Annotated in this window: 32 protein-coding genes, 2 pseudogenes and 1 riboswitch; of the genes and pseudogenes, 6 read left to right on the top strand and 28 right to left on the bottom strand. The window is 44.6% G+C overall.

What is annotated here, in order from left to right; all coding sequences use genetic code 11:
- Positions 1-404: 404 nt before the first annotated feature.
- The 26 genes and pseudogenes from BIY37_RS14435 to BIY37_RS12325 all read right to left on the bottom strand — a co-directional run bounded on the left by BIY37_RS14435 (position 405) and on the right by BIY37_RS12325 (position 36,041).
- Positions 405-1,029 (bottom strand): annotated as a pseudogene (locus tag BIY37_RS14435) (radical SAM protein).
- A 293-nt stretch (positions 1,030-1,322) separates the two neighbouring features.
- Positions 1,323-2,516, bottom strand: a complete 1,194-nt coding sequence (locus tag BIY37_RS12445; protein ID WP_070068168.1) for an FAD/NAD(P)-binding oxidoreductase — start codon at positions 2,514-2,516, stop codon at positions 1,323-1,325.
- A gap of 62 nt (positions 2,517-2,578) precedes the next feature.
- A complete protein-coding gene (locus BIY37_RS12440) occupies positions 2,579-3,289 on the bottom strand; it encodes a DUF1641 domain-containing protein (RefSeq protein ID WP_070068167.1) in 711 nt (236 codons plus the stop codon).
- Between the two features lie 274 nt (positions 3,290-3,563).
- Entirely contained in the window at positions 3,564-4,355 is a 792-nt protein-coding gene (locus BIY37_RS12435; protein ID WP_070068166.1) for a sulfite exporter TauE/SafE family protein, read from the bottom strand.
- Positions 4,356-4,604: 249 nt separating this feature from the next.
- Entirely contained in the window at positions 4,605-5,987 is a 1,383-nt protein-coding gene (locus tag BIY37_RS12430; protein WP_070068165.1) for an MBL fold metallo-hydrolase, read from the bottom strand.
- A gap of 445 nt (positions 5,988-6,432) precedes the next feature.
- On the bottom strand, positions 6,433-6,873 hold the full coding sequence (locus BIY37_RS12425) for a nitrous oxide reductase accessory protein NosL (protein WP_070068164.1): 441 nt from the start codon (positions 6,871-6,873) through the stop codon (positions 6,433-6,435).
- Between the two features lie 214 nt (positions 6,874-7,087).
- Positions 7,088-7,789 (bottom strand): DUF1326 domain-containing protein, encoded by a 702-nt coding sequence (locus BIY37_RS12420; protein ID WP_070068163.1) that lies wholly within the window; start codon positions 7,787-7,789, stop codon positions 7,088-7,090.
- Positions 7,790-8,164: 375 nt separating this feature from the next.
- Positions 8,165-8,479, bottom strand: a complete 315-nt coding sequence (locus BIY37_RS12415) for a hypothetical protein (protein WP_070068162.1) — start codon at positions 8,477-8,479, stop codon at positions 8,165-8,167.
- A 635-nt stretch (positions 8,480-9,114) separates the two neighbouring features.
- A complete protein-coding gene (locus tag BIY37_RS12410) occupies positions 9,115-10,440 on the bottom strand; it encodes an ATP-binding protein (protein WP_070068161.1) in 1,326 nt (441 codons plus the stop codon).
- Positions 10,441-10,466: 26 nt separating this feature from the next.
- A complete protein-coding gene (locus tag BIY37_RS12405; RefSeq protein ID WP_070068160.1) occupies positions 10,467-11,003 on the bottom strand; it encodes a hypothetical protein in 537 nt (178 codons plus the stop codon).
- Positions 11,004-11,028: 25 nt separating this feature from the next.
- Positions 11,029-14,595: an eCIS core domain-containing protein gene (locus BIY37_RS12400; protein WP_080325074.1), complete on the bottom strand. Its 3,567-nt coding sequence runs from the start codon at positions 14,593-14,595 to the stop codon at positions 11,029-11,031.
- Positions 14,596-14,920: 325 nt separating this feature from the next.
- Positions 14,921-16,402 (bottom strand): contractile injection system tape measure protein, encoded by a 1,482-nt coding sequence (locus BIY37_RS12395; protein ID WP_070068170.1) that lies wholly within the window; start codon positions 16,400-16,402, stop codon positions 14,921-14,923.
- Between the two features lie 2 nt (positions 16,403-16,404).
- The gene (locus tag BIY37_RS12390; RefSeq protein ID WP_070068159.1) at positions 16,405-20,259 is read right to left on the bottom strand and encodes a PKD domain-containing protein; all 3,855 of its coding nucleotides are present in this window, start codon (positions 20,257-20,259) and stop codon (positions 16,405-16,407) included.
- Positions 20,260-20,270: 11 nt separating this feature from the next.
- Positions 20,271-23,633: a hypothetical protein gene (locus BIY37_RS12385; RefSeq protein ID WP_070068158.1), complete on the bottom strand. Its 3,363-nt coding sequence runs from the start codon at positions 23,631-23,633 to the stop codon at positions 20,271-20,273.
- Positions 23,630-27,337: a baseplate J/gp47 family protein gene (locus tag BIY37_RS12380; RefSeq protein ID WP_070068157.1), complete on the bottom strand. Its 3,708-nt coding sequence runs from the start codon at positions 27,335-27,337 to the stop codon at positions 23,630-23,632. The genes BIY37_RS12385 and BIY37_RS12380 overlap by 4 nt, the downstream gene beginning before the upstream one ends.
- A 1-nt stretch (position 27,338) precedes the next feature.
- Positions 27,339-27,782 (bottom strand): GPW/gp25 family protein, encoded by a 444-nt coding sequence (locus BIY37_RS12375; RefSeq protein WP_070068156.1) that lies wholly within the window; start codon positions 27,780-27,782, stop codon positions 27,339-27,341.
- A gap of 3 nt (positions 27,783-27,785) precedes the next feature.
- Positions 27,786-28,055: a PAAR domain-containing protein gene (locus BIY37_RS12370; RefSeq protein WP_070068155.1), complete on the bottom strand. Its 270-nt coding sequence runs from the start codon at positions 28,053-28,055 to the stop codon at positions 27,786-27,788.
- 243 nt (positions 28,056-28,298) lie between these two features.
- Positions 28,299-30,065 carry a type VI secretion system tip protein VgrG gene (gene vgrG, locus BIY37_RS12365; RefSeq protein ID WP_070068154.1) on the bottom strand — a complete coding sequence of 589 codons (1,767 nt, stop codon included), beginning with the start codon at positions 30,063-30,065 and terminating at the stop codon, positions 28,299-28,301.
- Positions 30,062-30,769 (bottom strand): CIS tube protein, encoded by a 708-nt coding sequence (locus tag BIY37_RS12360; RefSeq protein ID WP_070068153.1) that lies wholly within the window; start codon positions 30,767-30,769, stop codon positions 30,062-30,064. The genes vgrG and BIY37_RS12360 overlap by 4 nt, the downstream gene beginning before the upstream one ends.
- Positions 30,769-30,951 carry a DUF5908 family protein gene (locus BIY37_RS12355; protein ID WP_070068152.1) on the bottom strand — a complete coding sequence of 61 codons (183 nt, stop codon included), beginning with the start codon at positions 30,949-30,951 and terminating at the stop codon, positions 30,769-30,771. Before BIY37_RS12355 ends, BIY37_RS12360 begins: the two co-directional genes overlap by 1 nt.
- 21 nt (positions 30,952-30,972) lie before the next feature.
- Complete coding sequence (locus tag BIY37_RS12350) at positions 30,973-31,410, bottom strand: phage tail protein (RefSeq protein WP_070068169.1); 438 nt, start codon at positions 31,408-31,410, stop codon at positions 30,973-30,975.
- A gap of 11 nt (positions 31,411-31,421) precedes the next feature.
- The gene (locus BIY37_RS12345) at positions 31,422-31,859 is read right to left on the bottom strand and encodes a phage tail protein (RefSeq protein ID WP_070068151.1); all 438 of its coding nucleotides are present in this window, start codon (positions 31,857-31,859) and stop codon (positions 31,422-31,424) included.
- Positions 31,860-31,881: 22 nt separating this feature from the next.
- Complete coding sequence (locus tag BIY37_RS12340) at positions 31,882-32,643, bottom strand: coiled-coil domain-containing protein (RefSeq protein ID WP_070068150.1); 762 nt, start codon at positions 32,641-32,643, stop codon at positions 31,882-31,884.
- Positions 32,644-32,776: 133 nt separating this feature from the next.
- Complete coding sequence (locus BIY37_RS12335) at positions 32,777-34,213, bottom strand: phage tail sheath family protein (protein WP_070068149.1); 1,437 nt, start codon at positions 34,211-34,213, stop codon at positions 32,777-32,779.
- Between the two features lie 192 nt (positions 34,214-34,405).
- A complete protein-coding gene (locus BIY37_RS12330) occupies positions 34,406-35,416 on the bottom strand; it encodes a hypothetical protein (protein ID WP_070068148.1) in 1,011 nt (336 codons plus the stop codon).
- 1 nt (position 35,417) lies between these two features.
- Entirely contained in the window at positions 35,418-36,041 is a 624-nt protein-coding gene (locus BIY37_RS12325) for a Pvc16 family protein (protein ID WP_070068147.1), read from the bottom strand.
- Between the two features lie 99 nt (positions 36,042-36,140).
- A riboswitch (cyclic di-GMP riboswitch) is annotated at positions 36,141-36,254 on the bottom strand.
- A 1,273-nt stretch (positions 36,255-37,527) separates the two neighbouring features.
- On the opposite strand from BIY37_RS12325, the gene BIY37_RS12320 reads away from it, so the two are divergent.
- The 6 genes from BIY37_RS12320 to BIY37_RS12295 all read left to right on the top strand — a co-directional run bounded on the left by BIY37_RS12320 (position 37,528) and on the right by BIY37_RS12295 (position 45,313).
- Positions 37,528-39,561, top strand: coding sequence for a proton-conducting transporter transmembrane domain-containing protein (locus BIY37_RS12320; protein ID WP_080325073.1), 2,034 nt, complete (start codon positions 37,528-37,530; stop codon positions 39,559-39,561).
- Between the two features lie 10 nt (positions 39,562-39,571).
- Positions 39,572-40,510: a respiratory chain complex I subunit 1 family protein gene (locus tag BIY37_RS12315; protein ID WP_070068145.1), complete on the top strand. Its 939-nt coding sequence runs from the start codon at positions 39,572-39,574 to the stop codon at positions 40,508-40,510.
- A gap of 6 nt (positions 40,511-40,516) precedes the next feature.
- The gene (locus BIY37_RS12310) at positions 40,517-41,182 is read left to right on the top strand and encodes a hypothetical protein (RefSeq protein WP_070068144.1); all 666 of its coding nucleotides are present in this window, start codon (positions 40,517-40,519) and stop codon (positions 41,180-41,182) included.
- A 1-nt stretch (position 41,183) separates the two neighbouring features.
- On the top strand, positions 41,184-42,659 hold the full coding sequence (locus tag BIY37_RS12305) for a hydrogenase 4 subunit F (RefSeq protein ID WP_070068143.1): 1,476 nt from the start codon (positions 41,184-41,186) through the stop codon (positions 42,657-42,659).
- Positions 42,659-44,254 carry a hydrogenase large subunit gene (locus BIY37_RS12300; protein WP_070068142.1) on the top strand — a complete coding sequence of 532 codons (1,596 nt, stop codon included), beginning with the start codon at positions 42,659-42,661 and terminating at the stop codon, positions 44,252-44,254. The genes BIY37_RS12305 and BIY37_RS12300 overlap by 1 nt, the downstream gene beginning before the upstream one ends.
- Positions 44,255-44,521: 267 nt before the next feature.
- The gene (locus BIY37_RS12295) at positions 44,522-45,313 is read left to right on the top strand and encodes an NADH-quinone oxidoreductase subunit B family protein (protein WP_070068141.1); all 792 of its coding nucleotides are present in this window, start codon (positions 44,522-44,524) and stop codon (positions 45,311-45,313) included.
- A 234-nt stretch (positions 45,314-45,547) separates the two neighbouring features.
- On the opposite strand, the gene BIY37_RS12290 is transcribed toward BIY37_RS12295, so the two are convergent.
- Positions 45,548-45,856, bottom strand: coding sequence for a HigA family addiction module antitoxin (locus BIY37_RS12290; RefSeq protein ID WP_179129399.1), 309 nt, complete (start codon positions 45,854-45,856; stop codon positions 45,548-45,550).
- Between the two features lie 9 nt (positions 45,857-45,865).
- A pseudogene (locus tag BIY37_RS14430) lies at positions 45,866-45,970 on the bottom strand (type II toxin-antitoxin system RelE/ParE family toxin); the annotation flags it as partial.
- Positions 45,971-46,051: the final 81 nt, after the last annotated feature.

The following is a 46,051-nucleotide window of genomic DNA, read 5'->3' as shown; positions in this document are numbered from 1 at the left end:
CCCTTGTATTTGCTGGCTTAGCAGCTCATACACCCCTCGAATTGCGAAGGTCGGGTTAACATGCGGGCGAATGTGAGCAAATGGAGCATTGTCGGGGACGCTGAATGCTGCCAAGATTCGGCTTGCCTATTATTACAGCAGTTTTGATGCATGGCAACGATAACCTTAGAGGGTTTTTGTCAGGTCTCCACTTGGCAATGCTACAAATACTTTGTCCATTCGTAGCGATTGCGAACAAAAGTACCCTAAATAGCTACTTTAAAACACCAACAGCATTCTATCGGGCTCTTCGTTTTCTTACAAAAAAAGATTTGTCGTCTTTTTTTATTTGTTTATCCGTATCTGGCTAAAAAAATGAGCTTCCAGTAACATAAGATAATGGAATATCCACAAACAAACGATTATCAGTGAATCTTCCTCATGTAGAAGACGCTTCCGCCATATTCCCTTCTGATAAGCTGGCCACGGGCAACTAACTCACGAATGATAGACCAATCTGCCTTTGCCCGGCCCAGAGATTCTTTTACCGCGTCTTCACGCATAGGATGCACTGCCGTGATGCTCAGGAGATCCTCCTCTGCATTTCCTGTGAAAGCAAAGGCATTTCCCTCGTAGCCGATAAGGTGTTCTACACAATTGATTTTTTCACAAAATATTTGGTAGGCCAGGAAATCCTTTCTTCTGATGGACGCAGCGCACATTCCTCTGCAGGCGGGCGTGTGGGGATGGCCAGGTATGCCCTCGCGGGCTTCAACTGAGCCAGAAAATCGGCAACCACCCGTATAGATCTTCGTCACCGTTAACGTCTTTTACGAGCATTGTCTCTGTCACCAGTTCTTCTTTGTAAACGTTGGCAAATTCAAGCATCCCGTTTAAAATCGAGGCTAATTGCAAAGTTTTGTGGGGCATGTTGATCGTGCATCCTAACTGGCAATAGATACATGCATAGGTGCAAACCTTTGGTGGAATATTGTTAATACCCAGACTGCGCCCCAAACGTCTTGATGGAACCGGTCCAAAAATGATTATAGTAAAGATGTTTCCTGTTCGGTGTGCACGGGGATTTCTTTGCGTATTTTAAAATTTAGATATTTCAATTATCCTACGTACTACTCCTCAGTTTATAGAGAAAGGCGAAGGATGGAAAGCTGCCTAAGGCCTAATTTAAGTGTATAGAAATTTCAAAGTTTTTCATTGTACCATTTACCCACCCCTAAATCCCCTCCCAAGAGGGGACTTTGTAAGTCCCCTCTTGGGAGGGACCAGGGATAGGTGGAATGTCGTTGGGTTTTTGTCTTTTAAAGCCCAGCCTAATTTATAAATCACGCTCGTCCTTTTAACATTCCGTGCCAGTACAACCTTGGTAAAATGAATGCTTTCAGGGCGTACATGCTATAACGTTCCTGCGATTGGTCAAAAGGAAAGGTTTCCCGCGGATTTAACTTGTAATCAAATTCGGCGAGAATTACGCTTCCGTATCCGGTAACAACAGGACAGGCAGTATAACCATCGTAGGAATCCATCAATGGTGTTCCGTTAATTTTTGCCAACAGATTTCTGACAAGCACCGGCGCCTGTTTTCGGATGGCCGCTGCGGTTTTAGACGTGGGGAGGCTGCTGCAGTCTCCGATTCCAAATATATTATCAAAACGATTATGCTGTAAGGTATCCTTGTTTACGTCCACCCATCCGATTTCACTGGCAAGCGGACTATTTTTTACACAATCGGGGGCGCTCATCGGCGGGGTAACGTGGATCATGTCATATTTCATGGTAACGCTCTCCCCTATTTCCACCTTCTTAAAAATGGCCTCCTTTTTATCCGAGCGTAATTCCACAAGATTATGCTGATACTTCACATCAATTCCTTTCCTTTTCGCTACTTCCACAAGTGCATTAGCATATTTTTTTACTGCAAAAATAACACCCTGGGGAAGGGCAAGGGTAACCGTACTCTTATCCCGCACACCAGTCTTCCGGAAATAATGCTCCGCCAGATAGCATATCTTTTGTGGCGCCCCACCACACTTGATGGGAGTGTTTGGTTGGGTAAAGATGGCGTTACCGCCTTTAAAATTACGGATACTTTCCCATGTTGAATTAACCGTATGGTATGAATAATTGCTACAAACCCCGTTCTTCCCGAGCGATTCCTTTAGTCCGGGAATTTTATCCCAATCAAGCTGAATTCCAGCCGCAACAATCAGGTAGTGATATCCTACGGTCTTCCCTGTTTCTGTGATGAGATTATTGTTTCCCGGATCGAACCGGACAACCCTGTCTTTTATCCAAACAACCCCCGGGGGAATAAGATCCTTTGTGTCCCTTTCAGAGATTTCACGGGGAAATACCCCTGCGCCAACAAGTGTCCATTGGGGTTGATAATAATGTTTCTCTGAAGGTTCGATTATGGCAATCTCAGGAGGAGTATCACTCCTGCTTAATTGAGCTGCTACCGTGATACCGGCAGTACCACCCCCGACAATTACCACCTGATATGTGTCTTTCTGTGCCATGGAAAGGTCTCCTCTGTACTGAGAGTGTTAAGGGAAAAACTCTTGTGGTTTTCTATCCATCTTTATGATTCATTATCTTTGAGCAGACGCCCAAATCGTTTGCCGAAATTAACAAGGAATCCGAGTGCACATTGCAGGTCACAATTTCCTAACGCCTTTATCAGACCAATTATCCCAAGTTTTCCCGGACGATCTTCTTTACATTCCGCAAGTGCGCTGCCGGCTTGTGCTACAATATTTATCGTCTTTGGATTTAAGATACCAGAATTCATGAGTGCCTTCAATTCGTCTGATTTGAGAAATCCGTTCAATAGTGCCGCAGCATCTTTTCCTTGCTTCACAATCTGATCAAAATCTATTCCAAAACACTCCGCATTTTTACACAGTTCGTCAAACGAGTCTACAATCACTGCAAGGGTATCAGGGATTCTCCCGACTTGGTTCAGGAGTAAAGTCAGGGCGTCTATATTTTTGATCAATTGTGATAGGGTATCGATCCTTTTGGGGTCGGTAATCTGGATCAACATTTCCACCGCTCTTTTACAGCGTTCTTCAATATCAATTCCGGATTTTACAGCATTACTATAATACTCGTCAATTGAATCCGTTGTTATTGCCATCATCACAGGAAGTTTTTTGACAATGTCCTCAACGTTTGCAAATGATCTTTCGAGGGAATCGATCCGCCTGAATAGACGTGTTAAGAGTTCCGTTATTTCGGAAATATTCTGGCTTTCCTGTGATGCGGGTTCTTTCGTTTTGTCATATTCCATTGTTCATCCTCACGTTCTTTTCATTTGTATCAATGTCAGTTTATATGCTGTATCCTCGTACTTGTGTTAGAATCGTCTTGCTATTTTAAATTATACCAGATAGAAAAGGTATATCGATAATAATTTGCCCCTCTCCTTCCATGCAAACAAACTCTTTTCGTAACGATTTCGTTTAAAAGAAACCTCTATATGAATACTGTTGACTTGCAGGGGTAGGTTTCAATCCTGCCCCTACGCTGCATGCAATACCTGGTTTTTATTAGAATTTAAAAAACTAACGTGTAATCTCTTTTATAATAATAAATATACCCATCCCCAACACAAACCAGCCAAACCATTTTTTCAGGCTTTCACCGTGGATTTTTTTATTCAGTGCATTGCCAATAAATATTCCGCCAATAGCTGTTATTGTAATAAAAAGCAGCATTTCCCAATCTATGGTGGAGTGTCCAAGATCACCGGTAAAACCAATCAACGATTTAGCAGCTATAATAAGCAATGAAGTACCTACAGCCATTTTCATTGGCAGTCTGCTGAACACTACCAACGCAGGAACAATCAAAAACCCTCCACCGGCGCCCACAAGCCCGGTAAGTGCACCAACAAATGTTCCTTCCAGCACTATCATAGGATAATTAAATCGTTGTGGTTGCTGACCTTCATTCTCATTTTTTTCCTTTTTTATCATGGAGTAAGAAGCAAACGTCATGAAAAAGGCGAACATCGCCATAATAAATACAGGTTTGGTTATTTCGAAATTGCTTATACTGAAGAGATATTGAGGAATCCGAGGTACAAGAAATTTGCGGGTAACGAAAACTGCAGCTATGGATGGTATGCCAAAGACGACCGTCGTTTTCAACTCTACCAGTCCCTGTCTGTATTTGGGCAAAGCGCCAACAAGACTTGTAACGCCGACGATAAAAAGTGAATAGGCCGTGGCAAGAACCGGCTCGATACCGAAAAGATAAACCAACACCGGCACCGTGAGTATAGAGCCACCCCCGCCAATGAGCCCAAGCGAGATGCCAATAATAACCGAGGCAGTATAACCAAGAATCTCCATGTCCTGATCTTTCCCGGAGGGTTATAGACTAACAGCAATTTACTGACTACCTTGCGCTATCCTAAAAAGGCACACAGAAAAAATTGATACCTCTTGAGTCATTTAAAACCTCATCAAAGTAACGCCTTATGCTGATTTTGTCTTGAAAGGGCAGGTTTGAAACCTGTCCCTATTACCGCATTTAATAGCCAGTTTTCATGGGAAATTTTCAAAAAACTACGTTCTTATCAAAAAATTTATTTTTCATAATTATACCTTTACCGGAAACCCTGCATTTATCCATGCCAGCATCCCGCCGGCAAGATTATGCACTTTGGTAAACCCCTGCATTTGCAGGTAACTTCCTGCGATACTTCCCCGATACCCTACACGGCAGGTAACGATAATGTTTTCACTTTTTGGCAAATTCACACCTTTGAGAAGCATTTCGGACAAAGGCATATGTGTAGCTATTTCAATATGCCCTTTGTCCCATTCTGATTCTGACCGAACGTCTATAACGCGCAGGCCAGGGTTTCTCTTTATTTCCTCCTGTAATTCCTGCACGGACATCTGTGAAAGTCTCCCGATCGGATAACCCTGTTCCTGCCATGCGGGAATACCACCCTGCAAATACCCGAGGATTTTGTCATATCCAATCCGGTAAAGGAGGGTACAGATATCCCGATATTTTTTATCGTCTGCAAAGACAAGGATGATCTCCGCCTCCGGATCTATTGCTATACCAATCCAGTTGGCCATTTGATTTCCGAAACCGATATTTATACTTCCGGGGATATGAACGCCACCATATGCAGATGCATCTCTTGTGTCAATAATCATTGCCCCCTTTCTCATTGCTTCCCGGAATTGGAAAGGAGTGAGAGGCCTGTCACCGCTTCGTCTGTCCAACAATGGCGGGCCCTTCGCATTCATCGAAATAATATGTGAAAAACTCTTTGGACGGGCAGGATATTCCTGCATAAAGTGCTTTTTAAACTCAAGGAGAGAACCAAGACGAAGCAGAGGATTTGCGCAACGCTCATATCCCAGCGTAGTGCTGGTTTTGGAACTCATTCCTCTTCCGCAAAGCGAGCCGTGCCCATGTGCAGGAAAGACCTCCAGCCGGTCAGATAATTTGCCCAGTTTTTTATAAATACTCTCGTAAAGATCTTTTACCTGCTGTTCCAACAGTTCCTCTCCTGCCAGATCCGGCCTTCCTATGTCTCCCACAAAAAGAAGATCACCGCTGAGAAGAAACCACGGTTCATCCGACCTGCTTCTATCGGCCACCAGCAGAGAGAGAGAATGCGGCGTGTGTCCCGGGGTATAAACCACCTCGAGCATTGCCGTGCCTAATTCAATACAATCCCCTTCCTTTAATGTTTTATGTTCAAACGTAACGGGTGCTGTTTCATGAAAATAGATATCTGCGCCGGTGCGGGAACGGATTTCCTGATTACCGCTTACATGATCAGCATGGATGTGCGTTTCGATAACATGCGTTATCTTCATTCCCTGACTTTGTGCGATATCAAGGTAATCCTGAACGTCTCTTTTAGGATCAATAACAGCGGCGACCTTTGCGGCAGGACAACCAATCACATAAGAAAAACAACCGATCCCCGGCACTTCAACCTGTTTAAAATACATGAGAATCCCCCCTTTTCCCTTACCTTTTCACTTTTCATTCCTGAATTTCATCCGTTAGCCAAGAGTACCTGCTTCTTTTTCATTTACAGTTCTGGCTGTGTCAAAGCCCTCTCCCCCCCGGCCTATGCCCACACAAATGTATTATATAAAAAGGGTATGCATAACGGCGATAATCCTGGCAAAAAAAGTTTTTTCCATTCAATACCTTTTGCCCATAAGATGCCGCGTGGATCAAGAGAACACATCTACCGTGAAGAGAAACATATAAGGTTAACTTTGTCGTAAGTCTTCAACATGAGCACGGATAAATGGCTCGGTGCAAAAGACTGCGCCTTCTTCGTTCGACAGGCTATGGATGCAGCACCGTACACAACGAGCTTATCACGTTATCACAAAGAAGTCCGTCAAGCCCATCAAGCGCTGTTCGACTAACCAAGCTGATATATTAGTGCCCTAATGGTTGCTTCCCTCTCTCTTTAAGGGCGTTAGCAAATGTATAGATCTTCCCGCCAAAACCTTTTTGGAATTTTTCAGCTTCATCCTTTTTGCCAAAGGCGATCCAGCTATCTGAGCATGCAGGAACAGCACTACTATGAACGAGCATATACATCTTTGAGACATCCATCCATTCGCCGCTAATAAAATCCCTGGCTCTGGCCGATACAACGGTATCCTTCTTTGCTGCATGTTCCCATAATCCGCAGTGAGGGCAACCATAGGACACCGTTTTGCCGTCAGTGAAGGTAATCTGATAGTCCGTATTTTCATTTCCCTCCAGACTCGCGCCACAGAGCGGGCATTTCACATCATCTGCGACGGCAAATTTTCCCATTGTCAGGGCAGCAGCGAACACAAAAAAAAACAAAACCAACCTTGCGTATTTCATTCTAACCTCCTTGTCCTTACAGAAACTTATAAAACACCGTAGCCATGCGACGCCTAACTTGTTTATCAGTCTTCAAAATGGCAAGCCATTAATTTAAACCAAACACATGCGTTACCATCCGAAATGTTTTTTGAAACCTTGTATTATTGATTATAAAACTATTCTCCAGGATTCCCTATAATAAAGGGTAATCCTGGAGGTTTGAGGATACCTATTATTTAGAAACACCTTCGCACAGCATATGGGTGTTAAAATAAGAATTGCCTCCCTTCAGTTCAAATTTCCGCTCACCGTCGCTGTAATTACCTGAAATTACCCTGCCCTGCATTAAAACGGGACTCAATTTACATTTGGTGTTTGTATGTATTATCGGAGTCTTATTATCCCCGCCAAGAACCGGTTCCGTTGTCAGTTGCAGAATCTTGCCGTCATCGACTTTTACGATGAAATTACCGTCTTTGCCGGAGAACTCAATTTTTGCGTTATCGGCCTTCCCGATTTTACCATAATGACCGCAAACACCTTTGGCAAAGCCGATAGCCGCTTGTTTTTGCTTGTCGTCTTTTGCATCGACATATATATTAACCCAATCTCCGGGCTTCATTGCATAGGCAATCTTTGCACCTGTAAGGTCTGTACCGTCATAGTTGCCATCACTCAGAGACAGGGCAGCCATAGTTTGACAACCCCCCTCCCATCCAATCAATTCGCAGGCACATGGCAAATTACAACTGCATCCCTCTACAAAGATTCCTTTTACACTGTATTTCTCACCTGCATGGGTGTTGTGATGTGCATGGTCGTGCTCATGTTTATGCTCATGGGCAAAAACCGTACAAAAGGACATGCCGGATGTTCCACCGGCAAAGACTGTGGCAAGTAAAACACCAAGGGTTATAATAAATTTCTTAGACATGAATATCTCCTTTCCAGATTAGAACAAAATCCCGTAAAACATCTTAACAAATTTAAGAAGGTAAAGATTGCTGCATAATTACCCTGAAAGAACCGAAAAAATCGCAGTGGTACGGTGCGCTTTGTTACCACAAAATAATTCTGCGAAAAATGTCACGTTATGTCTTCGCTTGCATGTAGGATGGCATGGACAAATTTGTTTGTCCATGATGTTAGAATATACACACGGATTTGGAATATATCACACTGACAAACAACGTTTGCCAGTGCCACCCTGTAACCCGCTTAAATGAAATGAAAATTCTTGTGCAATAATTTTAATTTCTTCTTTCAATACCCTTTGCAAACTTCATAGCCTCTTGGGTAAGCGAAGCCATTATTTCTTTTCTGTCTCTTTTTCCAATTTCTTCACCCTCTCCTGTAGACAATCAACACACCTATTGCAATTGCCTGTGCACTCTTCATGTCCGCATTTTTCACACTTCTTAGCGGTTTCCTTTGCAGCCTTTCGTCGTGCTATACACTCTTCGCATTTCTTGCAATCACCCGGACATACATAGTGCCCGCAATCCTCACAACTATGATGCCCGTGCCCATGTGCAAAGAGTGTCCGATAAGATATGCCGGACGTTCCCGCGGCAAAAGCAACGGCAATTAAAATACCAAGGGTTATAACAAATTTTCTAGACATGTATGCTCCTTTCCGGACTAAAATACAATCCTGTAAAACATTTCAAAATTCAACAAATGCTTCTCTCCATAATACCCACCTCCTTTCAAAACTAAGATGTAAAGACTTTATTAAATTATAGATCAGTAAAACCATGCCCCCCGATAGTTAAATTTTAAATACAAATCATGCTATTCAGTATTTTATCAGAGGAAAATTTTGTCTAACATACTGTTTGTTTATACCAGTCCTATCAGCAATTTCTGCCACGGTCTCGCGTCTTTTTCTAACTATAATTATATCATTCATTCGGGTCTTTCGTCAACTTGAAGCATCGGGTAAGGTTTGAAAAGTCTTGCAAATAGCCATATTTAAACCGTTTTCCTTTTAAAATCCTCCTTCCATCCTGTCGCAACACCTTCAGCATTTTTCCATTCCTGTCTTTTTGTTTACTTGTTTTGCCTTTAATGTCTTCTCGCCCGATTTTAGCAATTCGAGGGGTATGCCTCTGGCAAAACCGAGGGGTAAAGTAAAAAGGCCGGCACTACAAGGCTTTTTGAGAGGTCACCATTGGAATATCAGGATTTTCACAGCAAATCTTGCCTAAAAACGACCTTTCCTTGCTCAGGTTGCGTATATCGGGCTAACTTCAAAAGTTATATTACTTTCCCTTCCTTGATGTATTCACGCATGATGGCAGATTCCAGCCTCTTTAATCCGACAACCCCGGATTTATCAGCCAATGCTTCCAGGGAGCAATACTGAGTTACATTCATAATACTTGCACCGGCAAGTTCGAAACGGGCTGATACCTGCCGCCAATCGATATCTTCTTCAATTTTGATCTGTGGTGGGAAGGCCTTGCGCCATATTTCATAGCGCTCTTCAGGACGTGGCATGGGGAAATGAATAATGTTCTGAAACCGCCTGACAAAGGCATCGTCTATATTGCCGCGCTGATTGGTGGCTAAAATCACCAGCCCGTCGTAACCTTCGATGCGCTGCAGCAGATAGGCGGCTTCCTGGTTGGCATATTTATCGTGGGCATCCCGTATGTCGGTTCTTTTGCCGAAAAGGGCATCTGCTTCATCAAAAAACAATATCCAGTCCTTATTTTCTGCTTTATCGAACAGTCTCGACAGGTTTTTCTCTGTCTCGCCGATATACTTTGACACTACCCGTGAGAGATCAATGCGAAAGACATCCTTGCCTGTGTATTTTCCCAATAAGGTGGCGGTCAATGTCTTGCCCGTACCGGGTGGCCCATAGAACAAGGCGCGGTAACCGGGCTTTATCTTTTTCTTCATGCCCCATTCATGCAAAAGAGTGTCGTTGTGAGTAATCCAGTTTTCAATTTCCCGGATCTGAAGCAAGGTGTTGGGGTGTAACACCAGATCGCCCCATTCCATTTCGGTTTCAATATATTCCGCCGGGAAATCGATGCTGAAACGTGGTTTGCTGATCATGCCGGTGGTAAGCTGTTCCACGATTTCAGGATCAAGGACCAAACGTCCGCTCATCACGGGTTCGCCTTCGCGGACGGGTTCGAGCCAGAGGATGTGCTTTTTGGCAAACCAGTGTTCGCTGCTCAAGATGCGCTGCACTTCGATACGGCCTTCGAGGTCGTCACCCGCGAGGATGAACTGCGCAGTTTCTCCTGTGGGAAGGATGCTACGGTGGTTCGTGCCCTTGACGCCGCCAAATTCAGGATAATCGCCGCCTTCCGGAAAGTGTTTCGAGACGATCTGCCCGAGATAATCAGGCTGAAGATGCGGTGTCAGTGCCAGCATAAATAACACGAGCTCCTCAAAAGAGGGTTGATGTGTTGCAATAAATTTTGCCAACCCGGAATCTTCATTGTAAAATTCAAAGGGACCTGCTTCAAACTCCTTGGCCTGACCGAGATGGACATCCAGCCGATTATCTATAACTTTTTTCAGCCAATCGAGGACCAGTTGAATGTTGGTGGGGTTTTGTTTCATACATCTCCTGATTTAAAATTGTTTCTTTAACTACGCCCCAGGAGTAAGTCGAGAATGTCTTTCTCTTTGAGATTCAATTCTCTTCGCCCAAGATCTGCGCGCATCGCCAGTACCAGCTTATTCAGCAGAGCCATGGTCTCGCTTCCTTCTTTCTTTTCATCTCGTATTTTCCGCCGAATTTTCAAATAGGTTGTAATGACCTTTGGGCCCCCGTACAAAACGAGGAGCTGCTCGAGCTTTATAAGCTCGCCTTCATCAGCCTGCCCTTCCTCGCCCGTCGTATTTCTTCTTAATAGATCAGACAGAAAAACTACAAGGCGCTCATAAACGTTCGATTTAACTGACAAGCCCTCGTTTGTGCAACGCGCCCTCAATCCGCCCGCGATGATTACTGCGCAGAGTACGACAACAATCGAAGCAATGGCGGCAATGGTCCCGTACTGCGGCCCAAGCGTATCAAAGATGTTCACAACGTATTTGAACAGAAAATAACCGCCGGCCAGCAACACCGCCAGCAAGGCCAATCCTGAAATCATCCCAAGTACAGTACTAAAAGCCTTCATGAAATCTCCTGTTCACGAAACTCCACTATTTGTCTACTACAACCTTTTTATTAAATCTGACTGCTTTGATAACGTTTGCATTATCCCTGTATTCTTTACTGTTTGTATCCGGAAATCTACTTTTAAGGCTTATTAACATTTTCCCTTCAAAGTCGTTAATATCTGAATAAGGACGATTACGTTTAATATCATTAACGATGCTAGCACTAATTCCGCCTTTCTCACGTAAATGAGTACCACCGCTGGTATTGAGGCTTGCTTTATCACTACTGGTAAAATCAGGCAATGGTACTTGAGCGCTCATTGAAAATGACGAGGGACCCTTCTCCGAAAAATCTGCAACTCCGGCTTTCTTCCCTTTGTAAAGATGAAGACCGGCCGTAGTGCTGACCGAGTTGGCAAATTGATTCCCGGAAACCTTCTCTCCAAAATAGCTGACCCGCGTTGTCAACCAGATCACACTGGCAGGTGACTTAGCGCTGTCAGCTTTTTTGGCCAGCAACGAACTGGTCGCACCTTCTATGCCTGAACGCCATGCGCTGTTTACGCTGTTTGGCGCAGGAATAAGGTTGCCTGCAACGGCGTTTCCGCCCAAAGTATTTGACACCAGATGCATCTGCACCCATTTGTCGCCTTTCAAAGAGGACAGCTTCTGGTCCTCAATGTAACTCCACCCTTGTGTGCCATGATTGCCTGACGTAGGGGTCCCTTTTTTTAATTTGGCGCTTGACTGTTTTTCTACCTTGGATTCAGTGGGCGGTACTCCGCCGGGAGATATTACTGGTTCAGGATAATCTTTCGCTGTCAAATCGCCGCCGCCTAAATCCATCAAGGTCTGACTGATTTCGGCCAAAGCGGCTGTGACAAGTTGAGTAGATTCCTTCTCTTCTTTGGTTTTTGTTCCCTGTTTGAAAACAATCTCTTTTTGTTTGATTACGCCTTCCGCCAGAGCTATTTTGGCCAGGATTTCGGGATTGTCCTTGTTTTCAGTTTTTTTCTGTTCCAGGTAGGTCGTTATAGGTATAGTTGTAGTGGCAATCATCAACGTAGCATTGTCAGCGGACCCTGAAAAAGAAAGGGTATGGGCTTCGCCGGCTTTATTGGTAAATGGTTTTTTGGCCTTCCACCATTCCGAAACAGCTGCTTTGGCTTTGCTGAGCATCTTCCCCAGCCAATCGACAATCTTATCCAGCCCCTTGTCAATCGGCTGGCGTATCTTTTTGACTATTCCTACAATCTTGTCCGGTATACCTCCGAGCCCTGCAAACTTAGCCAAAAATGCAATTATGACTGTAAGGGTATTGGCCATAGTCTGTTCAACCTTCTTGGCGGCATTGGCGATCTGACCTGCCGCTATGGCGGAGATTGAGTCGATGAAGGAGGCAACGACGGCGGCGATCTGGTTGATTTTCTGGATGAAGAAGGAGATGGTGTTGTAAATGGCGATAATGGCCTGGATCACCGCCCCGGCAGGGTTCAGCATGGTTACTAATTTTGTTACGGCTGCCTTCACGATCTCGGTTGTGACCATCTGGGTAATCTGTGCGATAAGCTGATCCTTGAGATCGGTCAGTTCCGCTTTAATCTGCTCCCAGGCCGCTGCCGGACCATCCTTTACCAAGGTAACCAGGATACCTGCGGTTTTTTCTAAAACGACAAGGACTGGTTCGGGGATGATTTTCACCAGTTTGTTGCGGATATTCTGCCATGTCAGACCCAGAACCGAAAGCACCAGTTTGACAATTTCTATCAAAGTGAATGACTTGGGAATATACACTCCAGCCTCGGCCAATGGACCGACCAGCCAGTTGATCAGGGCGGCTTTCAGATGTTCGCCGATACGCTCTTTAAACATCTCAAAACCCATTTTACCGGCGCGGACCAGATTGCCGACAAAACCGACGGGATTCTTTATGATGGTAATGAAGGTCGACTTGGCTTTGGCCACGTACGGCACCGCCTTTGGTGCCACCACGGTAAAGATGATCTCCAGCAAATCCAGAACGGTATTGAGGGCCCATTTATAGAAGTCCAGTATGAAATTGCCGAATACCTTGATAACCTTGGCGAAGAGGTTGGGAAGTATAATAAAGTCCATCACCTCCAGCGATTTCAGCATGGCGATAAAATCCTCTGGGAATCGGGCCACAAGGGCAAACAACCCCTGCATGGCATTTTGGAACCACTGCCACGCTTTTTGGACGGCATTTCCCTTCTTGATGTTTTCCCAAATCTCCTCTTGCCCGATGAGTTTCATAAAACCACCGATCAGGGTATCGGGGGTTCTTGGTACGGGTTCTTTAGTGATCGGATTTTTGCCGAGCAAGGCACAGAGCAGGTCAAATCCTCGCGTGTTTTTCGCCAAAGCCGCCAGCGGCATTAACACCGCATCGCGGATGAACTGGAGTATCTCCTGGAAGATGCTGCCTATGAAATCGATAATCTCATTGACCGGCTTGGTAAATATGCTGACGGCTCTTTCCCAGGTGCGGACAGGGTGGAGGATAATGTCCAGAAAATCAAGGTCGTCAATGAATTTTCCAATGGCAGACTTGATAGTTCCAAGCAGATTGGAAAAGCGTTTCAGTTTTCCTTCGACCCAGCTCCCCGCTTTTTCAAAGACGTTGTACTTCTCTAAGGCATCGGTAATGATCTTTCCACCGGGCAAAAACTCCACGATGGCGCGTAGAATGTTCGCCGCGCTTCGGTCCGCAGCTTCGCCGTTAATCGGATTGACGCCGATTACAATGGTGAACATGCGATATCCCGGAATGTTATAGGCCTTTTCGGCAAGCCAATCGATGACATCCTGCCAGGATGGGATATCTATGCCGAGAAAGCGCTGTATGGGAGGCGCTGCTGTAGTTGTGCTCACCTGCGGACTCCGCTGAATGGAATGACCCTGCTGTATGGTGTGAGTCAACTCATGGGCAAGTAGTTGTTTCCCCTCGCTTGTGCCTGGCTGGTACTGGTCGCGCGAGAAAAAAACGTGATTCTGGTAGGTAAACGCCCGGGCGCTCAGTTGGTTGCTCAAACCGGCGGATTCGGCATCGCTATGGATACGCACATTGCTGAAGTCGGCATTAAAGCGGGGCTCCATGTAGCCTCGCACATCGCTTGAAAGAGGCTGGCCACCGGTGGTTTTGCCCTGAATAGCAGTCTGGGTATCACTCGTTAACGAAGGAGCGCCGCCGCCATCCCGCTGCAATTTTTCTTCGCTGGCAGCAGCCTTTTGAATCTTTTCTTCTTCTTTTTTTGAGACCTTTTCCTCGGAAATAGGCGCCCTTTGTATTTTTTCTTCCTTTTCCTTTTCTTTTTTTTGTAACTTTTCGTTGGTTTGTTCCGGAAGTTTTTTCTCAATTGATGCAGGGGATGGCATCCGCATCACCTTGCCGGCCATCTTATCAGCTTCCTGCTCGAGCTTATCTCCCGGCTTATTGACCGTCATTTTCATCTGGACAACTGGGGTGACGGTTGACCTCTGCGGCATGAAAAAACCGACTTCTCCTGTCTTTGCGAAAAAAGGACGGTTCGCAACATGCGTTGCCGTCGCCGAGGTCGTTGTAGATGATTTTTCCGCACTGGTCTTCATAGTTTATTCAGTACCAAATTGCAACTATTCAGCTTACTTTTGGCTACAACCACTATGAGTGAACAAAATAGTGATTATATAATCCCGAAGGGATGTCATTATTATAGAATATCGTTATACCGTTTTTGTTAACCCCCGTAGGGGTGATATGGTATCATTGTTTCCGCAAAATTTCATCCCTACGGGGTTGAATATTGTGGTGTGTTTTTTCCTATAATCATGTCATCCCTTCGGGATTTTTCCGTCTGCCCGTTTTCCCTGTAAACCCTTTACCATTTTGAAAAAATAGTCTCCTTCAGTTTCGCTGAGTAGTTACCCCAAATCACTACTTCCATTCCACCCATAGCATCCTCTCCATCCATGGCAGCTTGATCATGGAAATACCCCATGGCAATTGGTCCAAAAGGACGTCGAATCCCCTCGATTCAACTATCAATAGCCAATCGCTACCCCTCAAAGACACTTTCCCCGGACGCAGCAGAAATGTCCCGCGTAAGCCGTCGGCTGAAGTGTTGCGCAGCGCATCCCAGTGGCGGATAACGGCTGCAAGCAGGGCGGCGGCCTCTTCCTGCTCCGCAAGTGTCAATGCCACATCTGACTCTACCGGCGTCTCCAAAGGCACGTTGCAGAGAATTTTTGGCAAAATCAACTCATGCTCCGGTGCAATGATCTGACCGGTAGCCAGAAGATGAAGCAGGCACAAAGCGCGCTCTGGCTGGAAGAGTTTGTCTTCCCCGGCGATGCCCAGCCCCGTGAAAAGCCGTGGCAGGAAAGGATGCAATAAAACCAGACCGGCATTCTCAATATAAAGGCCTTCTTCTATATCGGGATGTGTGCTTCTCATGATGGGTTTATTATCAGCCCCAGGGAGATTTTCTGCCATTGGTTCAAGATATAGTTCTTCGCCGGCTCCGGAATATCCATTAGTAATTGAGGCGTTATCCAATCCAGAAAATCGTGGCGGTGTCCTGTTGGTTACTTCCGGCCAGTGAAGCTCCAGGACTCTTGCCAGTTCAGCATGTCCTGTTGCTGTGACAGGCATGGCACACCAGGCTTCTCCGACAAGTTCCATCGATGTCAGGGCGCGCCCTTCCGCAAGTTTGGCAAACGCCGTTTCCCACAGGACGCGTTCGAAATATTTTCTATCATCAGATGCCATAGCCGAACTGCGCAGTGTCTGTAAAACCCCATCCATTACCGTCTTGCCTTCAGACGAAAGCAGGGCAATCAGGATTTCTAACAAAGCCGGGGAAAATTGCCGGACCAGGCGCTTCTGGACTGTGACGCCAGCAAGCGTCCGCAGTATCTCATCGCGTCCAGCGAAAGGATCAAAGCCTGATTTCTCCGCCTCCTGCCATGAATCGAGTATAACCTGCTCCATGGTGGCTCCGTCTGGCAAGCGGAACGACCAGGGCAGGCTGCCGTTTTTTAGAAAATAGATCATTGCTTCGTTGATGGACTGTTGCCCCGTTTTCTGCCGTATGTTGCCAGAGATTGCCATTGCAGGCAATCCTTCCGGCGGAGTATATCCGCGCAACAATTTTTCCAGTTCCTGCGCCACAGACTCTGTCAGTTTGTGCTCCAATTGTTCAAGTGTCAGGATCCCGGCGTCGATTTCCAGCCTTTCTATGAGAAGATGTCCCTTTTGTGGTGTAAAACATTCCAGGACCTGCTCGATGGCTGGCATCAGCCTATGCTGAACCAGGTCTGGTAAGCTGCGCTGCAAGGCCAGTCCGTCAGACTCCGTGCCATTGAGCTCGACGTGGAGATATTGTTTCTTTATTCTGTGGTGTAATGATGTATGCATCGTCATACGTTAAGAGTAATTGTTGTTATTGCACTTACTCTGCATCCATCCTTTGTGTATGCGGTCAGCCTCACATTCTTAATACCTGGTTCCAGGGACTTAAATATAAACTTGGCCTTTTGTTCATTCGACAGGGACGGAATTCCGTCCTGCACCTCCCAAAGGTAGGCAATCGGCTGGTCAGCACCAGATTGCTCTGCGCTCAAGATAACAACATTCTCAATAATCTCTTTGTTGATACTCAGTTTTAAGTCCACATTTTCGCAGAGATTTTTGCTTGGATGATTAGGATCACACTTGTCGATTTGTGCAATATTAAAAGCTGGAATAAATACATCAGACAGAATATTCTCGCCTTGGGACACTTTTAACGTGCTTCCTCTGGAATTGATTGCAACTCTTACATTTGGAGCAAGATGAGTTGTATTTTCATAGCCCCACGCAAGTAGTAACTCAAAATCGAGACATTGGAAATACTCTATCTCCCAGGAATCCAATCCAGACTGAGATTCTTTTTTATTATAATTAAATGTCAGCCAGTCAGGACTGCCAGTTTTTTTACCTACCAGTTCATTCATCAGTTTCGTAAACTCCTCCCCCCCGTTAGCCTTCTTGATAATTGTGGCAACTTCCTTTGTCAAGTTAACTTTTTGTCCATTTGTACCATCAAATATGAAACGAATATCTATAATATTTAAATTCTGATCCGGAACAGGAAGGGAAAAGCGATAGCCGCGACGCAGGGCAATGCCGTTACAAGGCAGTGTGCATGGCTCTTTAACCGTATGGGTAAATTCTTTAGTTGTTTGACACCCTGCGCCATCGGTAATCGTCACGCTTATCTTCTCGCCGCTCTTGACTGCCGTGCTGTTAAATCCGTTACCATTAATAGTACCATTACCCGTTTCGAGTTTGTAGGGGAATGTGCCTCCGCCAATAGTGAAACTAACGGTGTAGGTCTGTTTCTGCACATTTTCGGCATAGGCTTCTGCTCCAATGGTCAGTGGCTCCGGTACTGTCAGGGATTGAGGATCAGACTCCACTCCTGCATTGTCACGGATTACGAGGGTATGCAGGCCGCTGGACATAACAATTTTGTCCGTAAACGCCTGGAAGGGAAGCTCATCAAGTTTATAGTCGTATGGCGACTCTCCGCCCTTTGGCGCGATCATAACTTCTGCCATGTTTTCGGGGTTTGTGCAGCCGATTTGCATGGTAAAGGTCGGTGGTATCTTTGGTAGTGTGAACTGCACCGGCGAACAATCTGCACAGCAAAGGTAGGGCAGGAAAAAATCAGCGATAACAGCTCCGTCAGCGAGCTTGTCTACCGTTTCAGTGAATATTTTGCCCACTGCTGGGTTCAGCCAGATTTCTTCTGTTTTTGGCAGAGGAGAAGCTTTTTCAATCAATTCACTAAAGATCTGTTGAAAGTCCGGGATACCACTTACTTCAGCTTTTGAGTTGAGGCGGATTAAAGCCTCGACAGATTCTTTGCTCATTATTCCTTCTTTTAAGGGCTTGAGAAACTCAGCGTCACTAACATTCTTGACATTAGAATTCCCCTTAATTCCAGCCTGGTCATGGACATCATGGTAGACAATTATGAATGTCCCGCCCAATGGGACCCCTGCCTTGTGCTGGATACCGGGATGTTTTTTGAGGAAAAAGCTAAGGAACTGCTTTTGCTTGATTTCTTTGATGCGTCTTTTATACTCTTCATGAATTGCCTTTACCGGTTCAAGTTTGCATGAAAAAAGCACCTGATCGAAATGGTCTATCAAATCCTCCTCGGGTATAAACTTCTGAAATTCCGGAGATATATTTTTTACTGCATTGCTTCTGAAATAACGGATCAGACCGATTAAATCCTGATACTTGTTCTCGAAGTCGGCATAGCCCAAAGCATCTAAACTATCGGGTAGGATTTCAGCAAGCTTTGTAAAATAATAGATAGACACTATATGCGCATAGTATTTTGCATCTGGAGCAACAGTGCCGTTGAATAGCGCACAATAAACCCCCCATAATGCATTATCGTCTATCTTATTTTGATCAACATCGATATAAGGAATTGACTGAATAAGTGTCAAATATTTTTCATACCAGGCGCCAACCGTGCCCGTATTGTAAAAAAAATTGGGCGCATATTTTTTCAGCAAAGGAAGCTTGGGAATTCCGTTAGGCAGCTTGGAACCTTCAATCGGAATATCATAGAGATACATCGTGCCTTCGCACAAGGTGGACAAGAGTTCTTCGCGTTGGACGTCATATATTGATTCTAAATCCTGAAACCAGCACTTCTCTTGGTTTAAATCTACCGCTATGTTCTCGTCAAAGGCGCCTGTGCGCAATGCAATGATTTCAATGGGCAGGCGGCAAAGGTCTTTCAGGTAAATCAGCCTCTTCAGGACTTTCTGATAGTCTTTCCCCAAATGCCCTTCGATACGCAGGAAATTATACGGTTCCAGGTCATAGCGCAAGGCGTCTGGGGCAGACGGATTATATTCATAAGAACGATAACCTAAGATTTGTTTAGCGCGGCCCTGGCGCGTCTTTTCAGGATCCCAAAAAAGATGCATGGCCTTATCATAATAATAAGGGATAGCTTTATCCGACAGCGGCATAGCCCCCAGTTTACTCGGCGTTATGCGAACCTGCTTATCTTCAGAAGCTTCGTATACCTCATACAAAATTTTCTTCGGCAAAGGAGGTGTGTCAGTAAAAAAATCAATCATCTTTACCATGCGCTGGAACAATTGTTTCAGTTCATTCACAGTCTCCTCGCATCTGCCGATTGCAGGTGATGCCAGGAATCTTTGCCGGTACCCGCTAGAATTTTCATCTAAAACGCCCAGCACCAGATGCCGTGGGAATAATTTGTCTGGCGGACAGCAGGAGCATAATAGTTCCGCGCCTTTCCAGCGAAACTCATTATAGGCCTTAATCAGGTCGTCAAAAAAATCATAGTAATACTGAAGAAAGAGTACCTGGACCATATTCTCCGGCACACTATTCAGAAAACCGAATTTTTTGCTGAATCCGGCAAAAGGATCGGTCGGATATTCTTCTTTCAGCAGGAGCCCGAAGGCTGCATATGCCGAACTGAGAGCACCTCCGGTGTTATTCACTATTCCGGAACTAAAAACCGAAAGAAAAGCTGCCATTACTTGTTCAGTAGTACTTGGCCTCTTATTGGGAACATCATAGCGCGGCAGACTCAGATCCGGCAGATCCAGTCTGGTCAACAGGGTTTTTTCAAGTTCGTCAGAAGTCAGGCCACTCTCTAAACCTTTAGTCTTTTCGATGATTTTTTTAAGATCGCTTACGTTTATCAATAAACGACGCACCGTCGCCGTCATCACAGACCCTTTGTCATCGCAATTATTGGGGCTGCAATTGCGCAGTCCTTCCCTTTTCAGCTCTAGAAACAACAGTACCGCTTTATCATTCAGGAAACTTGTCGTCAGTTGTGTTGTATCAAGCTCGCCTGCCGGGAACAACTCCCACAGAGAGTACTGGGTCGAAGGGGATGAACTGTCCTTGAATGAGGGGTAATCCGGATCGCCTGGCAATTTGTACTCCCGGTATGAAACCAATGACACATCCTCAGATTCCTCAATAAGATAGCCTTCCGATGTAACGCCGCACCCTTTTGACAGACGAATAATCGCTTCGGTTTGAGATTTCACCTCCGGGCGAATCTCCAGGCCGCAGATAATGCCGATGCCGATGAGGTTGGCGCGCGTCAACCGTTCCTGTTCATCCAGGTAATTGAATGCCTGATTCAGATGCACATCGGAAAGAACCTGATTAGGCTCAAAGACCGGATAACTTTCACTTTTTTCAGTAGGTTCCATAAATACCTCCGTCAATTTCCTAAAGCTGTTTTTCCCAGGCGTACCGGGTTTTGATCATTGCCCTCTTCACAATCGTGCAGGGTAGCTGCAGGATAAATATTGCTCAATCTGCCGAGCAGATCCACCACAACCCGAAGGCGGTAAGAGACTTCTTTATATTTATCGTATCTGTCTTTCAGCATAAATTTTATTTCTTTAACGACGCTATTCCAGTCGTTAAAAGTAAGGTCTTTGCATAACGCCAAATCAGGGAGTTCAAATGCAGGGGTAAATTCATCGGGAGTTCTTCCCGCAGTAAAATTGTTCTCAAACCAAGTATGAAATTCCATGCCGCACTGCGTTAAAATGGCAGCGGCGCATTTGCACAATGCCTCTTCTGTGGATTCTTGGGTATCAGAAATAGACACCAGCTTCTTTGCAAGAATTGCCGCTACGCGCTCATGCAAGCGTTCTTCCATCCAGTCGATTTTTGCATTGGCCTCTAACCACTTGTCCCAGGCATCTTCAAACCTATTGAACTGCCATTCATTGAATGCTACCCATTGGAAATGCTCAACCATTTTTGTCTGAATTTCAGTCCACAAGGGATCTGAAAGAGTGGTGCAAGAAATGTCATTGGGCTTCATCTTCATACTAAATTCCATTTCCAAGTCCTTTTTCAAGGGATCGGGGTGAATGTAGTCCAGGGTTTTGTCTTTGTACCATTCTCTGAAGACCTTCCTGAATTCCGTATAGATGTCTATAGCGCACTCACATGCATCGGTTTCGGAGGGACTTTCCCCCTCGCCTGTCTGCCCCTCCCCTTCCAATAGCTCCGCTAGTTCTCCGATGACCGGATCACAGAGGTCTTCGTCAAAACCATTGTTATCGACCCAGCATATCTTGCCCAGGAGGTGCGCGGGCGTTTCCTGCCTGATGGTCCTGTCTGCAAAATCCCGCATCTCCATATTTATATTGAACGGCTTTATCCAGCCAGGCATTACAAAGGTCAGCCGGAAAGAGTAGGGGTCCTCGTCGCCACACGTTTTGCAGGTGCCATCCGCACAGACAGGATAGAGCGCATCGCCAGGGAATTTGGGACGCAGCAACAGATGCTCTACCACAATGAATCTCAAATCGGGAAGACCAAGCAACAGGCCGATACGTTTCTTCAAGGCCGGAACATCGTCAGATGCAGGTGGTTTTGTATAATCAAAGGCCTTCGCCCGATCACGGCTAATGAACGGATAGGCATTGAGGAATGCAATCTTGTCTTCGACCAAATCCTTGAGCGCCACCTGTTGGCCTTCCAGATTGGTGAGCAGCAATGCATATTCACCAAACTGTTCACCGAATCGGGCCATGATGTGGTCCAGGAACCGGTTTCGTCGTTCCTGAAACTCCTGTGACGTTTCGGCAATGCCTTCCACAGCGTTTTTATCAAGCCCTTTCTTAATCTCATCAAAGCCCTTTATCAGCGCTTCTTTAAATTCTTTTACGAAATACGTGCGCGTAACTCCGGTGTCGATGGAAAATAGCTCGGCAGTATGAGCCAGTTGCGTGAGTGCATCACCCAGCAGTTGCTCGAAGACCATCAAATACGCCTTCAACTGTTTTGCCTGCGCCCTCCGCTCATCGGAAGCATGAGACGGCAACCCGTCAGGACCTATGCCATAAGTCAAAGGAAAGCTGTATTGAACCGGAAAATAATCATCGGGATTGCGATATTTACCCGCAGGGACCGGTAAGTCATTCGGCGCACTTTTTACCTTTGGGCGTTCTGCCTCGCCGCGCAGTTGGGTAAGGGTGTCTCTGGCCTCATCCATGTGCGACCGGAAAGGGAGTCCGTTTTTATAAAAGAGGAAATGCGAGCCATTCACATAAAGCCTTGGCTGATGCTGGTCGCTGATATACAGCAGCCAGGATGCGCTGGTTATGCTGGCATCAAAAACAGGTTTTCCATCGCTGCTCCAGGATGGATCAGCGGCGCCTTTGACGATATTACCCTCGGCATCGTACTTAACCAGTTGCAACTGGTTAACAGCAATTACTCCATCAATATCCATCAAAAGGTTGATAATATCAGAAACCCGCAGTACGGATTTCAATGAGGCAGCGTCCAGATCCTTTCCTTTCATAAATCCGCTGTTAAGCTCCGGCCCGTTGAATATTTCTTCCACCGGTTCTCCGGCATCCATCAATTCCTGTAAGGTGTAAAACGGCACCGGCGGATTGAAATACCGTTCGATCTCAAACCAGATGCGTGCCTGCACCCATTCGATATCCGCATCTGGCTTGACCTCCACATCAGCACAAACGGCGACATCTTCAAGATTGACGACCCTAACCTTGCAATAATCCTCATCAAGGTTGCGATGATTGTGCAATGCAGCCTTTGCACTTGCGATAGATTTTTTCGCTTTCTTCGTCTTATCGCGATAACGCCGGATAACAATGTTGCCCACATTGTTATCAATGAATAGAACTTTCATGTATGCAGCGGTCAGAGCTTGTCGCGCAACCGTATCGCTGAACAGACGCATGGTTACATTTTCTATGGTGAAGAGCCTGGTGAAAGATTGAATTTCGAGGTCAAGGTAAAATATACCTCTCCAATGCCTGCGTAGATATTCATCTCTCTCATTATCCGTTTTCAGGCTTGGGTCGGTAAACACATCATAGGTTTTTGTTGCGCCAAGCCGCATTTTGGTTACGGTGAAGTCTGCTGAATCGTTTTGAAACGATTCCCATTCCTCGCTATTTTCAATGCTTTGCTTGGGGAAACGCAATTCTATAGTGACAGGATGGTTCTTGTCATTTTTATCAGGAACAACTGTGGCATATTCGACCTTCTGATCATTCAGGTCGCCCAGTTCCGGGTCGGCTTCCAATTCAAGAAGCACATCATATAAACCCTGAGGTTCAACTTTTTTAGTCTGTAAGGACAGTTGTGGTTCCGGCTTCTGGTACGACAGTTTCAACTGGTCTTTCTCGCACCATGCATAATAAGAGACGTCGCACGCGCATTTCTTGCAGAAAACCCAGGCATTCCGCACGGATTCCAGATCAATGAGCAGCCGCCGAAAATCATCCGGCGTCCAGGGATTTACGGTTAAAATTTCCCTTGCCGTAAAAAAAGCCTGTTTTGAGAAAGGTTTATTCGGTTCCGGCGTCAGTAGGTCATTGATATCCCAGCCCGCACGATAAGCAATATCCGTAAGGGCATAACAGAGCGCCTCCAGGATGGTAATCCCCGGATCATGGATATTATAATCCGTCCACAGAGAACTGCCCATCTGCTCAATAAAGGCAATTCCCTCCCTGCGGAGGCGGTAGAAATCCTGCGCAGGTTTCAATTCATAATGTTTTGGTATGGTTTTAGATAGTTCGCTCATGTTGCCTCACACGGACATTTCTCCCCGGGCGTTTCCGCCACGACGGGGTTAATTGCGTCAATAACATGTTTTCTGGCAGAAACCAGGATGGAAACGGCCCTCGATCCCTCAACCTCATCCTTTTCTATTGTCTGCGGATTGCCATGGAAGTCATTGAAAGAGTGGAATAGCTGAAAATCTGTCACATAATCCACATACGGCAGGTCTTCCACAAAGTTGATCAGCACCGATTTATAGACTTTCCCACCAAAGGAAGGGCTGCCACCGCCTGGGAAGGCCCAGGGAGAGAGGAAACGGGTAATGGCTTCCTGCAGTTTTTCTACATAAAAAGTCTCATCAAGACCGGTGTTCAAGTGGACTCTACATTTAACAAGGACCTCTTCAAACTCCGGATTTCTGACATGGAGCGTGACAAAACATGATAAACGCTTACTCAGGAAAGCGCCTATTTCCTCAAGAAGTCCCAGGCTCGTGTAAGGCCTGAATGGGTCACGGAGGTTGCGGACCTGCTGGCCTGGAATGGTGATGATCGTGACGTGACCGGGGGCAAGTTCCCTGTAAACACCTTTTCCGCTTTCGTCTGGCTCATACTGCAGGTGATTCAGGCATTTAACCTTATAGATTTGCGGGAACGCATCCAATATCAACCGCTCATAGTCCCACAGGGTAATGCCGCGGTCCTTGTGACGCAGTCGTTCGCTGACTCGGGTATAAAATGCCTTAGAGTCTTCCTTTCCTCTTCCGCCGAAGGTAGCAAAGGGCTGCGTGATTTTTTTGACTGCGGCGTCGGGCTGGTCCAGTTTACTGATGGTCCCTGATTCCAGCGCTTTAGCCGGAAAGGTTGGATCATTGCCTTTGTCCGTAAAAGTGGCCTTCAGAGCCTGAGCCGCTACCAGTCGCAACCGGCATACGGCGTCACTTCCGGATGCCACTGCCGCCCGTAGCCAGTGCATCCCGGCTGTCAACAGGGTATTGGTATCCGATGCATCCCGGGGCAGGGCAAAGGTAATGATGCCAGAATTGAGGAGTCCGCCGGTCTTATCTTCCATTTCATCTTTGGCAAAGGGTATCCATTCATTGCCACGCAGGTAACTCCAATGGATATGCGGATCGGGCTTTTTCGATAGAGGATCGGCTGTGCCGTCTGCCACCTGGAAGAGCAGAGCAAGGTTCTGTGGCGGCTTGAGATCGGTAAGGCCGATATATAATTCTGCTTCACTACTGCTGACAGCGCCATCACGCCAAAAGCAGAACTGCGGGAGAAGGAAAACTTTGTTTGCTAAATTAAGAAACGGGTGTTGTTCGGCGTATCCGAAGGAAGCGACATGAAAGAATCGTGCCTGACGTTCATCAAAATTAGATTTGTTTGCATTGTTGAGGGTTATTGATTGTGTTGCTGTGTAATCCAGTGTTAGTTCTGTCACGAAGGGGCCGATTGGCGGTAGTGGTTTAATATCGTTATCTGTGAGAGTTTTATCAACAACTTTTTTTATATAAGCACTCAATGCCTGTTCATACTCATTCTGACCAAAATCATTGTCTAATTTCAGCCTAACAAAGCCATGTCTGGAGGAAGAATTGTAATGCACTGATTCCGATAAATCGGGGGCATCGATGTACGGACTATAGCCTCCGCCCAATAAGGGGAACGAACTACTCGTTATTGTTGTTGTTGGCTCTGGAATGCTGGGCGGTTGCCACACTCCAGCCAGAAGATAATCGGTTTTAACATTAACCGTTTTATTATTAAACGGAGCAGGGTCACTTTGCCACTCCACCTTAACCGTGGCAGCCAGCGTTTTTTGAAAGACCTCTTTCGAGCCGATGATTAAAGCGCTATTTTCCACCGGTGATGCACCAAATGGCTGAAATGGTTTAGAGATATCCACCGGACCGAAGTCATTGGAAACAGCAAGATTTTTCAGCCGTTTGACATCCACTGTAAGATCGATCTGATTTACAACGACATCTTGAAGTTGAGGGTAGAGATATGGAGAATCATCCCTATGCTTTAGTTTTACCAATAATACCGGCAGATTGGTGGCGAAGTTATAGCCGTGCACCTTAGCTAAATAAGGCGTTATGGCTGGATCCGCGCCGGACAACTCGATTTTTAATTTTAGGCTACTGCCACTTTCTTTATTAAATTCCGAGACCTTGCCTGCAAACCACTCTTTTTCTGTGGTTAAGAAACAATCTATATCCTCCGTGGATAAATTCAAATTGTTAGGCAGAGATGTTGTCGTAAACTTGGCCGTAATTGTTCGGGTCCCCCCTGCCATCAACAAATAATGCGAGGCAATAGCAAAACCGATTTCCGCATGCGGCATTTTGATTTCCAACAGAGCCCCGTCCTGATAGATCTTGTTGTGAAAGGGATGCCAGGACTTGTCTACGGAAGTCAGTTCCGCCCCGATTCCATCATCGGAATTGGCGACCGGGGAGGCATACAATCTGCCCTGATGTATACCGGACTGTGCTTTTCCCACCTTTTCTTCGCCATGCCGGTAAATCGTTTTCAATTCCATTACCTTTGCCTGGTTTGCGACAAAATCGTAATCATTTGCAAAATAAGCGTCTTTACCGAGATCATCTTTCCCTGCCTTGAACAGTACACCTTTTTTGAATTCATAGACGCTAATCTGTTTTGCCAGTTCGACCAGCAGATGCGCATGTCCCGGTTCAGCGGCTTTTTCCTTGAGACGAAGAATTTCCCGGTAATAAAAATCCAGGTGCCTTCCTGTAAGCGTATTCATTTCCGTACGGGCGAATTCAAACAACCGCAGGAAGGCAAGAAACAGCGCATAATGCGGCTCATGGCGATCCCATTCGGTAAAGGTTTTTTCCAATGCCAGTCCTGCTTCCTTAACAATACGGGCATAGACTTTCAGAAACTGGTCAAATATAGAAGTAAAGAGATTGTGCGTGGCAATATGGTTAACACGATCAAAAATAGTGTTACCGCTACCGTAAATTGGAGTCGAAGGATATTTAGACAGATCGTTTATATGATTGAGATAATCGGCCCATTCTGTTGCGCTGTCTTCTTTTGGAATCCAATCCTTTGAAAGTCCCTGTTTTTTGATTACGTCCTCGAATGTTATCTTTGCCCCCATAATGCTGAAGGTGGGTTCTTTATCTTCAAAATAAGGTGCATTCGGAGGAGGTGATGGTGCTGGGTTTAATCCATCCCGGTAGTATAGCATCATTTTATTGAACGCCTGTGATAATTGATTTTGTATCAGATTCTGCAGGGCAACTTTGAGGGGAATTTCGACTGGCAACCCCTCTTTCAGCACATCCAACTGTTTGGCAAGGGTGCCGGCGCAACTGAAGAGACAGCCTAAAGTGTCTTTTAATTCTTGTTCTTTTGATTGCTTGTCACGGTTTTTTAAAAAATCAAAATATCCTTTTATATTGGATCTATAATTATCCACATCCTGCACTGCTGCAACGGCAAGTAACACCGACACATCATTGTTAAAAAATGCCTGCCAATCGCCTTCCCAGACGTTGTTAGAATTGTAGTATTTCAGGTAGGCGGCATATGCCTGAGCGAAGACCATGCGATGAGCAACGGTGCGTTCGTCCACAGGGGCGTATGCAGGATCGAGCGCCGGAGGAAAGCGTTGTTCCTGACTTGTGCCTTCGAGGATAAGCTTCAATGAGTCCGTATTTTGTAAACAGTTCGTGGCATTGCTCATATCAATCTTTATCAGGCAGAAGGTTAATCGTTGTTGTAAGATTAATGTCCGTTCCCTCTAATTTGTAGTAGGGATAAACAAAATTAAATCGTGAATTGGTCGATTTCACCCGGTAGATAACTTCTATCAGGACAACTCCCTCTAGCTCACGGCTTTCATCCAGGCTCACTTTTTCCAATTCTATACGCGGTTCGTGGTAAAGAATGGCAGACTCCACTTTATCCGCCATCAGGGTCTTCATGCGCGTGTCCAGACTCTCAAAGACCAGTTCTTCCAGATTACAGCCGTATTGTGGCTGCATCACCCGCTCTCCTTGAGCAGTGCTGAGGAGCACTTCGAGGCTGGATACAATATCAGCCTCCTGTTCCAGCATTTCCACGCCCTTGAAGGTTCGGTGGAATGAGGGGGGGAAAGACCATCCACGTCCCAGAAATTCTTTGTTCATGCACTATCCTCCAATCAATACCGTTAGCGCTCCAGGTGGTATTATGGCGCCGCCTGATGCAGTTATATCCGCAACTCTGGCGGCTGGCATTCCTCCGATCATCACGGTGGCTGAACCTTTCACAATGGCGTCTACGCCGCACGTATCGCCCATACGCGCCGCCGAAAGCCCTCCGATCAAAACCGTTGGCGCACCCGGCGGAATAATCGGAGTTGGAGCCCCCATGGTTGCTGTACTGACAATTATGTCGGTTACACGCGCTGCAGGCATCATATATACTTACTCCTAACCATAACAAGTCGGAAAAGGCAAATCAGAATCACGAAATATGTGAGTCTGCCCTGTCAGGGTTTTAAACCCTGACAGGGTTAATTTTACCGTATAGGAATTTCAATGCCCCCCATAATCTCCCCGTAAACGTGGGAGAAACAGGGAGGTACGTCGCCGAAGGCCTAATTAATTCATATTTCTCGCTAAAAAACGTCAAATCTATTTTCAGAAAACCCTATTGTCGAATCAATTGATTTGAACAACCCCGCCCTGTATCACGGTTGTGGCACTTCCCTTTAATGTCGTACTTGCACCGGAAACCTCGGCGCTGGCTGTTCCGGCAGCCTTGAAGGCAGTTTGGGCTTTTACGTCGATATTCATGCCCTCAATCTTAATGTCTTTGGCGGCTTTCATCAGAATATCTTTGCTGCTCTCGATTTTTATCCCGCTGTCGTTTAACGTTATCTTATTTCCATTTTGATCTTCAACAATGACAGCCTTGTCCTCCTCCGACAAGGTGATTTTGTTTCCTCCCGGTGTTCCAAGCACTACAACTTTTTTTTCGTCATCAAAGATAAATTCCATTTTTTCGCGGCTGACATAGCCCTTCCTGTGATTATCATCTTTTGCCGGTTCAGGGGTCGGTTTGGCGCTGCTGTGGCACATCCCCAGCACTACAGGATGACGCGGGTCATCATTGAGGAATCCCACTACCACCTCGTCGCCAATTTCGGGACGGAAAAAAGTGCCCCGTCCTTTCCCGGCATCCAGTGTGGCAATACGAGCCCAGACACCCTCTTCGGCAACACTGACTAAAGGAAGCCGCACTTTAATCCTTTCCTCACCATCCGGATCGTTTTCCAGCGCTGTAACAATCCCAATTTGCAGACCTCCCACCGCGGGAATTAAGCCAGCGGCAGGCAAAGGGCGCAGGTTATACGTTTCGACGAATAATTCTGTGCTCAATCCAAACTGAACATCCGTTTCCCAGTTGCCGCCCGTCACCGTGTGACGAACGCCGGAGACATACATTTTCCCCTCAAACCGTTCGCCAATGCCGGTTACTTCAATGATTTTACCCGGTAATACCTCAGCAAAACCCTGAAACTTTGCCCTGCCGCGCACCTTTGCAAAACGCTCCTTCATCAACCGGCCATCTGCCCAGGTCTGCAACTCCGGCTCTCCAAGCGTACCCCCGTGCCTGATATCAAGTTTTTCTCCGCCAATAACGTCAGCCAGACTCTCCGGCGAAAGATTCCCGATGTCCATTGCAGGAGGCTCTTTTGCCTTTGCCTCCGTAACTTTTTGTTCTGCAGGATTCCAACTGGACGCCAGAACGCCTTTGCTTTGACGCCGCGCATCTATTTCGGCATCCAATTCCAATAACGTATTTCCAAATTTGACGCTAACCACCGGCGCATCTCCAATGTCTGGTTGAGTAACAACAACTTTCCCATCGGTTACTATAACGACCTGACCATTCGCTTCGGCCCGGCACAGGAGGAAATCCCAGTCTGTGGAATTATATTGGGTAACGTTTTTTAAGTCAGGTATAGTAGGCTTTACCTCCTTTTGTAATGAGTATGAGCCGATAATTTCTTCCATAATCTCACTGTCTTTTTTATCGGTAAAATAGCGGCTCTTTGCGCCGCTGGTCATTTTTACGGATTCATCCCGGCACTCTACCGTGAGAAAACTTCCATTCTTACGAATCCTGATGCCGTTCTTAATAACAATTCCTTTGAATACCGAATTATTCTGCGAACGATAACCGAGCTGTATCTCTATTTTTTTCCCGGGGATAAAAAGATCGCTGTTGCTCGCCTCAAAGGTAGATTTGGATGCCTCCCCATCCAGAAATTGGATTACCGCAGCCGGAATACGATTCAATTCTCTGGTCACAGAAACCGACAACACATGAAATCTGCCGGGGATTTCGACCCCATCTACAAGAATGCCAATCGTGCATACATCGGGTGTTGCAGGTGTTGGAATGGTTGATTCGTTGCTCACCGTTGCTTACCCGTCTTTTCAATTGGCGGAAAAGCAATATCTTGTCCAGGCGTTAGCGACCGGAAATTGCCCAGGCCGTTTGCTTCCGCAACTTTAAGATAATATTTTGAGTCTCCATATATCCGGTAACACATAAGCGGCAGGGTATCGCCGAGCTTCACCTTACGAGAATGCGTCAAATCAGACGACTGCTTGTTTTCCTTTGCCGCCCGTTTTTGTTCTTCAATGCTACTTTTAAACTTGACTTTAGCTGTTGCCCGAATGGGAGTCCCATCGGTTTTGAACATCTTATAAGTGATACCGACGTCAGTAACCCTGCCCTTGAAAATTGAATTTTCACCCCACACCAGCTTGAAATGACGCGGCTCGTGGGCATCGCCCTTGTATTCAATTAATACCTGTTTGAACTTTTTTATGTCGTCAGCGATTGAATCATGTGGTTTACCGTCAATAATCCCTGTGTTATCAAAGAGAAACTCGAAGGTGATTTCCTCCGGTTCAGTATACTCGTATTTTAATTGCTTACCGCTCGTTCCCTGCCCCTGCCCTGACTCAGAAAACTTGAGTTTATAGTCAAGCGTATAAGTTTCCGGGTTGATCAATGCCTCAAAACTGTCTTTCGCCTCCATTTTTCCGCCGCTTTCAGCGGCTTCGGAGCTATCGAAGGCGAGGATCAGCATCTTCTCCAATTTACCGTAAGCCATCAGCGCTCCGCCTTATTTTGGATAATTTGCAATACCTGTTCTACGCATTCCGCCACTATTGCCTCTTTCGCATCAGCAGCAGGATTGCTGCCGGAAGCGACCCTTCGGACTCCCCCCGGTTGGCCGATTTGCGGTGTATTGACTGAAACGCGTATATGGAGTTCTTTAATTTCGATAGGCATTCGCAATCTCCTTTTTTGCCCTTATTGAATCGTAAAATAACGATAGGAAAGCTCCATCGTCTCTATGACAACTGAATTTTCACTGGCATTCAAGTCGCTGATAACCCATTTCCTGGGGATGGCATTAACCACATTCCAGGTACGCAAAGGCTCGCCCTTTTCGTTCATCAGAATAATGCTGACTTCCGTAGGCTTAAACTCACGGTCACGGAAGGCATTGAGGAACCACTTGATCACTTCAGAATCCGTCAGCATACCGCGCTTCAGCGCCAGATCCGCATATTTGGTGCGCACGGGCAGCTTGTGGACAAAACGATTTTCGCCGCCTTCCTTATACTCTTCCATGTCGTATTCCACGGACAATCCTGAAACCGTCTGAAAACGCGCGTCATTCTTGTTCTGGCTGATGCCGAATTTAACCTGATAGTAAAACCCCCACGGCGGATAATAGTCGCTCATAGCACATCTCATTAAATTTTCATTAATTTCAACCCTTCATGGGCAACCTCAATACTCTCTATCGCTGCTTCATTCGCATCAGATTTCAAATCAGGGGCGGTAATCTTTATGGGAAAGCACCTGGTGGCCGACCACGCCGCCACGGGTTCGTGCTTTTCATTCAATAATCGGATGACCACGTCACGCCGATTTCCCACCCTCTCGTTGGCTACAGCATCCAGCCATACATTGAAATCAAAATCTTTTTCAAATTTGCCTCGTTTCAGGGTAATGTTGTTGTTTTTGATCAATCCCGGCATGGCTATTTTATTGAAGTCTTTGCTGTCGCTATGCCGATATTCGATCTTTTCCCTCTCCATAACAAGTCCTGTCACTTCGGTGAAACTGATTTTTGCCCCACCCCAATCCACCTGAAAGTGAAATCTGGGTATTGGATATTCCTGTGCCATGGTGTTCTCCTTTCAATATATGTTATATTGTTTTCAGTTTTTCCAAAATATGCTGGTTGCGTTCTTTCCTTGCTGTTTCCAATGCTTTTTGCTTTTCGTTAAGTTTATTCTTTGCCACCTCCACTGACAACTCTTTAGTTCTTGCGCTCATTTCATCTGCGTCGAGTTTGGCCCACTCTTCTAGCAGTTTATTTTTGAAATCCTTCTCAGACAAAATATCAGTTTTCGTTGCATCCAAAAGTTTCTTGCTTTCCTGGAGAAAGAAATACATATTAGCCGTATCTTTATCATCTTCTTCCTGTTCTATTCGTTTCTTTAAATCTTTAAGCGTTTTTAGGTTGTTCTCAATGACCTTTTGTTTAGCCTTAAAGGAATTGTATTCATTCTGACTCATGTCACGTTTTTCTTTTGCCCCTTCGTATTCTTTCTGTGCATTTTCGACAGCTTCCCTTAGCGAATCGACCTCCTTTTGGATAGTATCTATGGAATCATCAAACCCCTTGATTGTAGAGTCAAAGTCCTCCTTCTTATCCTTTATGGCAGTTTCGATCATAGGCTCCTTTAAACTAATGTAACTTTCGATTTCAGTTTCATCCTTTTGAATAACTGTGAGTCCTTGCTTGTAAGCATCTGATAACTGATTAATCTCTTTTACTATCTTTTCTAAATTCGCTATATCTCCTTTTAAGGTATTTTTTTCTTTTGTTTTACTTTCGATTATCCCTTCTGTGGTCTGCAATGTATTCTTCAAGGTTTTCAATTTGTCTTCAACATTTTCAGCCATTTTTATCTTCCTCCTTTAAATTTCCCAATTAGGCGTCTATTTCAATCTTTTGAAGTGTCCTGTGCAGAGAAAGCGCTATGGACGAACTCTTTATGGTTTTGGCCTATGGACAGGCCAAAACATCGCCTTTCGTTTATGACTCAGCCATCTTATGGGAGAATCTGAGAATGATAAATTCGGCAGGACGAACAACAGCCATGCCGATCTCGACAATCATACGGCCTTCAAGAATATCAAGGGGGGTCATGGTTTTGCCAAGTCCAACCGCAACATAAAAGGCATGCTCGGGTTTCACACCCTGCAAAGCGCCTTGTCGCCAGAGGAAAGTGAGGAAATTCTCAATCATTCCCTGCACGCGCACCCAGGTATTGGCGTCGTTCGGTTCGAAGACAAATTGTTCCGTAGCCTTTTTGGACGATTCTTCCACAAAGTTGAAAAACCGACGCACGTTGATATAGCGCCATTCATTGTCGTTTCCTGCAAGGGTGCGGGCGCCCCAGACAAGAGTCCCTTTGCCGATAAAAGCGCGGATAGCGTTAACAGATTTTCCGGCTGTGGGATCTACGTTCATTTGATCCTGTTCCGTATTAGAAAACTGAATCGTAGGCTTAATGACGCCATTCATGCTAACGTTAGCTGGAGCCTTCCAAACCCCACGGCTGTTATCTACGGCTGCATAAATGCCTGCAATAGACGAAGAAGGAGGCATTTTGCAGGACATATCCCTAATTGCGGCCTTAGCTAATTCATACACACGGCTACTTGTAGTTTCCAGGGTATCTAGTTTAACCGGAGAAGCTGCAGCGCCATTGGTTACTACTGTTACGTCGATTTGTGTCTCATCACAAGCAAAATCTAAGACGGTTTCTATGTTTGGGCCATAGACAGCTCCGTATTTGAGATTGCCGATGCCAATGCCATTTGACCTAAAATTTCCTACGGCTGTTAGCAGATTGGCGTTCTGGTCCGATAAGGATACGGTATCTCCATGCAAATCCATAATGACAAAGCGATCCTTCAAATCAGCGCATTGCTTAAGAGCCTCGTCGTGAAGGGATTTGAAATCTGCGATAGAAAGACTTTGCGCCTCCGGTATAATTATCAGCGTTGGTTCGTCCTCTTTGATTAAGACGTCTAGTCCTGCTTTTAATTCAGTTTCTACCAAGCTGTCACCAAAGTTGCTCTTGTAACGCTCTACAGAGACAATGTAGCAAGGACCTCCTCCATTTGCAAAAAACATCTGAAGCGCGTAATACATGATATGCTTCGAACGGTCCGCTTCTGCAAGGCTAGCCGTCGCTTTCAGTTCGACCGTGACGCCATTCTCTTGCTTTTCGTCTATGAAAACTTTGATTTTTTCTTCTTTTTGTGCAACACCGAAGTATTTTTCATACTCAACCATAGACGAAATCCTCGTCGGCTTTAAATGCAGGTCATTAGCAACCTGGTCATCTGCTTTCTCCGTGTACCCGATAAATGCCGGGATTGCCGTCTCCACCGGTGCAATAGAGGGTGGAAACTTGGGGATCTCCTCGATGTATACCCCAGGGGTTTTATACAATGTTGGCATGTCATTTCCTCCTTTCTGATTAAAATTCGAGTTATATCTTCAGTTACAGGGTGGCATGGACAAACGTGTTTGTCCATGTTGTTTGAATATACACACGGACTTGGAATATATCACACGGACAAACACGTTTGTCCATGCCACCCTATAACCCGCTTAAATAAAATGAAAATTCCTATACAATGAAATTAAATGTTATACATAAATTTCCGAGACAAGCTGGGTGATTTTGACTCCACTTTTCATGGCCTTTACCAGACCTTGCGACGGTTTTTGCTTTGCGCCTGCATTTCCATAATGGGATAACGGAAGCGGGGCAGTTCCGGTAGAAACTTCAGCGCCGGTTTTCTTGTTGAAGTATTTCCAGAACGTTGAGCGATTCTTGAAACGGATCTGAAAAACCGTGTTAGGTGCTTTCGCATGTCCATTACCGTCGACAAAACTAAAATCCTTGTTATCCAGCCTCACAGCGGATAAACGAATAAGTGCAAATACATTGTCAGGAATATCATCCGACAACACTATCCCCCGTGAAGGTTTACCAGAAAGGCCAGCAGGTGACACAATTGCCGGAACGTCATCCTGATTGACAAATACGGGCACACTGTCCTTATTGACTTTCAAAAGCTGAGTAGTTGCATCAGGCTGATCACCAGTCAATTGATACAGCTCGTTTCCCGATTTAATGAGTGATTCCACCGTGTCGTCTGCAGCAAGGTCAGGAAATTCCCTGGACAGGAAAAGAGCCTTATTATCGCCGGTCCATCTTGAAGCCCCTGTCAAATTTGACAGCACAGGCACGTCCTCTTTGAACCGGTAAGTTTTATCTTCAGGTTTATGGTATAATTCATAAATTTTCTGAGGACGCAGAGTCAACGCAGTGTAGTTGTAAAAAGCAGGGTCAATGACCGTCACTGTAAATTCGAACTTCGTTTCTGCCGGAATCACAGCATCCTGCGGAACCGCAACCACGCACCCCAGTGCCGTGTTCTTATACACACACCCAAAACCCCTGAGAGACTTTGAAGTTGAAGCCGTTGGCGACACTGAAAGGAATTGGCGCATGTCATACGACAGCAGACGTTTGTCCCGTTGCGTCTGTGTTGATATCAAATCGAACACCGTCGCCCCATCATCCAGCCAGTAATGGTGGAGCAACTGTATTTCAAATAACCGTTTATATCCGTTTATAATGATCTCACCCATATTAAGGCGCCACCGTTTTCCTGTGATGGAAACTGCTGACAACTTCGGTAATAAGCCCGCTTTCGCTTTGGACTGCTCTGAACTTCATTTCAAGCATTCTTAAGGTGTACAGAACAAAAGGATACTGTTTGCCCCCCAAAGTACCCCACAGATGATTGACTTCCTCTAAGGTTGGAGAATATAAATCAAAAATAAGCTTAAACGTTTCTAATTGGTCAAGAGGGTTAATTGGGCTCGAATTCGTTATCGAACCAGGGGAAACATTGTCTTGCGTAAACACGTTTTTGGACTGGAAAAAACGTATTACCCTCGATAATATCAATAATGCGTTGGTGTAATCCGTATGGGTTGCAGCCATAAGAATCAAAAAATTGAGAAAAACAGGGGGATTTTCATAAACTGCTCTGAGCGTTGCGTCGTTTCGTATATAGTTTGGCAGGTTCTTCAGGGTTTTCTCATCTTTAATATTTACTACCGATAAGTAAAGCCTGTCTCTTTCGCCAGCGGTACCTGAAAATCCCTCTGCCAAATTTCTCAATCCAACCTGAGGAGAGTTAGAACCGTAGCTTTCGGCGAGGTGTGCATTCAACTCATTCATTACAATGGTTAAGGCATGTGAAAGCATCTTGTCCCTCTTCTCTAAGGTTCAATCAGACGTATAATGCATGATCCTTAATACGTAAAAACGAAAAAGCCTTACTGCAAAGTTCGTGGGTAAAACATCTTCGGCAGTAAGGCTGTCTTTTTAAGCAAGTTTGTCTTTTGAACTACATCCTTGTATGTTTAAAGACCCTTTACTTTGCGTCCCCTGATCACTCAGGGTTTGCCCTTATCGTAATGCTTCTGTTTGTTCGTTCGTGTATTGCGGTAAAGTGACATAATGTCGTTACGATGTCAACAAAAAAACAATTTGTTGACAAAAAAGAACGGCATCACACTTTCATAAATCGTTTTGTTTTAAAATCTTGTTGTAACAAAGCGCTTTAAAGAATTTGTTGCAGATAGCTTACTTTGCAGAACCCACCATCAATGGTTTTTGTAAGAAACAATCGATGTATAAGATAACATCCCCGATATTTAGCTTATCCGGCAAGAGCTGCGGACTCTATGATTTTTACCCTCATTTTCACGAATAGCCTTGTATCCTGTTGCTTCATGATTTGCAACCAAACGTCTATATCCTTTTTCCATACAACCGGCTCCAGAACAGTAACACGGGAATCAGGAAGGACGTTTTTTTCATGGATATTGTGTGGGAGTATTGTTATTTGACTTTGTGCCTATTTTGTGATGACTATTTGTTATGTGCGAAATTAAGGACGTCAGGAGAATATGCAAATGAAGGGGCAAAAGCGGTGTTGTCCGGTTAGAAATTTGCGTGTCTTGTTTTATTGCTCTCGGGAGGTAATTCCCGCATGTTTTTAGCGGGAATACAGGAAGTTCAGGGTTCACTGGATACTCGATAAAAGCGTTCAGGTATGACAAAAACGTACCCGCAAATTTCTAACCGGACAATGCTAACAAAATATGTAACTTTTCAAAAATGACTTGAATTCTTAACTTGTTTCGGTATATAAAAGGATATTATTTCGAGTTTTTTAGGGCGAGTTACTAAAAAGTCAACTTTATATGATTTTGTTCATAAATTTGAGGGATTGTTCATGTCTGAGCCAGTAGTATATTGTTCTTGTGGGAATCTAAAAGAATATGGAGGAAATTGGCAAATTACCTCCCGTTCTTTTAAAGAGGCATTTAAGCTACTTAAAGATCGCGAATCTCTTATTTCGCAAGAAAAATGTCCCATTTGCAGATGTATAGATGCGGGAGAGATTTTACTATCTCTTAAAAATCTTTAATGAGACTGACATTTAAAGTACAGCTTACTGCCGGCTTCCGTATAATTACTTGATTTTTATTTATTATTTAGATAGAATGCGCCAAGTTTTTTTGAAAAATCATCCTAAACTAAAACACCTTTACGGCTATGTGAATTGGTAATTCACGAATTGCTGCTATAGAACATAAGGCCTTTGCATTATTGGAATTTTTCAAAACCAAACTGTTGTAATAAGTCATTCATCTGTTTGTAAAAACTTTGGATAATACGCACGTTGATTGAGCATCTGTTTGTTCTATCTATCACCCTGTTTGCACTCGGCGCACTGTTTGCCTTATGTTTTTATAAATGGCAAATGCTGGGAAACTACCTATCGTTTATTTTGGCGGCCATCGCCTCCTGCGTTAATATTGCAATAGCCATATCGGTATTATTCAACCACACTGCCGAGCGGTTCAATTTTCTTTTATATCACGCCATTATTACCTATAGTTTTTTAATTGATTCGCTCTCTGCAATTTTTATTCTTGCTATATCCGTTATCAGTCTCATAGCTTCTGTTTATTCTCTTGGATACACAAAGTTGTACGTTAATAAACGGGATATGCGGTTTTTTGGTTTTCATTTCAACCTTTTTCTTTTGGCCATGATCCTTGTGGTAACTGCAAACAATGCCCTGGTATTTATGATTGTATGGGAGCTCATGACGATAGTTTCTTTCTTCCTTGTTATTTTTGAATACGAAAATCCCTTTCATAGAAAGGCCGGTTTTGTCTATCTTTTCATGTCTTATATTTGTGCAGTATTTATCTCTGTCGCCTTTTTTATTATGTTTTCCTATGTAAAGACATGGACATTTGACTTTGATAGCTTCAGATACGCCGGAGACATAATGCCGGCTATATCCAAAAATATTGTTTTTTTTCTGGTGCTTATCGGTTTTGGTATAAAAGCCGGTATTTTCCCTTTGCATCTCTGGCTCCCTTTGGCGCACCCCGCTGCGCCCAGTAATGTATCTATGGTTATGTCGGGAGTGATGATTAAAACAGCCATCTATGGTTTTATCCGGTTTTACTTTGAATTCCTTACACCAAGCCCTCCCTGGTGGGGAATCATCATTCTCATTATTGGCGCTTCATCAGCGATCTTAGGTATCCTTTATGCCCTACTGGAGAAGGATATTAAGACCTTACTTGCATATAGTAGTGTCGAAAATATCGGTATCATCCTTATTGGCATTGGGTTGTCAATGATCTTTAAATCATATAATCTCATGGCATTATCGTCTCTTGCAATGATTGCTGGTCTGTATCATGTATTGAATCATGCGGTATTTAAGTCTCTGTTGTTTGGTTGCGCCGGGAATATTTATTACTCAACCCATACGAAGAATATAGAACAACTAGGTGGACTGATCAAACGATTACAGGTAACAGCTCCTTTATTCCTGGTGGCAGTGCTATCGATTTCAGCAATTCCCCCCCTGAATGGGTTTGTGAGCGAGTGGCTTATTTTTCAATCATTGTTAAACGGCTTTACCATCCCTTCCGTGATTGTAAAGGTGTTAACTGCTATTTGTGGCGCTACTGTTGCCTTGACAGGGGCGCTCGTTGCCACTTGTTTTGTGAAGGCATTTGGGATTTCCTTCCTTGCCATGCCTCGCTCTGAATATGCGCAGCACGCCAGGGAAGTCCCTGTTATTATGTATGTAAGTATGGGGCTTCTGGCAGGGCTCTGTATATTTATGGGGCTTTTTCCTGTAAAAATTATGACGACAATTAATCATGTCAATACCGAATTGTTAGGTGTGAATATTGCACATACAATTACTTCATACGATTGGTTGCAGACGAAGACCCTTCAGACCAATTTTTCTGAAATATCACTAAAAAGTGTCACGGTTTTTGGTTTAATGTTTTTTGCAATTACCGTTGGAGCAATAACTTTAATAAATCCTGGTTTTACCAAGAAGATATATAAGACATGGACATGTGGGATTTCTCCGGAACCGAGGTTTGGGTACACAGCAACGGCCTTTTCTAAACCGTTCAGGATTATTTTTAGTAACTTATACAGACCTCGCCGTGAGATAGAGACCACATATACCGTTCCCAAGTATTTTGTAAAGTCCATAGTATATATTGCTGAAATAACGCCCATTTTTGAAAAATATTTTTACGCCCCCCTTTCGAGATATGTTTTAAGCATATCAAACAAAGTAAGATGGATACATACCGGGAGCGTTCACATCTATCTTGTCTACATTTTTATCACTTTAATAATCTCGATGTTGGTTATCGGATGGTAGGATATCGGTCTTGATTCAGCTTATTATACTTCCCATTCTCCAGATCGTTGTTATTGCAGGATTATCTCCTCTGATCAAAGGGTTTATTAATAATATAGAGGCCCGTTTTCAATGTCGGAAAGGTTCAAGTTTGTTTCAGCCGTATTACAACCTCGCGAAGCTCTTCCGGAAAGATGCCGTAATATCGGAAACGGCGTCGTGGATCTTTATAGCAACCCCATACGTGACCTTTGTATCTATTTTGATTATAGCACTTTTAGTTCCGGTCCTTTCATCAACCGTTCCTGCAAATTTTACGGGTGATGTCATTCTCGTTATTTATCTTTTTGCATTAGGAAGGTTTTTTCTTGCACTTTCATCCCTTGATACCGGTAGTGCGTTTGGTGGCATGGGGGGCAGTCGTGAAATGACAATCTCTTCCATGGCCGAACCCGCCATGATGCTTTCTGTTTTTAACGTTGCTATCATTAATGGTTCTACTAATTTGAGCAATATTACCCAGGCCATGCTTAGTTACAAATTACTGAGCCCTTCGCTCTTTTTATCCCTCGCCGCCCTTGCCATTGTAATTATTGCGGAAGCGGGCAGGATTCCCGTTGATAATCCATTTACCCATTTAGAATTGACGATGATTCACGAAGGAATGATTCTTGAATTTTCCGGGCGGTATCTTGCTTTAATCGAATGGGCATCCTGTATGAAATTGCTCATATTGCTAACGATCCTTGTAAATACCTTTTTACCCTGGGGCATTGCTTCCGGTCTTACTTTTCCAGGGCTGATCGTTTCTTTTTTCCTCTATATCGTCAAAATTGGGTTTTTTGCATTTCTCATTGCTATTGTTGAGTCTTCCTTTGCGAAGGTGCGATTATTCCGTATACCAAACCTGTTAGGAACTTCATTTGTTTTGGCGGTCCTCGCAATTATTACTCATTATATAGTGAGCTAATTTGTCATGAAACAACATATCATTGTCAATTCGCAAACTATTGATGTCCTGGCAGTCATGATGCTCATAGCAACGATTTTACATATTAGTACCGGCCGGTTGACTACCTGCGTATGGGCGTATGCTATCAGGTCCTTTATCCTGGCGTGCGCAAGCGGGATAATTGCATATCTTTCCGGTATTTACCATATATTTATTACCACGGGCATTACCCTGGTGATTAAGGTAGTTATCATCCCATGGTTCCTTTTCTACATCATAAAAAAAGTCGGGATTAAAAAAGAGGTAGAATCCTTTCTGAGTTTTACCTTGTCGCTACTGTGTTCCTGCGGCGTTATCCTTGTTGCATATTATGCGACAGAACCTATTATTCAATTTGAAAGCACCCTCATGAAGCATTGCCTTCCTATTTCAATAGCTATCACCCTTGTGGGATTTTTTACCATGATTACCAGGAAAAAAGCGATTACGCAGATCCTCGGTCTTTTAGCGATGGAAGACGGTCTCTTCTTTGCTGCGTTATCCACATCATACGGTATGCCTCTCATCGTAGAGCTGGGAGTTTTTTTTGATATCCTGGTGAGTGTGATCATTATGGGCATCTATGTCTACCGGATTAAAGAAACGTTTGAGAGCATCGACATAGGTTTTTTAAAAGAACTCAGGGAGTAGAATGCTTATATCAATTTTTCTCTTTATACCACTGATAACCGCTGTCGCCTGTGTTCTTATAAAAAAACACAACGTATCTAAATATATAAGCGTCGCCGGTAGCTTTGCGCTTTTACTCTATAATATATACCTTGGTTATACTATCTACCTTAATCGTTCATTAACGGAACTCAATGGCTTTTTCTATGTAGACGCACTTAGCTTGCTCACCGCGCAGATTGTCAGCGTTGTTGGTTTTGCCGCTGCCTTATATTCGATAGGTTATATGGACGCAGAACTCCATGCGGCGGAGTTTCCTGAAAAAAGGTTGCGCTGGTATTACTTCCTTTTCCACATGTTTATCTTCACCATGCTGGCGGTTTGTGTGGCCAACAATCTGGGTATCATGTGGGTGGCAATTGAAGCCACGACCTTATCCACTACGTTCCTGGTAGGTTTTTATAATAAAAAGCCGCACCAGGAGGCGGCGTGGAAATATATCATCATCTGCACCGTGGGGATTACCCTGGCGTTATTTGGCGTTATTCTTACCTATCATTCGTCTAAAAATGTGGTGGGTGAAATTGGATATGCGCTGAATTGGACGGACTTGCTAGCTGTGGCTGACAGGTTTGAGCCGCATCTGATGAAACTTGCCTTTCTCTTTATCATCATTGGGTATGGCACCAAGGCAGGCCTTGCACCCATGCATACGTGGCTGCCCGATGCCCATAGTCAGGCTCCGTCACCCATCAGCGCCTTGTTTTCTGGTGTACTATTAAATTGTTCCCTGTACGGTATCATTCGCTTCCATGTTATTTCATCAAAATGCCTTGGGCCAAATTATTCATGCACCCTTCTTATGGCGTTCGGGCTTACCTCTGTCATTGTTTCTATACCTTTTATCCTTGTGCAAAGGGACTACAAACGGTTATTTGCCTTTAGTAGCATTGAACACATCGGTTTTATTGCGCTCGGTTTGGGTTTTGGCGGTATGTATAGCATTTACGGCGCTGAGCTCCATACTTTTAACCATGCGGTGGCAAAATCACTCCTGTTTTTTTGCGGGGGTAATCTGTTCTTAAAATATAAAACGAGGGAAATGGAATCGATAAAAGGAATTATCAGAACAATGCCCGTTACCGGAGTAATTTTGATTATCGCGGTCTTTGCCATTACGGGCATCCCGCCATTTAATATATTTGTCAGTGAATTTATAGTCCTGGCCGATGCTTTTTCAAGCGGGAGTGCATTTGTCCTTATATTTACATCACTGCTTATTGTATTTCTCGTGCTTATTTTTGTGGGTTATATAAATAATATATTCAAAATGATTTTTAGCGAGCCCGCAGAAACTGTTGTCCAGGGAGAAGTAAGCAAGTTTACCATTGCTGCTATGTGTTTTTTATTGATCTTTGTGCTGATCATTAGTTTCTACGTGCCACCCATCATGCGGGTAATACTCAGTCAAATCTCTGATATTATAAGGAATGCGTAATGAAAGAGCACCGGCAATTTTATCTTGACGAATTGACTGATCGGTTCAAAGATACTATTAACATTACGAAAAGCTTCCTGGAAAATGAAATATATATTTCTACGAAAAAAGAAAATCTATTGGATGTCTGTGTCTATCTACGGGAGACTTTTCATGCGGGCCTTTCAGCAATGATCGGTAACGACGAAAGGAGCCTAAATGGGAATTTCAGAATTTACTACGTTTTTTCTGTGCCTCATGCAGATATATTTTTAATTGTTCATATACCCGTGAGTGAAGACCATCCGGAATTCCCATCGGTCACCACAAAAATTCCCGCTGCACACTGGTATGAACGTGAGATTAAGGATATGTTCGGACTTGAGCCCATTGGGCATCCTGATCCCGGCACGCTCGTACTCCATGGCAATATGCCGGAAAATACCTATCCTTTAAGGAAAGATTTTGATGTAAATACCCGTGTACCCCTTCAGGAATCCAGACTGCCATTTTTTAAAGTGGAAGGCGAAGGTGTTTTTGAAATTCCCGTAGGCCCCATCCATGCAGGCATTATCGAGCCGGGACACTTCAGGTTTAGCGCAGTCGGCGACAGCATATATTATCTTGATGCAAAATTGTTTTATACTCACAAAGGCACAGAAAAGTTGTTTGAGACGATGCCATATACGAAGGCTTTATTTCTCGCCGAGCGTATCTGCGGTGTTTGTGCCGCTTCACATGCAACGGGTTATTGCCAGGCTATTGAGAAGGTAGCGGGTGTTGAAATACCACCACGTGCGAAATTTATACGGACGATTGTTTTAGAATTAGAAAGGCTTTACAATCATATTGGTGACGTCGGGAATATCTGCGCTGGTGCAGCCTTCCTTTTAGGAAACGCACATGGGTTCAGGATTCGCGAGCGCATGCAACAACTCAATGAGACCATATGCGGAAACCGCTATTTAAGAGGGATGCTTACGATTGGCGGCGTGCGATTTGATATCAACAATGATTTAAAACAACATATTTTAGCTACACTCAGTGAGGTCAAAAAAGATTTTAAAGAGCTTACCAAAATTATATTCGCATCTTCTTCACTGTTAGACAGGTTTGAAACAACGGGCAGGTTGTCAACCGAAATTGCTAAGGAGTTAGGGGTTGTTGGCGTAGCAGCAAGGGCGTCTGGTATTGCAACCGATACCCGGCTTATTCACCCCTATGCGGCTTATGATAAAGTTGATTTTGACATCCCGATTTTTCATTACGAGGGAGATGTCCTTGCAAGGATACGAGTCAGGGTAGACGAAGTTTATCAGTCAATCTATATTATTGAACAGTGTTTCGATAAAATGGCACCGGGACCCTTAAAAATCCCTCTAGAGAAAGAGATTCCACCTTACAGACATGCCTTGAGTTATGTGGAGTCTCCGCGGGGTGAAAATATCTATTGGATTGCAACTGCGCCAGATAACAGATTGTTCCGGTATAAGGTAAGATCGCCTTCGTTCTGCAACTGGCCGGCGATTCCTTTTGCAATTCCAGATAACATTGTCCCTGATTTTCCTCTGATTAATAAGAGTTTCGAATTGTGTTACTCATGTACAGACCTTTAACAATCCAGTGTAGCGTTTCACAGAAATGTCTCCACATGTTACCGCTATTGCGGGCAACAGTGAAGCGATATTAGGTCTTTTATAAATAACAGATCGCTTTGCCGCTCCATTCAACAGAATGGCACCCGTTTGCATATAGGTTTTGTGAAACGATATACAAGACCACGAAATACATGAAATTACACGAAAAATAATTTTTGGGTTGGCTGAGATCCGTCTGGAATCTTATATCATAATGAACGCTATAAAACTATTAGGGTTTTTTTAATGTTTACAAAATTTCAAAAAAGTTTTCAAACCGGTGTAGTAACTTCACGGTATCCGAAAGAAAAAGAACCTGCCCCTCTTCGCTTTAGAGGGAGAATCGAAATAGACCATGAAAAATGCAGACACTGCAATGCCTGTGTAGAGGTGTGCCCTACAAATGCCTATACATGGGTTGAGGAAAAGGGGAAGCGGTATTTACAAATGTCACATGCCAAATGTATCTTCTGCGGAATGTGTGAGGAGGCATGCCCCTTTAAGGCTGTGACTATTACAAATGATTTTGAGCTTACCACAAAAAATAAAGATAATCTTTTAGTCAAAGCTGGTTTAGATGAAACAGCCTCAGTTGAAGATCTTGGGACGAAGCTGAAGGAAGAGATTTTTTCCGTTTTCAGGCGTTCGCTCCACGTTCGTGAAGTTGATGCGGGTTCCTGCAATGGTTGTGAATGGGAGGTTGCTGCCTTATACAATAGTCCTGTTCATGATTTACAGAGATTTGGGATAGATATTGTTGCATCACCACGTCACGCAGATTGTTTGCTCGTGACCGGGCCTCCAACGAGAAATCTTGAGGCTGCACTGATAAAGACTTATCATTCCACTCCTGATCCTAAGATGGTTATTGCCTTAGGTGCATGCGCATGCAGTGGCGGCATATTTAGCAACTGTTACGCCACAAAAAATGGGATTGACAATGTTGTTCCTGTTGATGTCTATATTCCCGGCTGTCCTCCCAGACCTCAGGCGATTATCTATGGGTTTCTGCTTGCTTTGAAAAGGATTAAAAAATAAGCGCTTAATCTGCTTTTTGTTTACACAACCCAACTTACTATGAAAGTTGGGCCAATCCGGACTTCTCACCAATATGCCAGACAAGCCTCTCTTATGATATAAAATGTTTATAAATAATAGATTGTATCCACAAGAGGACGGGTGAAGGTGAAAACAGGGAGTAATGGCAAAATCGGGTGCAGGGGTTAACAGGTTGTCCGCCCCTCCCGAACGACAGGTTGGGAGTTTTTTTGATTATGTGGTTTTCAGCGTCAAGACTCGAACCTCTTTCACCAAACGCGCATCAAGTCTGTCTTTTTCTATTTCAAGATCGTAGCGCGATTGAAGATTGAGCCAGAATCGCTCTGACAGTCCGAAATAACGGGAAAGTCGCAGTGCGGTATCAGCGGTGATTGAACGTTTGCCCTGCACGATCTCATTGATACGGCGAGGCGGCACGCTAATATCCTTGGCCAGTTTATACTGGCTTATTCCCATAGGTTCCAAGAATTCTTCGAGTAGTATTTCTCCCGGATGAACAGGCGTCATCTTTTTCATTTTCATAATGCACTCCTAATGGTAGTCGATTATTTCAACATCATAAGCATCACCTTGACGCCATCTAAAGCATATTCTCCACTGGTCATTGATACGAATGCAGTGTTGGCCTTGCCGGTTCCTGGAAGGAAGAAAAGAAGGAAGAAAAGGGTCACCCATTAGAAGGCTTTTGTCAAGCGAAAAAAATTCTCTCTAGCAAAA

Origin of the sequence: Candidatus Brocadia sapporoensis, assembly GCF_001753675.2 — a bacterium.
Taxonomy (GTDB): domain Bacteria; phylum Planctomycetota; class Brocadiia; order Brocadiales; family Brocadiaceae; genus Brocadia; species Brocadia sapporoensis.
Note: the sequence above shows the minus strand (reverse complement) of the source record. Positions and strands in the feature narration are given on the sequence as shown.

Bases quoted from the DNA above. Each gene is read 5' to 3' on its own strand.
- BIY37_RS12445 (WP_070068168.1), bottom strand. From the start codon at position 2,516: ATGGCACAGAAAGACACATATCAGGTGGTAATTGTCGGGGGTGGTACT.
- BIY37_RS12440 (WP_070068167.1), bottom strand. From the start codon at position 3,289: ATGGAATATGACAAAACGAAAGAACCCGCATCACAGGAAAGCCAGAAT.
- BIY37_RS12435 (WP_070068166.1), bottom strand. From the start codon at position 4,355: ATGGAGATTCTTGGTTATACTGCCTCGGTTATTATTGGCATCTCGCTT.
- BIY37_RS12430 (WP_070068165.1), bottom strand. From the start codon at position 5,987: ATGTATTTTAAACAGGTTGAAGTGCCGGGGATCGGTTGTTTTTCTTAT.
- BIY37_RS12425 (WP_070068164.1), bottom strand. From the start codon at position 6,873: ATGAAATACGCAAGGTTGGTTTTGTTTTTTTTTGTGTTCGCTGCTGCC.
- BIY37_RS12420 (WP_070068163.1), bottom strand. From the start codon at position 7,789: ATGTCTAAGAAATTTATTATAACCCTTGGTGTTTTACTTGCCACAGTC.
- BIY37_RS12415 (WP_070068162.1), bottom strand. From the start codon at position 8,479: ATGTCTAGAAAATTTGTTATAACCCTTGGTATTTTAATTGCCGTTGCT.
- BIY37_RS12410 (WP_070068161.1), bottom strand. From the start codon at position 10,440: ATGAAACAAAACCCCACCAACATTCAACTGGTCCTCGATTGGCTGAAA.
- BIY37_RS12405 (WP_070068160.1), bottom strand. From the start codon at position 11,003: ATGAAGGCTTTTAGTACTGTACTTGGGATGATTTCAGGATTGGCCTTG.
- BIY37_RS12400 (WP_080325074.1), bottom strand. From the start codon at position 14,595: ATGAAGACCAGTGCGGAAAAATCATCTACAACGACCTCGGCGACGGCA.
- BIY37_RS12395 (WP_070068170.1), bottom strand. From the start codon at position 16,402: ATGCATACATCATTACACCACAGAATAAAGAAACAATATCTCCACGTC.
- BIY37_RS12390 (WP_070068159.1), bottom strand. From the start codon at position 20,259: ATGGAACCTACTGAAAAAAGTGAAAGTTATCCGGTCTTTGAGCCTAAT.
- BIY37_RS12385 (WP_070068158.1), bottom strand. From the start codon at position 23,633: ATGAGCGAACTATCTAAAACCATACCAAAACATTATGAATTGAAACCT.
- BIY37_RS12380 (WP_070068157.1), bottom strand. From the start codon at position 27,337: ATGAGCAATGCCACGAACTGTTTACAAAATACGGACTCATTGAAGCTT.
- BIY37_RS12375 (WP_070068156.1), bottom strand. From the start codon at position 27,782: ATGAACAAAGAATTTCTGGGACGTGGATGGTCTTTCCCCCCCTCATTC.
- BIY37_RS12370 (WP_070068155.1), bottom strand. From the start codon at position 28,055: ATGATGCCTGCAGCGCGTGTAACCGACATAATTGTCAGTACAGCAACC.
- BIY37_RS12360 (WP_070068153.1), bottom strand. From the start codon at position 30,769: ATGGCTTACGGTAAATTGGAGAAGATGCTGATCCTCGCCTTCGATAGC.
- BIY37_RS12355 (WP_070068152.1), bottom strand. From the start codon at position 30,951: ATGCCTATCGAAATTAAAGAACTCCATATACGCGTTTCAGTCAATACA.
- BIY37_RS12350 (WP_070068169.1), bottom strand. From the start codon at position 31,410: ATGAGCGACTATTATCCGCCGTGGGGGTTTTACTATCAGGTTAAATTC.
- BIY37_RS12345 (WP_070068151.1), bottom strand. From the start codon at position 31,859: ATGGCACAGGAATATCCAATACCCAGATTTCACTTTCAGGTGGATTGG.
- BIY37_RS12340 (WP_070068150.1), bottom strand. From the start codon at position 32,643: ATGGCTGAAAATGTTGAAGACAAATTGAAAACCTTGAAGAATACATTG.
- BIY37_RS12335 (WP_070068149.1), bottom strand. From the start codon at position 34,213: ATGCCAACATTGTATAAAACCCCTGGGGTATACATCGAGGAGATCCCC.
- BIY37_RS12330 (WP_070068148.1), bottom strand. From the start codon at position 35,416: ATGGGTGAGATCATTATAAACGGATATAAACGGTTATTTGAAATACAG.
- BIY37_RS12325 (WP_070068147.1), bottom strand. From the start codon at position 36,041: ATGCTTTCACATGCCTTAACCATTGTAATGAATGAGTTGAATGCACAC.
- BIY37_RS12310 (WP_070068144.1), top strand. From the start codon at position 40,517: ATGAAACAACATATCATTGTCAATTCGCAAACTATTGATGTCCTGGCA.
- BIY37_RS12305 (WP_070068143.1), top strand. From the start codon at position 41,184: ATGCTTATATCAATTTTTCTCTTTATACCACTGATAACCGCTGTCGCC.
- BIY37_RS12300 (WP_070068142.1), top strand. From the start codon at position 42,659: ATGAAAGAGCACCGGCAATTTTATCTTGACGAATTGACTGATCGGTTC.
- BIY37_RS12295 (WP_070068141.1), top strand. From the start codon at position 44,522: ATGTTTACAAAATTTCAAAAAAGTTTTCAAACCGGTGTAGTAACTTCA.
- BIY37_RS12290 (WP_179129399.1), bottom strand. From the start codon at position 45,856: ATGAAAATGAAAAAGATGACGCCTGTTCATCCGGGAGAAATACTACTC.